The organism is Variovorax sp. GW821-FHT10D07 (genome assembly GCF_059415325.1).
In genome coordinates this window covers 227,121-281,991 of the sequence record NZ_JBWKMZ010000001.1, presented here as the reverse complement: position 1 = coordinate 281,991, position 54,871 = coordinate 227,121, and the positions used below count along the sequence as shown (strand labels likewise).

The following is a 54,871-nucleotide window of genomic DNA, read 5'->3' as shown; positions in this document are numbered from 1 at the left end:
CTTCTGCCATGACGTGCCCGACACCAGCTACCTGGTCGAGCCGGTCGAAGGCCTGTGGCTCGTGGGCATCGATGCCAACGTCTACGTGCCCACCGGCACCGGCCCCAACGACTTCAACGGCTCGGGCGATGCCGGCTACAACAAGATGCTGACGCACAAGCCGCACGTGATCGCGTGGCTCAAGGACGTGGTGGCACGCGGCAAGAAGCAGGGCAAGCAGGTCGTGGCCTTCAGCCACTTCCCGATGAGCGAGTTCTTCAACGGCGCCTCCGACGACATCATCGCGCTGCTCGGCGCGGGCAAGATGCAGATGGTGCGCCGTCCCGCCGAGGACGTGACCAAGGCGCTGGCCGACACCGGACTGCAGGTGCACGTGGGCGGCCACATGCACTTCAACGACACCGCCGTGCGCAACTACGACGACGGCCATGGCCTGGTGAACATCCAGGCGCCGTCGATGGCCGCCTACGTGCCGGCCTACAAGCTGCTGACCTTCAAGGACGCGACGCACATCGACGTGCAGACCGTGCGCCTGGACAACGTGGCGCGCTTCGACGAGCTGTTCGACCTCTACCGCGAGGAACACCGCTTCTTCACCGACTTCCCGGGCCGGCTGCCGGGCGGCAGCAACGGCGTGCTGTGGGACCGGACCGTGCTCGACGCGAAGAGCTACGGCGAGTTCAGCACGCGCTACATGTCGGAGCTGGTGCGCCTGCGGCTGCTCAACGACGACTGGCGCTGCGAGATGCGCGAACTCGTGAAGAGCCCGATCTACGGCTCCGACCTGCTGGTGCTGTCGCAGCTGCAGACCAAGGTCACGCTCAAGCAACTGGGCAACACCGGCAACCGCGGCCTGCTGAGCAACGCCTTCTTCTCGTGCCTGGGCGACGCCGGCGGCGACGGCAGCGCGCAGCAGGCGGCCTACGCCAAGGACTACGCGGATGCGGAAGCCAGGGCGCGCGCGCTCGCGGGTGCCAACGGCATGCGGCTGGAGGACTTCAACCAGTGGAAGGCGATCGACCTCGCGGGCGACTTCGTGCGCCTGGCCAATGCCGGCGACCTCGCGTTCACCGACATCCCGGCCGACCGCGCGCGCCAGTACAAGCTGATCGCCCAGGCCCTCGAAGGCACCAACACCGCGCTGGCGCTCAACGGCAGCCAGCAGGTGATGAACGACAACCCGGCCCATGCGGTGTTCCAGGCGCGCTTCAAGCCGCTGATGCAGATCCTGCTGAAGCTCGCCAAGGGCGCGCCGACGCAGCACTTCGTGATCGATCTGCAGACCAACAAGCTGACCGACATGACGTCGGCACCGGCGCCCTTCTGAATCGCAGCGAAGACCCAGACATGACATCGAAGAACAACATCCAGCGCCGCGGCCTGCTGCTCGGCGCGGGCGGCGCGCTGCTGGCCGGTTGCGGCGGCGGCGGAAGCAGCGGCGGCTTCCCCTTCGTCCCGGCACCCGCGCCGGCCCCTGCTCCCGCACCGGCGCCCGCGCCGGTGGCCGAACCCGAGGTCACGGCACCGACGCTGACCGGCCGCGCCGTGCTGCCGGCCGACAGCTACGTGGCCGGCCCGACCTCGGGCCAGTTCATCTCGGGCGGCGACTACACGCGCGCCAAGGACACCTACGGCTACACCCTGCCCTTCCAGGGCAAGCAGCCGATGCAGGGCTTCTCGGCGCTGGTGCCCAGCGGCATGCCGGGCGTCTTCTACGCGATGCAGGACAACGGCTTCGGCGGCCGCGCCGCCTCGCCCGATGCGCTGCTGCACATCTACGCGGTGAAGTTCGACTGGGCCAAGGGCCAGGTGATCCCGGCCAATTTCCAGACCGGCGAGACGCTCGCGTCCTTCAGCGCGCAGAGCTACATCCGCCTGAGCGATCCCTACCGCAACCTCGGCTACCCGGCCGTGGCCGACATGGTCAACTACCCGGGCAGCTCGGTGTCGCCGGCCGGCCAGACGCTGGCCGTGGACCCGGCGATCGTCTCGGGCCGCCTGCTGACCGGCTACGACATCGACCCCGAGTCGCTGCAGATCGATGCGCAGGGCAACTTCTGGATCGGCGATGAGTTCGGTCCCTTCCTGCTGAAGTTCGACCGCCAGGGCCGGCTGGTCGCGCGCGAGGTGCAGATGCCCAACCTCGCGAAGATCGGCGGCAATCCGCTGGTGCAGACGCCGAACAATCCGTACATCCAGTCGAACACCTCGGTGGCCAACCTCGGCGGCTCGGGCGGCCTGGAAAGCATGGCGATCAACGCCAGCCGCACCAAGCTCTATGCGATGTACGAGAAGGAGATGAACGGCGACAACGCGCAGCGCCGCATCATCAGCGTGTTCGACCTGGCCTCGCAGAACTTCGAGCCGCGCGTCTACGCCTACAAGGTGAGCACCGGCCAGCGCATCAACGGCGACGGCAACCTCGAGACCGAGGTCTACAGCGTCAACGACATGGTCGCGATCAACGACACCGAGTTCCTCGTGGTCGAGAAGGACAGCGGCGCGGGCGACGTGCGCAGCGGCAAGTTCCCGGCCTCGGGCACCTGGCGCAACGCGGCGCGCTTCAAGCGCGTCTACAGGATCGATCTCGCGCAGGTCGACAGCAGCGGCTACCTCAAGAAGGAAGAGATCGTCGACCTGATGGCGCTGAAGGACCCGAAGGGCCTAGGCGGCGATGCCACCATCGACGGCGTCTTCGCCTTCCCGATGGAGTGCGTGGAGGTGGTGACGATCGCCGACGCGCAGACGCTGATGCTGGTGAACGACAACAACTACCCCGGCGGCTCGCCCTCGCGCCTGCCGAACAAGGTGGACGGCAACGAGTTCATCCGCATCCGGCTGCCGAAGCCGCTGGCGCTGCCGCCCGCGAAGGCTTGAGCGCGCGCGGCGCGGGGATCGCGATGCGCCGCAGCGCCACGGCCGACACCACGGCCAGGGCCGCAATCCCCGCGGCCGCCACGGCGGACGACACGCCGAGCCCGGCCACGAAGGCGTGCCGGGCCTCGTCGAGCAGGCCCGCGGGCAGGCTTTGCGCGAGCGAGGTGGCGGTCCAGAGACCTTCTTGCACCGCGCGGGCCGCCTGTTCGGGCAGCTCGCGCGGCAGGTGATCGGCGATGCCTGCGCGATAGATCACGGTCGTCAGGCTGCCGAAGATCGCCACGCCGAGCGCGACGCCGAGTTCCTGCACCGTTTCCGACAGCGCCGAGGCCGAACCAGCGTGCGCGGCCGGCGCCGCGCCGATCACGAGATCGGTGCCCAGCGCGGCCAGCGTTCCCAATCCCAGGTAGATCAGCGAATAGCCGGCCACCGCCCAGCCCAGGCCCTGCGTCGCCGGCAGCACGGGCAGCAACGCGAGCAGGCCGTGGCCCAGCGCCGACAGCGCGAGCGACGCGGCCATCACGAAGCCCGGGCGCACGCGCCGCGCGACCAGCGGCGCGCCGATGCCGGCCACCAGCATCGCGAGCGCGGGCGGCGCCATCCACAGGCCGGCCGTCACCGGCGGCAGGCCGATCACGAGCTGCAGGTACTGCGTCACCAGCAGCAACGCGCCGCCGACGCCGGTCAGCCCGACCAGCAGCACGCCGAGCGCGACGCTGAAGCTGCGGTCGGCGAACAGCCCGATGTCGAGCAGCGGATTCGCGAGTCTGCGCTGGCGCCGCACGAACGCGATCGCGCAGGCGATGCCGAGCAGCAGCGCCAGCGTGGTGGCAATGCCCCAGCCGCTCTTCGCGCTCTGCTTGACCACGTAGACCAGCGGCAGGATCGCCGCCAGCGACAGCGCGACGCTCGCGAGGTCGAGGCGAGCGCGTTCCGGCGCCCGGTACTCGGGCAGCAGCAGCGGTCCGCCGATCCACAGCAGCAGCACCACGGGAATCGCCACCAGGAAGGCCGAGCCCCACCAGAAGTGCGCGAGCAGCAGGCCGCCGACCAGCGGCCCCGCGGCCATGCCGAAGGCGAACATGGTGGCCCACACGCCGATCGCCAGCGCGCGCTGGCGTGCATCGAGGAACATGTTGCGGATCAGCGCCAGCGTGGAGGGCATCAGCGCCGCGCCCGCGATGCCGAGCAGGGCCCGCGCGGCGATCAGCAGGTTGGCGCTGGGCGCGAAGGCGGCCAGCACCGAGGTCACGGCGAAGGCCGCGGCGCCGATCAACAGCAGGCGGCGGCGCCCGATCGCATCGCCCAGCGCGCCCATCGTGACCAGGAAGCCCGCGATCATGAAGCCGTAGGCGTCCATGATCCACAGCGCCTGCGTGGCGCTGGGCTGCAGGTCCTCGGCCAGCTTGGGCAGCGCGAGGTAGAGCAGCGTCACGTCGAGCCCCAGCAGCATCGTGGGCAGCGCGAGCATGGCGAGGCCGGCCCATTGGGCGAGGCCCGCGCGCGCCGGCGGCGTTGTCGCAACGCTGTTGCCGTTGTGCTGGTTGAGACCGAAAGCCATGCGAGCCACTCCTGAATGATGAAAGAGCGATCATTCTGGGAACCGATCAGCAACAGGGCAATATTTCCTCTCATGCTATTACTGGCAGCAATACGCAAGGCGGCGTGGCATGGCGTCTAGATCGCTGGACCGCACGCGCACCGAACTCTCGGCCTTCCTGCGCGCCCATCGCGAGCGGCTCGCGCCCGCGGACGTGGGCCTGCCCAGCGGCGGACGGCGGCGCACGCCGGGCCTGCGCCGCGAGGAGGTGGCGGCGCTCGCGGGCGTGGGCATCACCTGGTACACGTGGTTCGAACAGGGCCGCGAGATCGGTGTCTCGGAAGCCTTCCTGCTGCGCATCGGCAAGATCCTGCGGCTCGACGATGCCGAGTGCTGCCACCTCTTCCTGCTCGCGCAGCAGCGGCCGCCCTCGGCCGAGGCCCATCACTGGCCGAGCATCCCGCCGCTGGTGCAACGCATGATGGACGAGCTGGTCGCGCGCCCCGCCTACGTCACCAACCTGCGCTGGGACGTGGTCGCGTGGAATGCCGCGGCCGACCGGTTGTTCGGCTTCTCGGGCCGGGAGCCCGCGCAGCGCAACTTCCTGCGCCTGGCCTTCGCCGATCCCGAGCTGCGCCGGCGCTTGCCGGACTGGAAGGAGGATGCGCCGCGCCTGCTGGCCGCGTTTCGCCGCGAGCTCGCGGTCGCGCCCGACGATCCCGCGATGCTGGAGCTGGTCGATCAGCTGCGGCGGCTGTCGCCCGACTTCCGGCGTTGGTGGGACACGCCGCGCGATCCGCAGCCCTCGCGCGGCATCTCGGCCCTGCTGGACGACGGCCGGCGCGTGGCCTTCGAGCACGAGGCGCTGACGGTGGACGAGTACCGCCACCTGCGCATGGTGGTGTACTTCGAGGAGGGCGCCGGGCCGCTCAGCGCGGGCTCGTTGCCGGCCGTGCGGGAATCCACGCCACCAGCAGCGCCAGCCAGCGCGGTCGCCAGCTCAGCGTGAAGGTCACGGCGAGCGCGGCACCCGCGAGCGCCATGAACCAGACCAGCGAGGCCATCGAGATATGGTCGACGCGCAGGCACAGCCCCAGCGACACGACCAGGCAGGCCGCGCCCAGCACGCGCAGCACGCGCGCCATGCGCACCGGGTAGGCCGTGCCGGGGCGCGCCTGCTCCCAGTGCACGTCCATCGACAGCGCGAACAGGCCCGCGCCCACGAGGTTGGCGGCCAGCGCGGCCGCGAGCATCAGGGCCTCAGACACGGGCCACCGCCGATCCGTTCGACGCCGACACGGTGGTAACGGCAGTCGCGGCGGCACGGCGCCGCAGCATGCGCGCGGCCACCACGGCCAGCGAGACCGCCGCGAGCACCGACAGGTCGACGCCTGCCACCGGCCAGTAGCCGCTGCCGATGGTGCGCAGCAGGTGGTCGCCGGTGGTGATCCAGTTCAGCAGCACCGCGGCCACGCCCAGCAGCGCCACGGCCCAGCACTGTTCGGCCCAGGCCGGTGCGAGACGGCCCTGCGCCGTGGGCGCGGTGCGCCACAGGCCATGGAGCAGCGAGAGCAGCCAGGCGCCCGCGAAGACGCCGATCTCCCAGTTGCCGCGCAGCGGCAGCTCGGCCGGCAGCAGGCGGTTGGCGACCAGCATGGAGAAGGTCGCGATCAGCAGGCCCGGCACCGTCGCGACCGCGAAGGCATCGACCCAGCGCGCGCCCTGGAGGCCCTGCTTCGCATGCTGGCGCTTGCGCTTCTCGACGAAGAAGATGAAGCCGGTGGCGATGCAGGCGCAGCCGGCCAGCCCGCCCAGCACATAGAGCCAGCGCAGCAGCCAGTGCCTGAAGTGCTGCAGGTGCAGGCCGGTGAGGAAGTCCTTGATGCCCGCGACCACCGTGGGTGCCGGGTCCTCGCGGATCACTTCGCCGGTCGCGCCGTTGAAGTGGATGCCCTCGCCCGTGAGCGTGACCCGGTCGGTGCCCGCGCGGTAGACGCTGACGTAGGCATTGGCATCGTTCACGTGCTGCACGTTGAGCATGCCCACCTCGCCCGCCATGCCGCGGCTGGCCCAGCGGCGCTGAGCCTCGGCCACCATCGCGTCGACCGAAGCCAGCGTGCCCGGCGTGCCCGCGCGGTCGTGCGGCAGGCCGGTCTCCTGGGCCTCGAGCTTCTCGTGCAGTTCGTGCAGCGGCTCGAGCTGGGTGTGGCTCACGGGAAAGTAGACGCCCGCGAACACCACCAGCCCCGACAGCGCGAAGATGAAGTGGAAGGGCAGCGCGACCACGCCCGTGAGGTTGTGAAGGTCGAGCGCGCTGCGCTGCACGTGCTTGGCCGGACGGAAGGTGAAAAGCTCGCGGAAGATCTTGCGGTGCATCACCACGCCGCTCACCAGCGCGATCAGCATCACCAGCGCCGCGAAGCCGACGATCCAGGTGCCGAGGTTCAGCCAGTTGATGTGCAGGCTGTAGTGCAGCGGGTAGAAGAAGTCGCTGCCGATCTTCAGGCGGTCTTCCGACAGCGTCTTGCCGGTGCGCGGGTCGATGGTGGCGTAGCCCCAGACCGCGTCTTCGGGGTCCTTGGCGTTGGGCAGGATGAAGCCCGAATAGATGCTCAGCACCGGGTCGCGGTGCGTGGTGTAGGCCAGCCACTGCTTGGGCTCGAAGCTCTTCGCCATCGGGCCGTTCACGCGCGAGCGCGCCTGCTCGATGTTGGCGGGGGCGGGCTTCGCCTCCTTGAACAGCGGCAGCAGCACCTGGTCGAACGAGGGCATGCGCTGCGGCTCGAAGCGAGTCTCGGGGATCGCCCAGCGGTCGATCTCGCGGTCGAACACCGACAGCGAGCCGAAGAAGAACACGACCATCAGCACGAAGCCGAGCACCAGCCCGAACCAGGTGTGGAGCCAGGCCATCGAGAGGCGGAAGTTCTGGAACACGGAAGTCTCTCCTCGCGGGAATGGTTCGATTCGGGTCAGAGCAGCGCCCGCTGCACCAGGGAAGCCGCCGCCGTCATCGACAGGCCGCCGCCGGCCAGCACCAGCCACACGCGCTTGATGCTGGCGGCCGAGAACGCCCAGAGGAACGCGACCAGGAACACCAGGAAGGCCAGCATGCTGGCGAGCGACTCGGCGTCGTGGAACGGCATGCCCGCGGCGAACAGCAACCCGATGCCGAGCGCGACGAAGCCCCAGGAGAACGCATAGCCGCCGAGCACGGCGGCGCCGATGCGGGAGACGATCTGCAGGGCGGGGACAGCGTTCTGGGCCATGGTTTCTTCGACGGGGTGGACGACGGCGGCAGGCGTGACGCCTTGCCGATGCCAGCCTCGTTTCAGTGGGCCCGCATGCGCGGCCGTCCGAGGCAATTGATAGTCGTTCTCATTCTATCAACCGGGTTCTTGCCAACCTGAAGAATCGGAGGGTTTCTTCGTGCGATGGCTGGCTGCCGATTCACAGGACGCCGTCGGGCAGCACGGTCCCGAGCGAGCGCCGCCCGGGCGCCTGCGCTACTGAATGGACACGGAAGGGGCGACGAAGTTGCCGATCGACGCCAGGCCTCGGGCGTCCAGGTCCGAGCATTCCGTCCAGCGACGGCTTTCGAGGTCGGTGGGATTTCCAGCCATCACGGCGAGCCCGGCAAGAGGACCAGCGAACGCCGTCGCCAATCCAATCGCCTGGGTGTGCGTTGCCATGACGCCGGACACATAGACGAACCGGCGTTCGCCCGCCTTCAGTTCGACGTTCAGCCCTTGCGCGCCGGTGCCCGCAGTCGCGAGACCGTAGGTTCCCGGCGGCAGCGTCAGCGCGGTGTACGCGCTGGCCGGAAGCCGGGCCGCCGCGACACCATTGACGAAGGCCACGACTTCGGTGCTGTCGTGCGGCGCCCTGAACAGGTAGAGCACGGACTGCTCGGGCGCGGGGTCCATCCACACGATGTCTTGCGGCTTCTTGAACGAGGAGGTGTTGGCGCATCCACCCAACAGGGCAAGCGATATCGCCCATGCGGCGACGTGACGCGATGCTGGCATTGCAATGCTCATGATTTTCTTGTCTGGCGAAACAGGCCCCGGCGACTCGCGCGAATCAGATCCCCAGTCGCGTCAACGCCCAGGCCACCATCACCAATTGCACCACGTTGATCAGCATGCCCGCGATGTGCAGCCGGCGGAACTCGAGGATCGAGGCATCGGCCTCGGGAATCGAGCCGCGCAGCGCGTCCATGCGCGGAATGATGAACCAGCCGCGCAGGGCGAAGGCCAGCGCGCCGATGAGCGCCGCACCCAGGGCGAAGACGAACTTGCCCGACCAGACATAGCTGAGCGCCGCAGCGGCGGCCGTCAGGGTCACGGCGACGTAATAGACATTGAACAGGCCGCGGATGAAGCGCGCATCGAGCGGCGTGTCGTGCTTGAGCACGAGCAAGGGCAGCGAGCCCATCATGAAGAAGCCCATCCAGACCAGCAGGACGACGGTGGCAGCGAGCGCGACGACGATAGGGAGCATCGGGATCCTCCGCGACCTCGCGGCGCTTGCCGGGGCCGAGGCGGACTGTAGCCGTTCATGCAGACATTGCGAAGGTGCTTCGGCGGGCCACCTCGTTGGGTGCGATCGCCGTCTCAGAAGCCCTTGAGTTGGCTCCTGGCTTCCAGAATGGCCGACTGCAGCTTTCGCTTCACGGCCCCATCCTGCAGGTCGAGCCGCCCGCGCCGCGGATACCTCGGCGTCTTTCCGGGCACAGGGGCGAACCAGACGTCATCGAAGGGCAGGCGATGATGGTTGACCAGATCGAACTTGGTTGCCTTGGTCAGGCCTGTCTTTTCGCTGGCCTCGATGACGAACTCTCCCGGATACACCATCGAGGTGTTCTGGGAAGTGGCATAAGCGACCACCAGCACCGAGCCGCTCGGGTCATCGTTCGCCTCTTCGATCTGGAGCACCAGTGCCGGACGGTTCTTGGGACCGGGAACGCCCACCTGCTGCGGAAAGCAGCATTCGACGATGTCCCCGAGCCGCGGCCGGGGTTTCCAGTAGAGCCCGCTCACAGCAGCGAGTCGATGACCTTGCCTTTTTTCTTCGGCTCGGCCTGCGCGATGGCCTGATGCTGCGTCTTCGTGAGCGGAACCAGACGCTCCCTGTCCTGTTCGATGAAAACCTCGTCTCGCAGCCTGGCGAGGGCGTACAAGACCGTCTGGGTTTCGTTGAAGCCCAACTTCTTGGCCAGCGCCCGCAATGCATCTCTCGACACAGTGGTCAGCGTGTCATCCTTGAAGTTCAGCTTCAGCGATTGTTGGTTGGCGGTGGCGGGCATCGAGGCCTCCGATATAGATACAGGATATGTATTTTATATGCATCGAATAGGCATCTCAAGGCTGCTGCCATACGCTCAGGCCGTCATCCCCCCATCCACGTTGTAAACCCCACCCGTCACGAAGCTGGCCTGCGGCCCCAGCAGCCAGAACACCAGGTTCGCCACCTCCTGCGCGGTCGCCGCGCGTCGAAGCGGCTGGTTCAGGAAGTGCTGCTTCAGCGCGGCCTCGGCCTGCGCCTCGGTGCGACCGTCGACGAGGAAGGTGCTGCGCAACAGCGGCGTGTCGATCGGCCCCGGGCAGATCGCGTTGATGCGGATGCCGAGCGGCGCGAACTCGAGCGCCGCCTGCTGCGTCATGCGGATCACCGCGGCCTTCGAGGCGCCGTAGACGCCGAGCCCGGCCTCGGCGCGGCTGCTGCGCTGGCCCGACACCGAGGCGGTGTTGACCATGGCGCCGCCGCCCTGGTCGCGCATCGCGCGCGCCACGGCCTGCATGCCGAGCAGCACGCCGCGCACGTTGACCGCGAAGATGCGCTCGAAGTCCTGCATGCGGAAGTCGAGCAGCGAGGACTGCGGGCCGACGATGGCGGCATTGTTGTGGAACAGGTCGATGCGGCCGAACTTGCGCAGCGCCGTGTCGACGTAGCGCTGCACGTCGGCCTCCTGCGCGACATCGGCCGCGACGCCGATCGCATCGCGCGCATCGAGCCCCTCGAGCGCGCGATCCAGCGCCGCCTCGTCGCGGTCCACGATAGCGACGCGCGCGCCGGCGTCGAGCAATTGGCGCGCGAGCGCCAGGCCCACTCCGCTCGCACCGCCGGTGACGACCGCCACCTGGCCTTCGAACACGGCTGCGCTCATTGCAGCGTGACCTCCAGCGCGCTCGGCGCGCGAAACACGAAGGTATGCAGGTGCGTCGCGCGGTCGGGCTCGACCAGCCGCATGCGCGGGAAGCGCTTGGCGAACTCCTCGAACACGATCTTCATCTCGAGCCGCGCGAGCGGCGCGCCCAGGCAGAAGTGCACGCCGTTGCCGAAAGTGAGCTGCTTGCGCGCATTGGCGCGGCGGATGTCGAAGCGCTGCGGGTTCTCGAACACCTCCTCGTCGCGGTTGGCCGAGGCGAAGGACAGCACGATCGGCGCGCCCTTCGGGATCGTCACGCCGCGGAACTCCACGTCCTCGAGCGCGATGCGGCGCCAGCCGATCACGGCGCCGGCATAGCGCATGCCCTCCTCCACCGTGTTGGCCGCGAGCGAGGGATCGGCGCACAGCGCCTCCCACTGCTCGCGGTTCTCGAGCAGGCTGCGGAAGGTGTTGGTGAGCTGGTTGGTGGTGGTCTCGTGGCCCGCGAAGGCAACGCCGAAGGTGTGGGTGATGATCTCGGGAATGGTCATCACGGCGTCGTCGCCATTGCGGATCGCGAGCATGCGGCTGGTGAAGTCGTCCTGCGGATGCTTCTCGCGCTCGCGGACCATCTCGGTGCAGTACTGCCAGAACGCCACCATGTTGCGCGCGCCCTCGAGCTGCTCGGCATGGGTGGCGGGGCTGAAGTCGATCACGCTGCGTGCGCCGGCCCAGTGCTTGACGCTCGGGATGTCCGAATCGGGAATGCCCAGCACCTTGAACACCACCTGCGCCGGCAGCTCGTAGTTGACCTCGCGCAGCAGGTCGACGGCATCCTTGCCCTCGACGCGGTCGATGGCCTCGTTCACGAGCCGGCGGATGTGGCCGTCGAGCTTGACGAACTCGCGCAGGTTCAGCACCTGGCCGGTCACGCCGCGGATGCGCTTGTGCACCGCGCCGTCGAGGCTCGAGTGGCTGCCGGTCTGCGCATAGCCGCCCTCCTTGAGGATCGCCTGCGCATCGGGATGCATCGGCGTCACGGGCCGCGTGGTGTTCTGCGACGAGAAGCGCGCGCCGTCGTGCAGCACGCTGTAGACGTCGGCATGCCTGGTGAGCACCCAGTAGCCGATCTCCTCGCACCAGAACACGGGCTCGTCGCGCCGCTGGGTCTCGAAGGCCGCATGCAGCTCGGGGCTGAAGTAGGGCTTGAAGTCGGCGGACGGCGAAGTCCCCGCATGAAAGGGGCAACCGGCAATGGCATTCATCGGGAAGTCTCCTGGCGTGGGTTGTCTTGGAAGAGGAAGAGAGCGTCAGCGCATCAACATGCCGCCGTTGACGTCGATCGTGGCGCCCGTCACGAAGCCGGCACCGGGCGACACGAGGTAGGACACCGCGGCCGCGATCTCCTCGGGCGTGCCGATGCGGCCCAGCGGCACGGCCGCGGTGCCGAGGTACTTCTGGCCGCGCTGCGCCTCGGGCACGGTCTGCTGCAGCATCGGCGTGTCGATCGGTCCCGGCGCCACGGTGTTGACGGTGATGGCCAGCGCAGCGGCCTCGCGCGCCACCACCTTCGACAGCGCGAGCACCGCGCCCTTCGAGGCGCTGTAGGCCGCGCCGCTCTGCATGCCGCCCATCTGCCCCGCGAGCGAGGCGACGGTGACGATGCGGCCGTGCTCGATCGCCTGGCCGTCGCAACGGCGCAGCATCTCGCGCACGCAGAGGAAGGTGCCGAGCGCGTTCACGCGCAGCACGGTGTCCCATTCCTGCAGCGTGATGTCGACGGTGGGCAAGCGCCCCGGCGCGGGCTGCGCGCTGAGGATGCCCGCGAAGCAGGCCAGCACGGCCACGCTGCCGAGCCGCTCCTGCACCGTGTCGAAGGCGGCGCGCACGCTGTCCTCGTCGGCCACGTTGCAGCCCAGGCCGATGTGGCCCTTGCCTGGCAAGGCAGCGGCGGCACGCTCGGCGGCCTCCGCATGCAGGTCGGCCACGGCGACGGTCAGGCCGTCCTCGGCCAGCCGCCGGGCGCTGGCCAGCCCCAGCCCGCCAGCGGCGCCGGTGATGAGTGCGATGCGCATGAAAAGACTCCTGGAATTCAGCGGTCCGGATGGGCCTCGCCCCAGCACTGCACCAGCGGCTCGCTGATGTAGGCGCTCGTGGTCTGGCCCCCGTCGACGGCCAGCACCTGGCCCGTGACGTAGCCCGCGTCGTCGCTGCACAGGAAGGCGGCCGCACCGGCCACCTCCTCGGGCAGGCCGGGCCGGCCCATCGGCGTGGTGCCGACGACGGTGGCCTGGAAGCGCGCGGTATTCAGCCGCCCCGCGGTCTGCGGCGTGGCGATGATGCCGGGCGCGATCGCGTTGACGCGGATGCCCTGGTCGGCATAGTCGGCCGCGAGGTTGCGCGTGAGGCCGATCACGCCGGCCTTGGCCATCGAGTACACGGCCTGCCGGCGATAGCCCACCAGCCCCAGCGTGGACGCGATGTTGAGCACCACGCCGCGCGCCGCGATCAGCGCCGGAAAGGCCGCGCGCGTGACCATGAAGGTGGCCTTCTGGTTGATGTCGGCGAACCTGCGGTAGTCGTCGTCGGTGGTCTCGTGGAACGGCGGGCAGTTGCCCAGGCCCGCGTTGTTCACCAGCACGCGCAGGTCGCCGAAGCGCTCCAGGCATTCGTCGACGATGGCCTGCGGCGCGCCGTCGGCCGTGACGTCGGCGGCGAAGACATGCAGCTGCTCGTCGCGCGGCAATTGCGCGAGCCCTTCGGCGTTGATGTCGACCGCGAGCACGCGCGCGCCTTCGGCATGCAGGCGCAGCGCAATGGCGCGGCCGATGCCCGAGGCCGCGGCGGTCACGATGGCGGCCCTGCCCTCGAAGCGTTTCATGCGACTTCCCACACGTCGTACACGGGGCCGTCGCTCTCGCGCGTGCCGGTGCCGACCGCGATGCGGTCGTTGAGCCATTCGAGCCCCGGTGCCGCGGTCTCGAACTGCACCGCGACGCGGAAGTAGTCCTCGCCGCGCGCGATCGGCTCGCGATTCACGATCTTGCGCATGATCTCGGGCGTGGGCCCGTTGCGGCGTCCGCTGTAGGTCATGTAGATCAGTCCGCCGCCCTCGGCTTCGAGCACCAGCCGCACGTCGAGGTGCAGGCCGCCGTCGGGCCGCTCGAGCACCACGTCGGCGCCGCCGGGCAGCACCCGGCCGCGCAGCCGTTCTCCCTCAAAACGGCCGCCGCTCACGCACATCACGCGCCGCGTGTAGCCGTGCGGCACGGCGCCCACGAGCTGGGCCGGTGCCGTGACCTCGGCCTTGATCGTGAACAGCGATCGCAGTTCGATCGGTGTCATGCCGGCGCGCCGCTCACTCGCCGGCCTTCTCGCCGTGGCCCGTGCCGTAGCGCTTGCGCACGTCCTGGATCAGTTCCAGCAGCGCCTTGGGCACGTCGCGGCCCTCGGCCTTGGCCTGGCGCTTGCAGTCCTCCCACAGCTTGAGGTCGGCATAGCCCTTGTCGGTGTGGCGGTTCCATTCCTTGTCCAGCGGCGTGGTGATCTCCAGGCGCACGCCGGCCGGGTCGTGAAAGTAAATCGACAGGATCAGGCCCTTGTGGTCGGTCGGCCCGATCACCTCCACGCCCTGCGAGGTCAGCCACTCGTACCACTTCGTCACCTCGGCGCGATCCTTCGCCTGCAGCGCGATGTGGTTGAAGATGTCGTAGGCCGGATGGCTGGACTTCGAGGGCGCGGGCACGCCCGGTGCCTCGAAGAAGGCCAGCGTGGAACCGTCGCCCATGCGGAAGAAGATGTGGAAGTAGGGAATCGCGTCGCCGGTCGAGGGCACGCTGTCGTCGAGCACCGTGCTCGCGAGCTCCATGCCCATGATGCGGGTGTAGAAGTCGGTGGTGGCCGCCGCGTCGGGCGTGACCCAGGCCGCATGGTTCAGCATCATCGGCGTGAGGCCGGGATTGGGGGTCAGCGCCGCCTTGGGCTTGGTGCTGTTGTCGGTTGCGGTGGCTTGCATGAAGCGTTTCTCCGTGTTGATGTCGGCTCTTACAGTTGAGGGTCGGCGATGCGCACGGCGATGCCGTCGAGCGCGTCGCTCATGACGATCTGGCACGACAGCCGGCTGCCCGCTTCGCGCGGCGCGGCCGTGTAGTCGAGCATCTGGTTCTCGGTGTCGACCGCGGGCGGCAGCCTGTCGATGAAGGCCTCGTCGACGATCACGTGGCAGGTGGCGCAGCTCATGACGCCGCCGCAGTCGCCGACGATGCCTTGCAGGTCGTGGCTGGTGGCGGCAAGCATCAGGCTCTGGCCTTCAGCGACCTCGAGCTCGGTGCGCTCGCCGTTGGAATGGATGTAGATGGCGCGGGGCATGGAAGGACTTTCTCTCAGGCGCTCGTTCGCGTCAGTCCCCTCGACGGGGACGTTGGTCCGCGCCGTTGCTGCGCAGGCGCCGCAGCACGCTGCGCACCAGCCCCACGAAGCCCTGCGGCATCAGGAACATGCACAGGATCAGGAAGCCCGCGAAGATCGCCGAGGGCGCCGACTTCGAGATCTGGTCGGCGATGTTCGGTATGAACTGGATGAAGGCCGCGCCCACCAGCGCACCCGAGATGGTGCCGAGCCCGCCCACCACCACGCCCACGAGGAAGAACACCGACACGAACATGCCGAAGCTGTCGGGCGCCACGAAGGCGGTGGCGATGGCACCGAGCGAGCCGGCCACGCCGGTGTAGAGCGCGCTGATGCCGAAGGTCATGGCCTTCACGTGCGGTACGTTGACGCCCATCGCGGCCGCGGCGGTCGGCTGCTCGCGGATGGCGATGGTGGCGCGGCCCAGCCGGCCGCGCAGCATGTTCCAGGCGCAGACGAACATCAGCGCCGCGATCGCCAGCACCACGAGGTAAAGCCATTGGTCGGCCGACAGCTGCAGGCCGAAAGGCGCCTCGGGCTTCATCAGCACGATGCCCTGCACGCCACCGGTCCATTGCTCGAGCGCCTTGTGCTTGAGCAACTGCGGCGTTGCCAGCGCGAGCGCGAAGGTGGCGAGCGCGAGGTAATGGCCCTTGAGCCGCAACGCCGGCCAGCCGAACAGGAAGCCGAAGCCGAAGCACACCGCGGCCGACACCGGCAGGGTGGCCCACCAGGCGAAGCCGCCGTGCTCCATCAGCACCGCGGTGACGTAGGCACCGAGCGCGTACAGCGCGCCATGGCCCAGCGAGAGCTGGCCGTTGTAGCCCACCAGCATGTTGAGGCCGAGCACGCCGATGGCAGTGATCAGCGTCATGGTGACGAGAAAGAGGCGGTAGTCCGACAGCGCGAAGGGCAGCGCGAGCGCCGCGACGGCCAGCAACGCGAAGGCGGCGATGCGCCAGGGCGAACGCGCGGGCGCGGCGTCGGCGGCCAGGGCCGGTGCCTGGTCGGGAGAGAAGGGCAAGGCCGACATCGTCAGACCCTCGCCACCAGCTTGCGGCCGAACAGGCCCGAGGGCCGCACCAGCAGCACGGCCACGATCAGCACCAGGGCCAGCGTGAGCTTGAGCTCGGTGCCCACGAGGTAGGTGCCCGCGAGGTTCTCGACCACGCCGACGATCAGCCCGCCGGCCACCGCGCCCCAGGGGTTGTCGATGCCGCCGAGCAGCGCCGCCGCGAAGGCGTAGATCAGCACGCCGCCCATCATGTTGGGCTCGAGGAAGACCACGGGCGCCACCATCAGCCCGGCCACCCCGCCGATCAGCGCCGACAGGCCCCAGCCCAGCGAGAGCATCAGCGACACCGGGATGCCCGCGAGCCGCGAGGACACCGGGTTCTCGGCCGAGGCGCGCATCGCGAGCCCGACCTTGGTGAAGCGCAGGAAGACATAGAGCAGCGCCATCACCAGCAGCACCACCGCGACCGTGCCGAGCTCGTGGCCCGAGATCAGCGTGCTGCCGCCGGGCAGCTTGTCGGGGAACGGGCTCGGGAACGGCTCGAGCTGGTGGCCGAAGATCCAGCCGGCCAGCGAGTTGATGCCGACGAACAGGCCGATGAAGACCACGATCACCGAGAGCTCGGGCACGTCGCCCAGCGGCCGCAGCACCAGCCGCTCGATGGCGAAGCCGGCCACGAAGCCGAAGGCCAGCGTGGCGAGCGCGGCGGCCCAGTACGGCAGGCCCCACTTCAGCAGCAGGAAGGCGATGAAGGTGGAGAACATCGCCATCTCGCCCTGCGCGAAATTGATGTGGTGGGTGGACTGGTAGATCATCACCAGCGCCAGGCCGAGGCAGGCGTAGATGCCGCCCATGGCGATGCCGGAGGCGATCTGTTGCAGCAGGCTGTACATGGGGAGGGTCCTTGTCAGAAGCCGAGGTAGGAGCGGCGGATCTGCGCGTCGTCGCGCAGCTGCTTCGCGGTGCCCGAGATGACGGTGCGGCCAGTCTCGAGCAGCCAGGCGTGATCGGCGATCTCGAGCGCGCGCGCCACGTTCTGCTCGACCAGCAGGATGCCCACGCCCTCCTCGCGATTGACCACGCGCATGATCTCGAAGATCTCGCGGATCACCAGCGGCGCGAGGCCGAACGAGGGCTCGTCCATCAGCAGCAGGCGCGGGCGCTGCATCAGCGCGCGGCTGATCGCCAGCATCTGCTGCTCGCCGCCCGAGAGCGTGCCGGCCTGCTGCCCGCGTCGCTCGCGCAGCCGCGGGAAGTAGCCGAACATGCGCGCCATGTCCTGCTCGACCTCGGCCTTGCCGCGGCGCAGGTAGGCGCCCACGCGCAGGTTCTCCTCCACCGTCATGTTGACCAGCGTGCCGCGCCCGTCGGGCACGTGCGCGATGCCCAGCGCCGCGGTCTTCTCGGTGCTGTGGCCATCGATGCGCTGGCCCGCGAGGCGGATCTCGCCGGTGCGCCGCACCAGCCCGCTCAGCGCGCGCAGCGTCGTCGTCTTGCCCGCGCCGTTGGCGCCGAGGATGGTGGTGATGCCGCCCTCGGCGACCTCGAAGTCGATGCCCTCGAGCACGCGCGTGGGGCCGTAGAAGGCCTCGAGCTTCTTCACCTCCAGCAGCGCGGCCATCAGGCGGTCTCCGTGCCGAGGTAGGCGCGCACCACTTCCGGGTCGGCTTGCACCTGAGCCGGCGGTCCGTCGGCGATCTTGCGGCCGAAGTTCATCGCCACCACCTGGTCGGACACCCGCATCACCAGGTTCAGGTGATGCTCGACCAGCAGCACGGTCACGTGGAAGCGCTCGCGCACGTCGAGGATCAGCTGGCGCAGCCCGTCGACCTCCTCGTGGTTGAGGCCGGCCGCGGGTTCGTCGAGCAGCAGCAGCTTGGGATCGGCCACCAGCGCGCGCGCCATCTCCACGCGCTTGCGGGTGCCGAACGAGAGGTTCTTCACCGGCGTCTCGGCCAGCGCCGAGAGGTCGAGCAGGGCCAGCAGCCGCTCGGTGCGTTCGCGCACCTCGGCCTCCTCGCGCCGCACCGAAGGCAGGCGGAAGGCATTGGCGAGGTAGCCGGTGCCGGTGCGGCAATGGCGGCCCACCATCACGTTCTCGCGCACCGTCATCGCGGGGAACAGCGCCACGTTCTGGAAGGTGCGGCCGATGCCCGCCGCCGCGATCGCATGCTGCGGCTGCGCGAGCAGGTCGACACCGTCGAACACGATAGCTCCCGCGGCCGGCGTGTAGATGCGGCTCAGGCAGTTGAACAGCGTGGTCTTGCCGGCCCCGTTGGGACCGATCAGCCCGCAGATCTGGCCGCGGCGCACCTCGAAAGAGATGCCGTCGAGCGCCACGATGCCGCCGAAGCGCACGCCGATGCCGCTGACGCGCAGCAGCACGTCGGCGGCGGCGGCGTTGGTGGAGGCGGAGGGGGTTGTCATGGCGGGCAGTATTCGCCGCGCATCGCGGGCCCGTCAGTCCCCTGCCCGTGGTACAGGCCGCGCTGTCCCTTGCCACGGGGACAGACGCCGCGCGACGCGGCTGCCACATTCGCCGCACTCCCCTCTTCCCACTCCTCATTCACTCATTCCCTCGTGGAGGCACAGCCATGGACTACGGACTGCAGGACCGCGTGATCCTCGTCACCGGCGGCGGCAGCGGCATCGGTCGCGCGATCGGCATCGAGGCCGCGCGCGGCGGCGCGCGCATCGCCGTCGTCGATGCGGTGGCCGAGCGCGCCACAAGCGTGGCGGCCGAGCTGCGCGAACTCGGCGCGCAGGCCGTCGCGCAGACGCTCGACGTGCGCGATGCCGCCGCCTGCGAAGCCGCGGTGGCGCGCATCGAGGAACAGCTCGGCGCCATCGACGGCATGGTGGCCTGCGCGGGCATCTCGCCGCCGGCGCCCGCCCACACCATGCCCGACGAGCTCTGGACCCGCTGCCTCGACGTCAACCTCACGGGCATGTTCCGCTCGCTGCAGCCCGTGGGCCGGCGCATGCTCGAGCGCCGGCGCGGCGCGATCGTCACCGTGGCCTCGATCGACGGCCTCGGCGGCCATGCGGGCCGCGCGCACTACAGCGCCTCGAAGCACGGCGTGATCGGCCTCACGCGCGCGCTCGCCATCGAGTGGGGCCGCTTCGGCGTGCGCGTGAATGCGCTCGCGCCGGGCGTGGTCGACACGCCGCTGGTGCAGGCCAACATCCCGCCCGACCACCTGCAGTACGCGATGGTCGACCGCAACCCGCTGGGCCGCCTGTGCCGGGCCGAGGAGCAGGCCGGCCCCGCGCTGTTCCTGCTGTCCGATGCCGCGAGCTACGTCACCGGCTCGGTGATGACCGTCGACGGCGGCAGCGCCGCGGGCTTCTTCACGCGCTGGAACGGCGCCGACCTCGGCTCGCGCGCGCTGCTCGAGGCGGGCGCCTACGGCGCGCCCGAATGAACCGGACTCTTTGCACCACTCCCTGAAGGACAACCACCATGAAGAACCTCTTCGACCTGCGCGGCGAGCGCATCCTGATCACCGGCGCCGGCGGCGCCATCGGCGGCGCGACCGCGCGCGTATGCGCCGCGCTCGGCGCCGAGCTGTTCATCGCCGACCTGAAGGCGCCGACCGAACTGGCCGACGAGCTGAAGGCCCGCGCCGCCGCGCTCGACAACACGAAGCGCGACGACGTCAATGCACTGCTGCAGGACATCGGCGAGATCGACGCGCTGATCGACACCAGCGGCTACTACGTCAAGGGCGACTGGCTCGATGGTGGTGACGAATGGGAGCAGCTGTTCGAGCGCACCATGGCCGTGAACGTGAAGGGCCCGGTCAACCTGCTGCGCGCCGCGCTGCCCTCGATGATGAAGCGCGGCAGCGGCCGCATCGTGCTGACCAGCTCGATGGCCGCGCGCAACGCGGGCTCGACGCTGGCGGTGGAGCCGGCCTACGCGGCCTCGAAGGGCGGGCTGTCGGCGCTGGTGCGCTACTTCGCGCGCCAGGCCGCGGCCTCGGGCGTGGTGGTCAACGGCGTGGCGCCGGGGCCGATCTTCACGCCGCTGCTGGTGTCGGCGAACCAGCCCTTCACCGTCGACCAGTACCCGATGAAGCGCCTGGGCCAACCCGAGGAGATCGGCTGGCCCGCCGCCTTCCTGGCCTCGCGCGGCGCCAGCTTCACCACCGGCGCGGTGCTCGACGTCAACGGTGGCATGTGCTTCTCCTGAGCCGCGCATGACGACGCAGCCTGCGGCGCCGACCGCGCTCGACGGCCTGTGGGAGCCGGTGCGCATCGGCCCCGTGCAGGCGCTCAACCGCATCTACCTGCCCGCGCACCAGGTGAGCCTGCCGCCGCTGGCCTATGGCGCCTACCTGGCCGAACGCGCGCGCGGCGGCGTCGGCCTGATCGTCACGCACGGCTTCCATGTGCATCCGGCCAGCGCGCGCGCCGGCGTGTCGCCGTGGGAGCCCGGCTGGGCCGATGCGGTGCGGGCCTTCGTCACGCCGAGCAAGCGGCTCGGCGTGCCGGTGATCGTGCAGGTCACGCACATGGGTGCCAGCGGCACGCGCCGCACCGACGACATCGCGCACTGGGGTGCCGTGCTCGCGCCCTCGCAGCTGGCCTCGCCGGTGCACCGTGCGATGCCGCAACCGATGGAGGAGAACGACATCCGCGAAGTGATCGAGGGTTTCGCCGCCACCTGCGCCAACGTGCAGGCCGGCGGCGGCGACGGCGTGGAGATCCACGGCTCGCACGGCTACCTGCTGAGCAACTTCCTTTCGCCGTACTGGAACCGGCGCGATGACGAATGGGGCGGCGACACCGAGCGCCGCGCCCGGCTCGCGCTCGAGATCGGCCGCGCGGTGCGCGCGCGCTGCGGCAGCGATTTCGCGATCGGCATCAAGCTGAGCCTCGACGAGTACCTCGGCGAGGCCGGCACCACGCCCGAGGAAACGCTGCGCGTGGTCGCGCTGCTCGAGGCCGAGCGCCTGTTCGACTACGTGTGCCTCTCGCACACCGACTACCACCAGAACCACCGGCTGGTGCCGCCGCAGTCGAGCGGCGAGACCGCGCCGCTGGCCACCGACGCCGCGCGCGTGCGCGAGGCGCTGCAAGGGCGCATCCCGCTGCTGATCCAGGGTTCGGTGCGCGACATCGCCACGGCCGCACGGATCGTCGCGCGCGGGCAGTCCGACATGGTCGGCCTGGTGCGCGCCCAGATCGCCGACCCCGAGATCGTGCGCAAGGCCAGGGAAGGCCGCGCCGACCAGACCCGGCGCTGCGTGGGCGCCAACCAGGGCTGCTGGCGAAGGCTGGGGCAGAACGTGAGCTGCACCGTGAACCCCGAGGCGGGCCGCGAGCTGCAGTTCGGTGCGGCGCTGGCGCGTCCCGCCGCCGCGCCGCGCACGCTGCTCGTGATCGGTGGCGGCCCGGGCGGCCTCAAGTTCGCGGACAGCGCGGCCGCGCGCGGCCATCGCGTCACCCTGTGGGAACGCACGGACCGGCTCGGCGGCCAGATCCGCCGCGCCGGCCTGCTGCCCGACTACGGCTCGTGGAACTTCCTGGTCGACGACCTCGAAGCCTCGCTGCGCCGGCGCGGCGTGGCGATCGTGCTGCGCCGCGAGGCCACGGCCGACGCGGTGGCCGCCTTCGGCGCCGACGAGGTCGTGGTGGCCACCGGCGCGCGCTGGCAGCGCGGCGGCCGCTCGATGTTCCGCACCGACCGCGACGCGATCCCGGGCGCGGACCTGCCACACGTGACGGTCGCGCTCTCCGCGCTCGACGACCTGCCCGCCTGCGGACGCCGCGTGCTGATCGTCGACGACAACGGCGATTACCTGCCGCTGGGACTGGCCCGACTGCTGAGCGCCGCGGGCCGCGAGGTCACGGTGGTCGGCGCCGACGCGCTGCTCGGCCGCAAGCTCGAGCCCACGCTCGACTGGCCCTGGCTGATGCCGCGCGTGGCCGCGGCCGGCGTGGCGCTGCGCGCCTCGACCACGGTCGAGCGCATCGAACCGGGCCGCGTCGTGCTGCGCAGCACGCTGGGCGGCGCGAGCGAGACGCTGGCGGCCGACACGGTCGTGCTGTCGATGCTGCGCGAGAGCGAGGACGGGCTGTACCACCAGCTGAAGGCACGCGGCCTCGCGGTGCGCCGCATCGGCGACTGCGTGGCGCCGCGCGAGGTGGACGACGCGGTGCTCGAGGGGTTCAGGGAGGCGCAGGCGATCGGCTGAGGCCGGGCCATGGCCCGCGCTCAGGCAATGCGCACGAGATAGGCCGGCAACGGCGGCTCGGGCAGCACGGCCAGCACCTTGAGCTGCTGCTGCGTGCGCTTGCGCGCGGCCTGCAGGTGCGCCGCGAGCGCATCGGCCGCCTGCGCGTAGCGGCCCTCGCACAGGTGCTCGACGATCTGCCGGTACTCGTCGATCAGCGCGGGATGCACCGGCTGGTGGAACATGCGGCAGAAGGTCTGATGGACGATCAGCGGCATCTGGCATTGCCGCAGGATGCCGAGCATCTTGGTGTTGGGGTGGTGCGCCAGGCATGCGTCGTGGATCTGGCTTTCGATACGCAGCAGCTCTTCCGTGTCGACGGCCGCGGGATCGCGCAGCACCTCGCGCAGGCCCGACAGGAACTGCGCATCGAGCTTCGGCGCGCTCTCGAGCAGCGCGGCCGGCGCCAGCAGCAGCCGGACCTCGAAGTCCTGCGCCATGGCGCGCGCCGTCAGCGGGCCGGCGCGCCAGGCCGCATAGGCGCTCTTCTCGACCAGGCCGCGGTCGACCAGCCGGCTCAGCACCTCGCGCAGCGCGCCGCGGTTCACGCTGAAATGCTGCATGGCCTGCGCTTCGTCGATGCGGAAGTGGCCGAACACGATGGCGGCCGAGATCGACTGCTCGAACTCGCTGTAGATGCGCTCGCTCTCGGAGGGGATGTAGATGGTCGCGTCCTGCGCGTCCTGCCCGAGCGAGGCCTCGTCGATCGGCAGCCGCAGCGGCTCCACCTGCTGGCCGCGCGGCGCGACCATGTAGCCGCGGCCCATGAACTTCTGCAGCAGGCCTTCTTCATGGAGCAGGTGGAAGGCCTTGCGCACCGGCACGCGGCTGGTGCCGAACACGTCGGCGACCGGTCCTTCGAGCAGCACCAGCCCGGGCACGATGCGCCGGTCGACGATGGCCTGGCGCAGCCGGTGGCGGATCAGTTCGTAGCGCAGCTTCCGTTCGCCAGCTTCGGTGCTTTCCTCGGCCGACGCGGGGTCGGAGGCTGGCGGACTCATGGTCTTCTCATCGCTGTCGTGCAGTCGCGTCTCGGTGTCTCAACAGGGGTTCAGCCGCTGCGCAGGAACTCGGTCCATTTGCGCACCAGGTAGTTGTGCTCGTCCATGACGGTGTTCCACACGGCCACGTCGCTCATGCGCTGCGCATAGGAGCCGCCGTCGCGCACGCTGCCTTGGCGGATCAGGATGGTACCGTCAGTTCCCGGCAGATCCTCGGCCGCGGGCAAGCCCGCGTACCAATAGCCCCACTCGGCCGCACTCAAGTGCGCGCGCGTGCGCAGCGGGTTCGAGATGTAGAAGCCCTGGCGCGCCATCACCGCGCCGGCCCAGCCCGAATGCCACCAGTTCAGGTAGCGGTAGGCCGCGTCGAGCTTGGGTCCCTGCGCGCGGCGCGCGATGCCCAGGCCGCCGTACCAGGCCCGATAGCCTTCGCGCGGACGCGCCAGCCGATAGGCCAGGCCGGCCTGCTCGTACTGCGCGATGGCGGGCGACCAGTTGCTCTGGATCGCGACACGCGCATCGATCATCATGCGCGCGGCATCGGCGTAGTTGCCCCAGAAGCCGCGGAACAGGCCGGCCTTCTTCTTGGCCATCAGCAGGGCGATCATCCGGTCGACCTCCTCGATCTCGAGGTTGCTGATGTCGCCGAACGCCATCTCGCCGCTCGCGCGCAGCGCCAGCACGGCGTCGAGCGCGCCGATCGCGGCATCGGCCTGCAGCGCCACGCGGCCATTGCAGGCCGGCGACACCAGCCACGACCAGCTCTCCTCGGTGCCGAACAGCGACGGGATCTCGGCCGGCAGGTAGACGAAGCTGTCGGCGTTGTGCGTGAGCGGCAGCATGCTGATCTGCGCGCTCGGCGCATCGCCCACGCTGCCGTCGGGCTGCACGTAGAGGCGCGTCACGGGATTGCAGCCCTGCCCGTAGCGCGCGTCCGGCGCGATCCGCCCGGTCTTGGGCAGGGCATTGACCTCGGACCAGTGCTCGATCCGGTCCAGCTCGATCGGCTGCAGCGCGCCGGCCGGCCAGAGGTAGTCGATGCTGTGGAACCACTGGTCGTAGACGTCGAAGCTGCCCTGCTCGATCACGGCCTGGCGCTGCGCGTCGAAGCCGTCGAGCACCTCGAAGTGGATGCGCAGGCCGAGGTCCGACATGGCGCGCTTGCGCACGGCTTCCGTGAGCGTGACCGACGTGCCCAGCACGCGCAGCTCGGTTCTCTTCGATGCCAGGGCGGCCATGGCTACGCTTTCGAGGTGAGAGGATTCGGCCCGGCTTCCCGCGGCGCGTAGAAGCGTTCGAAGGCTTCCCACGAAGCGCGCACGTCCGCCTCGGACAGGCCCTGCACGATGAAGACCAGGCGCGAGCGCCGGTCGTCGTCGGGCCAGTCGGCCAGGTGTTCGGGCGGGTGCATCAGGTGCCCGATCCCGTGCAGCACCGTGGGTTGCCCGTGCGCGAAACCGTCGGCCGCGATGCCCAGCAAGCCCTTGATGCGCAGCAATCGATCGCCATGACGATGCACCAGCAGCGTGAGCCAGAGAGTGAGGGTGAACCATTCTAGGGGCCGCTCGAACACCAGGCAGAACGAGCGCGCGCCCGTGCCGGCCAGCTGCTGCGCATGGGTGCCGCCGATGCGCGCGGGCACCGGCGACGCACCGGCACGCGGCCGCAGCGTGCCCGCGGCGACGCGCGCGATCCAGCCCGCGGTGTCGTCGCGAGAGGCGCCGTCCGCGAGATCGTCGAGCCAGGGCACGGACGCCGCCGAAGGCGCGTCCAGTTGGCGGGCCACGGGGTTGAGCTCCGCCAGCAGCGCCCGCAGCCGCGTCGCTCCCTCGGGCGCCACCAGGTCGGTCTTGCTCAGCCACAGTGTGTCGGCCGCTGCGACCTGCGCGATCCATTCGGGGTGCTGCGCCTGCTGGCGCTCGGCATGCAGGGCATCGACCACGGTGGCGACGAAGGCCGGCCGGAAGTGATGGCGCAGCTGCGCATCGCCCAGCAGCGTGCCCAGCACCGGCCCCGGCGTGGCCAGGCCCGTGGTCTCGATCAGCACGCGGCGGAACGCCGGCAGTTCCCCGCGCTGGCGGCGCGACAGCAGGCGCATCAGCGCCTCCTTGAGCTCGCCGCGGATCGAGCAGCAGATGCAGCCGTTGTCGAGCAGCACGGTGTCGGCGTCGATCGCGCCGACCAGCAGGTGGTCGAGGCCGACATCGCCGAACTCGTTGATGAGCACGGCCGTGTCGCCCGCGGCGCTGCCCTGCAGCCAGCGCCGCAGCAAGGTGGTCTTGCCGCTGCCGAGGAAGCCGGTCAGGATGCCGACGGGCAGGACCTCGAAGGCGATGTCCGTCATGGCGCGTCGTCCTTCGCGGGCCATGGCATGGCCAGCGGATCGATGGTGCGGCCCAGCAGCTGCTCGGCCGCGCTCCACAGCGCGCTGAAGTCGGGCACCAGCACGCTCGCGCCGGTCGGGCCCTGCAGCAGGTAGGACTGCCCATGGAAGTCCTGCAGCTCGAGCCGGAACAGCCGCAGCAGGCGGTTGGCCCGCGCCACCTGGAGCAGCCGCTGGCGCCGTCCCTGCACCGAACCGGCCGCCGCATGGCTCCAGTGCGCCGTCCCTTGCAGCAAGCCGCACATCCCGCACATGGTCCACCGCCTTTCAGGGCATCACGTCGCCGGAATTGGGCCCGAGCGTCTGGCCCACGTAGAGATTGCCGCCGGGATCGGAGGCCAGCAGCACGGCGGTGGGCGCCACCTCTTCCACGCGGCCGAAGCGGCCCAGCGGCAGGCTGGCTTCCTTGGCCCGCTTCCAGTCGGCGCTGATGCCGTCGACCAGCGGCGTGGCGATCGGGCCGGGCGCGATGGCGTTGACCAGCACGTTGGCCGGCGCCATCTCGAGTGCCAGCGACTTGGTGAAGCCGATCACGCCGGCCTTGGCGGCCGCGTAGTGGCACAGTTCGACACCGCCCTTGATGCCGAGCTGCGAAGCCACGTTGATCACGCGCCCCCAGCGCTGCGCCGCCATGTGCGGAATGGCGCGGCGCGCGCAGAGGAACACGCTGCGCAGGTCGACGCGCAGCATGTCGTCCCACATGGCGGTCGGCATGTCGGCGCAGCGCGACTGGGTCAGCATGCCGGCGTTGTTGACCAGGATGTCGATGCCGCCGAAGGCCGCCACGCAGGCATCGATGGCCTCGTTGGCCACCGCCTCGTCGCCGATGTCGCCGACGGCGGTCTCGACGCGGCCACCGGCTTCGCGGCAGCGGTGCGCGGTGTCGTCCACCCGCGCGCGATCGATGTCGGCCAGCAGCAGGTCGGCGCCGGCGCGCGCATAGGCCAGCGCGATGGCGGCACCGATGCCGCTGCCGGCGCCGGTCACGACGGCGCGCCGCCCGTTGAGGAGTCTGTCGTTCATGGGTTCTCCTGCCAGTTCAACCGGGCCAGCGCACGGTGAGGCCGCCATCGGCGATCACCGACTGGCCCGTGATGTACGACGCGTCGTCGCCGCTCAGGAAGCGGATCAGCGTCGCGATCTCGCGCGCCCTGCCGACCCGCCCGAGCGGAATGCCGGCGGCCGCCTGCCGCAGGCCCTCGGGCCCGAGCGAGTTGACCGGGTCGAGCGACTGCGGCGTCTCGATCAGTCCGGGAATCACGCAGTTGCAGCGGATGCCGCGCGGCGCGAGCTCCATCGCCACGGCACGGCACAGGCCGGGCACGCCGGCCTTCGCGGCCGAGTAGTGGGCATGGTTCTCCCAGCCGTACACGCCGCCGGCGATCGACGACACCGCGACCATCGCACCGCCCTCGCCCATGTGGCGCGCCGCGGCGCGGAAGGTGCGCATCACGCCGCTGAGGTCGACGTTGATCACGTCCATCCATTGCGCGTCGCTCATGGCGGTGAGCGCCGCCTGGCGCAGCAGGCCGGCGTTCGCGACCGCATGGTCGAGGCGGCCGAAACGCTCGATGGCGGTCTGTGCGAAGCGCTCGACCTGGTCGGCATCGCCGACGTCGACGGGCACCATGACGCAGCGGCCGCCGGCGTCGCTCACGAGCCGCTCGGTCCGCGCCGGGTCGTGCGGATCGCCGGGGAAATAGCCGCCCACGACCGCGACATCGATTTGCGCATAGGCCAGCGCCAGCGCCTGGCCGATGCCGCTCGCGGCGCCGGTGATCAATGCCACGCAGCCTGTTCGTGCCCCTGATGTAGTCATCGGGTTGCTCCTTCAGCGCACCGACTTCGGGTCGACGTGCGGCACCAGCAGCATCACGATGCCGGAGATCGTGCAGGGAATCGCGCCCCAGACGACCGCGGCCTGCACCCAATCGGCCCCGTGCGACAGCGTGTAGGTCACACCGAAGCCCGCCGCAATGGCACCCACCTGTCCCATCGCGTTGACGAAGGAGCTGGCGGTGGCACGGATGTGGCTCGGGAAGCTCTCGCCGACCAGGAACAGCACCGCGGCATAGGGGCCGATCAGGAAGAACAGGCCGAGCGAGTACAGCGGCACGATGCGCCAGAAGTCGCCCTGCGGCGCCTGCAGCATCAGGTAGAACGCGAGCCCGCCCAGCACCCAGCCGATGGCGACGGCGTTGCGCCGGCCGATGCGGTCGCCGAGCCAGCCGTGGAACATGTAGCCGAGGAAGCCGGCCAGGTTCGAGACGATCAGCACCTGCAGCGCATTGGAGAAGTCCACGCCCTTGCCGGGCGTGCCGCCCGAGCCGCCGAGCACCGAGGTGCCCAGCACGGCGAAGATCACGATCGCGAACCAGTTGAGGAAGAAGCTCAGGGCCAGCGACAGCGTGGGCCGCAGCGACGCGCCCTTGAACATGGCGGAGATGCCGGTGTGATGCCGCGCCGACAGGTCGATGCCCTGCGCCTGCGCGAGCCGCTGCGCATCGGCGGCCCGGCCTTCGCGCTGCAGCCGCGCGATGCGCTGTCCGGTGATGAACTGCGGCGTCTCGACCAGCCGGCGGCCGAGGATCGCGATCACGATGGCGGGGAACATCGCGAACACGAAGGACAGTGCCCAGCCGCCGCCTTCGCCGAACCAGCGTTCGCCCAGCGGATAGAGCGCCGCCACCAGCGCCGCGGTGAGCACCGCGCCCACCGGCCAGCCGCCCTGCACCAGCGAGTAGATGAAGCCGCGCCGCCGGGTGGCGGCCGGGTCGGTGTGCACCAGCGAGAACAGTTCGCTGAGGTAGGTGGCGTTGATGCTCTGCTCGGCATAGCCGAGCCCGGCCAGCGAGCGCACCAGGATCAGCAGCACGAAGCCCACCCCGGCCGACAGGCCGATCACCCAGCCCGCGAAGGCCGTCAGCCCCGAGCACAGGGCCGCGCCGGCGACCGCGATGATGATGCCCTTGCGCCGGCCCAGCCGGTCGGCGATCGGCCCGATGCCGAAGGCCACGATGACCGTGCCGAGCGTGACCCAGGTGTTGAGGTTGGTCTGCTGGTCGGCGGTCCACTTGAAGTGGTCGCCGAGCCGGGGCAGCAGGGTGCCGAACAGGATGAAGTCGTAGACGGCGAACACCCAGGCGAAGAAGCACACCCAGGTGGCGTAGTTCACCTGCTTCTTCGTCACGGTCGGCGGCGTCCAGGCGGCGTCGGCCGCGGCTTGGGGAGGGATCGAGGCGGTCATGGTCGTTCTCTGTGGAAGGGGCGGTGCAATGCCGGGGCCTAGCCGCGCGGATGGCGGCGCAGGAAGTCGTCCGCGATCTGGTCGCAGGTCATGAAGCGCACGCCGGCGTGGGACTGGAAGTGCTCGATCAGCCGCTCGAGCATCAGCAGCACCTGGGGCCGGCCCGAGACGTCCGGATGGATCGTGATCGGGAACACCGCGTAGTCGTGCTCGCGGTAGACCCAGTCGAACTGGTCGCGCCACATCTGCTCGATGTCGCGCGGGTTCACGAAGCCGTGGCTGTTGGGCGCCTTCTTGATGAACATCATCGGCGGCAGGTCGTCCAGGTACCAGTTGGCCGGGATCTCGACCAGCGAGGTCTCGGTGCCGCGCTCGAGCGGCTTCATCCAGCTGTCCGGGTGCTTGCTGTAGTCGATCCGGGTCCACCGGTCGCCGACGCGGACGTAGTACGGGTGGAAGTCGTTGTGCATCAGGCTGTGGTCGTACTTGATGCCCTTCTTGATCAGCAGCTCGTTGGTGACGGGACTGAACTCCCACCACGGCGCGACATAGCCGGTCGGTGCCCGGCCCGCGAGGCGCGTGATGACGTCGATGCTGCGGTCGAGCACGGCCTCTTCCTGCTCGGGCGTCATCGCGATCGGGTTCTCGTGGCTGTAGCCGTGGATGCCCAGCTCGTGGCCCGCATCGACCACGGCCTTCATCTGGTCCGGAAAGGTCTCGGCCGAGTGCCCGGGCACGAACCAGGTGGTGGTCAGGCCGTACCTCTTGAACAGCTTCAGCAGCCGCGGCGATCCCACCTCGCCCGCGAACATGCCGCGCGAGATGTCGTCCGGCGAGTCCTCGCCGCCGTACGAACCGAGCCAGCCGCCGACAGCGTCCACGTCGACGCCGAAGGTGATGAAGATTTCCTTGGTCATGTCATTGCTCCTTGAAGTGGGGTGAAGAAAACAGGTGCTCGAGGGAAAGGGCGATCTGCAGCAGCCGTGCGTCCTCGCCGCGGGGGCGCATCAGCTGCAGGCCGGTGGGCAGGAGATCGGTGCTGCCGTCGGGCGCGGCCACGCGCTCGACGCCGCTGGGCATCGCGACGGTGGGCGTGTCGAGGAAGCTGCCGGGCATCGTGAGCCGCAGCGTCGCGAGGTTGGTGCGCGCGAAGAGCTCGTCGTCGGCCTCCAGCGGCTGCAACAGCGGCGCGGTGTGCGCGGTAGCGGGCAGCACCAGGGTTGCGCCCTCGAGATCGCGCTCGAAGGCCGCGATCAGCCGCTGCCGCTCCCATCGCAGGTGCAGGTAGCGCGCGGCGCTGACATCGCGCGCCGCTTCGAGCCGGCGGCGCACGCGCGGGTCCATGGCCTCGGCCTGCGGCGCATCGAGCCGCGCCTGGTGCATCGCGAAGGCCTCGCTGGCGCCGAGCCAGCCGCGGCTGTCGATCAGCGCCTGCACGAGGTGCAGGCTCGTCGCTTCGCGCTCCACGACCGTCGCGCCCGCGGCGCGCAGCCAGCGCATCCGCGCCCGCAGGTTCTCGCGCACCGCCGTCGTGACGCGCTCGCTGTCGAGGATGGCGGGGTCGACGACGAAGGTCTGCTGCGCCAGGGTGCGGCGGGCTGCGTCGAAGTCGCCGGCGAGCAGCTCACTTGCTTCGTCGCCGCGGCCGCCCTGGAGCACCGCATCCATGGCGATGCAATCGGCCACCGAGTGCGCGAGCGGCCCGACGGTGTCGAGCGACGGGGCGAGCGCGAACACGCCCGTCATCGCGTAGCGCCGCCTGCTGGCCCGGTAGCCGACCAGCCCGTTGAACGATGCCGGAACGCGCACCGAGCCGGCGGTGTCGGTGCCGATGCCGATCGGCGCGATGTCGAGCGCGACAGCCAGCGCGGCGCCCGAGGACGATCCGCCCGGTGCCCTGGCACGCGTGCCGAGGGCCGGGTTCGTCGGCGTGCCGAAGAACGGATTCAGCCCCAGCCCCGAATAGGCGAACTCGCTCAGGTTGGTCTTGCCGACGCAGACCATGCCGGCCGCCTCGGCATGCGCCACCAGCGCGGCATCGGCCTTCGCCGGTTCGGCCCGTGCAAGCAAGGCCGAGCCGGCCGTGGTCGGTGTGCCGCGGATGTCGAACAGGTCCTTCCAGGTCAGCGGCACGCCGTCCATCGGGCCAAGCGGCGTGCCGGCCCGCCAGCGCGCGGTGGCCCGTTCGGCCTGCGCGAGGGCCCGCGACACGGTGAGCTGCGTGAACGCGCCGCGCGCGGTCTGCGCACGCGCCAGACAGCGCTCGGCGACCTGCGTGGGCGTGAGCTCGCGCCGGGCGTAGGCGGCAGCCAAGGCACCGGCCGTCGTTGCTTGATGTGCTTCGTCGAAGTTCATGATCCGTTTGTTTTGTACTTTGATGACAAAGTACATTTCAGGCGGATCGTAGGTGCTTTTGACGTGCCTGCCTTAGGCGTTAATGCTTATTGACGCGTGGACTCGATCTTTGGATTACGCGTGCGCGAGCGTTTGTTTTGACGAAAGTTAGCAACGTAGCTAACATCTTCATCGAAGGCGACAACGGCGCGATGCACATTGCATGGCGGGTTCCGCCTCATCGAAAGGACGCACCATGGGACACGCACAGATCAAGACGGTTTCCAGCCGCGAGTTCGTGCACAACGTCAGCGCTGCGAGGCGCGTGGTGAGCGAGGGCGGCACGGTCATCATCACCGACCGCGGCGAGCCGACCCAGGCGCTCATTCCGATCGCCGAATACCGCCGCCTCACGAAGACCGACAAGAACCTGGTCGAGCTGCTGCGCATGCCCGAAGCCGACGCCTTCGACCTGGACGTCGAGCCGATCCGCATCGGCGCCAAGGACATCGACGCATGAAGCGCGATTGCTCGCACACGAACGAGCCCGAGGGAGGACGGCGCGCATGATGTGGCTGCTGGACACCAACGTCGTTTCCGAAGTCCGCAAGAGCAGTTGCCACCCAAACGTGCTGGCCTGGATGGCTGCCCATGCCACTGGCGACATGTACCTGTCCGCCGTCACGGTGCTGGAGATCCAGCGCGGCATCAGCCAGGCCGCGCAGCGCGGCGACGAACTGCAGGCCGAGGTCTTCCATCGCTGGCTCGAGACCATGGTGCTCCCGGCCTTCGCCGGCCGGATCCTGCCCGTCGATCACGTGGTGGCCCGGCGTGCGGCCAGCCTCGCATGGGCCGATGGCCGCGACTACCGCGATCCCCTGATCGCCGCGACGGCGCTGGTGCACGGCGCCACGGTGGTGACGCGCAACCTCAAGCACTTCGAAGCGTCCGGCGTGCCGCTGATGAATCCCTGGGACTACACGCCCGCCTAGCGGACCGGCTGCTACATTCCCGCGTCCCCCGCCGATCCCGCCCATGTCGACCTCCTCCGGCCCGGCCCAGAAGCAGCGCTTCGAGGCCCTCTCCAATTTCCGCCACACGCTGCGCAGCTTCCTGCGCTTCAGCGAGGACGCCGCGCGCGAGCAAGGCATCACGGCGCTGCAGTACCAGCTGCTGCTTCACACACAGGGCTTTCCGGGCCGCGACTGGGCCTCGATCGGCGAGCTGGCCGAACGGCTGCAGGCGCAGCCGCATGGCGTGGTGGCGCTGGTGTCGCGCTGCGAGGAAGCGGGCCTGGTCGTGCGCAAGCCCAGCACCGTCGATCGCCGGCAGGTGGAAGTGCACCTGCTGCCCGCGGGCCGCAAGAAGCTCGCGCGCCTCGCGACCGCGCATGCCGACCAGCTCGCGACCTTGGCCGAGGTGGTGCGGCTCGCGAGCAGCCTGCGCGACTGATAAGGTGTGAATGAACCTGCTGCGCCCGCGGGTCGGGCATCCGCAACGGCCGGCATCGTGCGCGGGCCGGTCGTTAAAATCCGCGACTTTCCTTCAATCCCCTCTTTTGTCTCCCCATGCGCCTTCGCCTCCCCGCACGCTCCGCCCTCCTCCTGTGTTCGCTGCTTGCCACCGCCACCGTTCGAGCGGAACCCGCCGATGCGATGGAGATGGCCGAGCGCTATGCGGATGCCGAGCACTGCATGGAGCAGATCGTCGGCAAGCGCTGGGAGATGCGCTATGGCGTCGAGCTCGCGCGCAACCAGTGGGGCGCGCTCGAGCCCACGGGCCGCTCGATGGACAGCGCGCCGCAGGCGATCCGCATGGCCGACATGAGCTGCCGGCGCGAACTCAGCATCGAGCGCCAGCCGCGGCCCTGACACCGCGCATGCTCAGCGCTCGATGGTGATCAGTTCGGTCATGGGTTTCCATGACTTGCCATCGAACTGCGCGAGCCGCGCCTGCCGGATCGGGTAGTAGTCGTCGGCGCGGAAGTTGATCTTCATGCCGGGCAGCAGCATGCCGAGCTCGATGTCCTTCAGCCCCTGCACCTGCTTGAGGAAGTTCTCGCGCGTGAGGTTGTCGCCGCAGCGCTCGAGCACCAGCGCCGTGAGTTGCGCGCCCATGTAGGTGTAGACCGAGGTGGTGTCGCCCGGATCGTCGTTGGGCAGGTACTTCTTGAAGAAGGCCAGGTACTCCTGCATCGCCTTGTCGTTGTTCCAGGTCGGGTCCGACGGCGTCTTGAACCAGTAGCTCGACACCAGCCCCACCGAGTTGTCGAGGCCGGCCGGGGTCAGCACGCCGCTGATCGAGCTCGACACGTAGGGCACGATGTAGAACGGCTTCCAGCCGATCGCCGCGGCCTTGCGGATCGCCTGCGCCTGTGCCTTGTTCGAGGTGAAGGCCACCAGCACCTCGGCGCCCGAGGCCTGCAGCTGCAGGATCTGCGAGTCGACGGTCGGGTCGCTCATCTCCTGGCTCACCTCCTTCACGATGTTCGACTGCTTCGCGCCCAGCGCCTTGCGGAAACCGCGCATGTACGACTTGCCCACGTCGTCGTTCTGGTAGAGCACGCCGATCTTCGCGTTGGGCTTGGCCTCGACCAGGTACTTGCCGTAGATCGAGCCCTCGATGTCGTAGGCGAAGGAGAAGGGCACGGTCCACGGCGTGGTGGCGGAGTCGTGCAGGTTCGGGCTCGAGGCATAGAAGAACACCTGCGGCACCTTCTTGCCGTTGAGGTACTTCTGCACCGAGGTCTGCGAGGCCGTGCCCATGGAATTGACCAGCGCCAGCACCTGGTCGGACTCGACCAGCTTGCGCGTACCCTCCACGGTCTTGGGCGGGCTGTAGGCATCGTCGACCGACAGCAGGTTGATCTTGCGTCCGTTGACCCCGCCCTTGGTCTCGTTGAGCATCTTGAAGTAGGCCACCGACATGCGGCCCACCATCGAATAGGCCGAACCGGGACCGCTGTAGGCCACGGTCTGGCCGAGCTTGATCTCGGTGTCGCTGGCACCGGGGCCGTAGGTCTTCTGGGCCTGTGCCGTCGCCGCGGTCGCGAAGGCGGTGCAGGCCACGAGGGCTAGCAGGGAAGCGCGCATGTGTGTGTCTCCTGGTTCCGGGGATGGTCGTTCTTCGAGCCGGCGCGAGTACATCAAGCGGCGCGCGCGGCGTCTGTCCCCTTGCCGGGGACGCAGCCTCTCGACCGGCCCGCGCCGTCCCCGTCAAGGGGACTGACGCGCGGCGGACGGCCATCGAGACTCGATGCATTCCCCCACGCCAGGAGCCCCTGCATGACCACCACCGCCGAACCCGTCGCGCTGCGCGACGCGCCCGTGCTGGACATCGACCCGTACGCGATCGAGGTGCTGCTCGATCCCTATCCGTTCCACGAGGCGCTGCGCGAAGCCGGTCCCGTGGCCTACATCGCGCCGCACGGCATCTATGCCGTGGGCCGCCACGCCGAGGCCAAGACCGTGCTGGCCGACCATGCGCGCTTCACCAACGCGGGCGGCATCGGCATCCAGGACATCCGCAAGCCCGGCGAGTTCCGCATCCCGAGCCGGCTGCTCGAGGCCGACCCGCCCGACCACACGAAGATCCGCTCGGTGGTCACGCGGCTGCTGTCGCCGCTCGTGATTCGACGCTGGAAGGAAGGCTTCGAGCGCAAGGCCGAGTCGCTGGTCGAACAACTGCTCGCGCAGCGCGAGTTCGACGGCGTGGAGGACTGCGCCGAGCGTTTCGTGCTCGAGGCCTTCCCCGCCGCGGTGGGCGTGCGCCTGCCGCGCACCGAGACCCTGGCCATCGGCGAGATGCGCTTCAACCAGAGCGGTCCGCGCAACGCGCTCTACGAGCGCGCGATGCAGGCCGCGCAGCCCTACCTCGCATGGTTCGAGGAGAGCGTGTCGCGCCAGGGCGTGATTCCCGACTCGATCGCCGAGCTGCTGTTCCGCGCCGAGGACGCGGGCGAACTCGACGAGGGCATCGCCTCGAACGTGGTGCGCAGCTTCGTGGGCGGCGGCACCGACTCGACCATCGCCGGCATCGGCTTCACGCTGCACCAGCTCGCGAGGAATCCCGCGCAGTGGGAGCGCGTGCGCACCGAGCCGGCCAAGGTCAAGGCCGCGTTCGAGGAAGGCATCCGCCACGAGACGCCGTTCCAGGTCACCTACCGCACCACGCGCGGCGAGACCGAGCTCTCGGGCGTGCGCCTGGCCCCCGACACCAAGATCGGCGTGTTCATGGGCGCGGCCAACCGCGACCCGCGCCAGTTCTCCGAGCCCGAGCGCTTCGACGTCGACCGCCCCGCGCTCGCGGGCAGCCACGTCGCGCTGGGCAACGGCATCCATGCCTGCATCGGCCAGATGCTCGCGCGCCAGGAATCGGAAGCGCTGATCGGCGCACTGAGCCGCCGCGTGGCGCGCATGGAACTGACGGCGCCGGCCAGCTACCGGCCGATCAACCAGATGCGCACGCTCGACCGGCTGCCGATGCGCATCGTGCCGGCATGACGGCGGGCAGCGAAGCGCGCGGTCCGCTCGCGGGCCTCAAGGTGCTCGAGATGGGCCAGCTGATCGCGGGCCCCTTCGCCGCCAAGACGCTCGGCGACTTCGGTGCCGAGGTCATCAAGATCGAGCCCCCCGGCGCCGGAGATCCGCTGCGCAAGTGGCGACTGCTGAAGGACGGCACCTCGGTCTGGTGGCAGGTGCAGTCGCGCAACAAGCGCTCGATCGCGCTCGACCTCAAGGACAGCGAGGCGCAGGCCATCGTGCGCCGGCTCGCCGCCGAGTCGGACGTGCTGATCGAGAACTTCCGCCCCGGCGCGCTCGAGGGCTGGGGGCTCGGTCCCGAAACATTGCTCGAGGCCAACCCGCGGCTGATCGTGCTGCGCGTGAGCGGCTACGGCCAGACCGGCCCCTACCGCGACCGCCCCGGCTTCGGCGTGGTGGCCGAGGCCATGGGCGGGCTGCGACATCTCACGGCCGAACCCGGCCGGGTGCCGGTGCGCGTGGGCATCTCGCTGGGCGACACGCTGGCCGCGCTGCATGGCGTGATCGGCATCCTGATGGCGCTGCAGGAGCGCCAGCGCTCGGGCCGCGGCCAGGTGATCGACGTGGCGCTCTACGAGGCGGTGTTCAACTGCATGGAAAGCCTGCTGCCCGAGTACAGCGCCTTCGGCGCGGTGCGCGGCGCGGCCGGCAGCGCCCTGCCCGGCATCGCGCCGAGCAATGCCTACCGCTGCGGCGACGGCGGTTACGCGCTGATCGCGGGCAATGGCGACAGCATCTTCCGCCGGCTCATGGCCACCATCGAGCGCCCCGATCTCGCGGCCGATCCGGCGCTGGCCGACAACGCCGGCCGCGTGGCGCGCGTGGCGGAACTCGATGCCGCCATCGGCGCCTGGACCGCGCGGCGCGACGTGGCCGAGGTGCTCGCGCGGCTCGACGAGGCCTCGGTGCCGGCCGGGCGCATCTACTCGGTGGCCGACATCGCAGCCGATCCGCACTACCTCGCGCGCGGCATGCTGCAGACCATCGCCATGGGCGACGGCGATGCGCTACAGGTGCCGGGCATCGTGCCCAAGCTCTCGCGCACGCCCGGCGCGCAGCGACGCAACGCACCGCGCCTCGGGCAGGACACCGACGCGGTGCTCGCCGAGATCGGCCTCACGCCCGCGCAGATCGCCGAGCTCAAGCGGCGCGGCGTCGTCGCGGGCAGCGAGGCATGAGCACGATGCGCGCCGCCTTCTACACGCGGCAGGGCGAAGCGGCCGAGGTGATCCGCATCGGCGAGCAGCCGCGGCCCGAGCCCGGCCCCGGCGAAGTGCGGGTGCGGCTTCGCAGCTCGGGCGTGAACCCCTCCGACTGGAAGATGCGCCGCGTCGGCGGTGGCCGCGCGCTGGTGGCGCCGCTGATCGTTCCGCACAGCGACGGCGCCGGCGTGATCGACGCGGTGGGCGATGGCGTGCCCGCCGCGCGCATCGGCGAGCGCGTGTGGACCTGGAACGCCCAATGGCGGCGCGCCTTCGGCACCGCGGCCGACTACGTCGCGCTGCCGTCGGCGCAGGCCGTGCCGTTGCCGGCCGCGCTGGGCTTCGCCGAGGGCGCCTGCCTGGGCATTCCGGCCTTCACCGCGCTGCATGCCGTGCGCCTTGCCGACTGCGGCCCCGGCCAGCGCGTGCTGGTGGCCGGCGGCGCGGGATCGGTGGGCCATTACGCGATCCAGTTCGCGAAGCTGCGCGGCGCCGAGGTCATCGCCAGCGTGAGTTCGGCGCGCAAAGCCGCGCACGCCATCGCGGCCGGCGCCGACCATGTCGTCGACTACCGCGAGCAGGACCTCGGCGACGGCGTGCAGGCCCTCACGGGCGGTGCAGGCGTGGACCGCGTGATCGAGGTCGACCTCGCGAACAACGCGGCGCACTACCCGAAGTTGCTGAAGCCCGGCGCGCGCGTCGTGGTCTACGGCACGACCGGCCTCGAAGCCGTGCTGCCGGCCATGGTGCTGATGCAAAAGAGCGCCGAACTGCGCTTCTTCACCATCTACGAGATCGCACCCAGCGAGCGCGAGGCCTGCCTGCGCGAACTGCTGCCGCTGCTCGAGGACGAGCTGCTGCTGCACACCATCGGCCAGCTGCTGCCGCTCGAGGAGATCGTGCGCGCGCACGAACTGGTGGAGCGCGGCGAGGTCCTCGGCAACGTCGTGCTCGCCATCGACTGACCCCCTTCCATCCCATCATTTCCCAGAGGTTCCCCATGATCGAAACCGACGTGGTCGTCATCGGCAGCGGCGCGGCCGGGCTCACCGCCGCCGTCACCGCGCGCCAGCTGGGCCTGGAGGTGCTGGTGGTCGAGAAGACCGCGCTGTTCGGCGGCACCACCGCCTACTCGGGCGGCGCGCCCTGGATCCCGTGCAACCACGTGATGAAGCAGATCGGCCTCGACGATTCGCGCGCGGCCGCCGAGACCTACTTGCGCGCCGTGCTCGGCGAGGCCTATCGCGACGACCTCGTCGCCAGCTACCTCGACCATGCGCCCGAGATGCTGGCCTTCATGGAGCGGCACTCCGAGGTGCGCTTCAAGCCCTTTCCGCTGCCCGACTACGAATCCGACCTGCCGGGCGCGGCGCGCAGCCGCTCGCTGCTGACCCAGGCCTTCGACGGCCGGCTGCTCGGCCACCGCCTGGCCGACCTGCGCATGCCGCTGCCGCAGCTGATGCTGTTCGGCAGCATGCAGATCGAGGGCGCCGACATCCATCCGATGCGCCATGCGCTCAAGACCTGGGCCGGCTTTCGCCACACCGCGCGCGTGATGCGGCGCTTCGTCGCCGACCGGCTGCGCTACGGGCGCGGCACGCGCATCGTCAACGGCAACGCGCTGGCGGCGCGGCTGTTCCATTCGGCAATCCAGGCCGGCGTGACGCTGTGGAAGAACACGCCCGCGCTCGAGCTCACGATGCAGGACGGCCGCGTGACCGGCGTGGAGATCGAGCGCGAGGGCCGCCGCATGCAGGTGGTCGCGCGGCGCGGCGTGCTGCTGGCCACCGGCGGCTATGGCGCGAGCGAGGCGATGCGCCGCAAGCACATCCCGTTCGCCGAGCACCACCATTCGTTGCAGCCCGAGGGCAACGTCGGCGACGGCGTGCGCCTCGGCGTGGCGGTCGGCGGCCTGCACGACCCGGCCCATGCGGGAGACTGCATCTGGACGCCGGTGTCGGTGCTGCGCAAGCCCGACGGCGGCATCGTCAAGTACCCGCACATCTTCATCGACCGTGCCATGCCCGGCTGCATCGCCGTGGGGCCCGACGGGCGGCGCTTCGTCAACGAGGGCGGCTCGTACCAGACCTTCGTGGGCACGATGCACCGGCGGGGCATCACCACGGCGCACCTGATCGCCAATCGCGACTTCCTGCGCCGTTACGGCCTGGGCCTCGCGCGGCCCGCGCCCTTCAGCGCGCGCTCGCTGATCGAGGCCGGCTATCTGGTCGAGGCGCCGACCCTGGCGCAGCTGGCCGGGCGCCTCCACATCGATCCGCACGAGCTCGAGGCCACGGTGCGGCGTTTCAACGAAGGCGCGGCGCGCGGCGAGGACCCCGAGTTCGGCAAGGGCGCCGATGCGCACTCGCGCTTTCGCGGCGACCCGGCGCATGCGCCCAATCCGGGCGTGGCGCCGATCGGCGACGGGCCCTACTACGCGCTCGCGCTGCACCCGGGCGATCTCAGCACGGTGGGCGGCCTCGAGACCGATGCCGAAGCACGGGTGCTGACGCCGCAGGGCACGCCGATCGAGGGGCTCTATGCGGCCGGGCTCGACATGAACTCGATCATGCGCGGGCGCTATCCGGGCGGCGGCAGCAGCATCGGGCCGGCGATGACCTTCGGCTACATCGCGGCGCGGCAGATGGCGCAGGCGCGCCCGGCGACACCGCCGGCCGAGGCCCGCGCTCAGACGATCGGCGCGTAGCCGGGCGCGGCCCAGCGCAGGGTCACGCGCGTGCCCTGGCCGGGCCGGCTGTCGATGGCCAGCCGCACGCCCATGGCCTCGGCCTGCTCGCGCAATCCCACCAGCCCATAGTGCCCTGGCGCGATGGCCTGGCTGTCGAAGCCCACGCCGTCGTCCACGATCTCGAGCTGCAAGACGCCAGGGTCCGCTGGCTGCAGGCGCAGGCCCAGATGCCGCGCGCCCGCATGCCGCTCGACGTTGCGCAGCAGTTCCTCGCACATGCGGTACACGGTCTCGGCGGGCTCGGCGACCAGCGCCGGCAGGTCGGGCGCGAGCTCGCAGTCGAGCACGATGCCCGTGCGCTCGTTCATGCCGCGGGCCAGCTCGACCAGCGCCGCGCCCAGCCCGATGTCGCGCACCGGGTTGCTGCGCAGCTGGTCGATGGCGCGGCGCGCCTCGTCCAGGCCCTCGCGCGCGGCCTGCTCGGCGCGCATCAGCTCGTCGGGCAGTTCCTGCGGCTGCGTGGTCGCGATGTGCTTGAGCACGCGGATCTCGGTCAGCATGGCCATCATCGAATGCGCCAGCGTGTCGTGCAGGTCGCGCGCCATGCGCAGGCGCTCGCGCATCACGGCGGACTCGCGCGACTCCTGCGCCAGCCGGCTGATCTCGACCGTGCGCTGGCGCACGCGCTCGTCGAGTTCGGCATTGAGCAGGCGCAGCTCGTCGCGCTCGCGCTGCAGCGTGTCGAGCAGGCGGTCGAGCGCCGTGCCCAGGCGCGCGGCCTCGTCGGCGCCCTCGGGCACCTCGATGCGCGAGGCGCTGCCGGCGAGCACCGCGTCGGCCGAGCTCGCGATCACGCTCACGCGGTGGGTCAGGCGATGCGTCATGGCCACGCCGACCACCGCGGCGCACAGGCCCAGCATGCTGAGCACCAGCGTGATGCGCCATTCGATGGCGGTCGCGAACGAGGCCAGCGAGGCCACCGGCTCCACCACCACCACGCGCCAGCCCAGGCGCCGCAGGGTGCCGTCGCGCTCGGTGCGCGGCGCCGCCACCAGGAAGGGCTTGTTGTCGACCAGCCGCCGCACCCGGATGCGCGCCGGCAGGTCGGCGCCATCGGTGCCCAGCCCGGCGACCGTCGGGTCGAAGGGCGCGGCCAGGTCGCCCCTCTCGCGCCAGCGCGTGCCGAGCAGGGCCGCCGGGCCGTGGCGCACCATGCCGTCGCGGTCGATCAGCAGCCACTCGCCCGGCGAGGCCTTGATGCCGGACACCGTGTGGTCCACCCATTGCCAGCTGAGCTGCGCCGCGACCACGCCGACGATGGCGCCGTCGGCGTTGCTCACGGGCGCGCTGAGCTTGAGGAAATGCTCGCCCGGCGAGCGGCCCTCCTCGATCCACGCATCGGCCAGCCCCTGCGAGATCCACGCATGCTGGTTGACGTTCTCGCCCACCACCTTCGGGTCGGTGGCCGCGACGATGAAACCGTCCGCGTCGGTCAGCGCCAGCCAGATCAGGTCCGGCACGCCGCGGTGCACCGCCTCGAGCGAACGCTGCCGCCACGCGGCGTCGTCGCCCTGCACGTCCTGCGACAGGATCGAGGCCACCACGCTCACCGACTGCAGGCGCAGCAGCATCGCGGTGTCGAGCTCGGCGCTGACGTGCTCGCCGGCCGTCTCCAGCCGCTGCGAGTGCACCTCGAGCAGGGTCGAGCGCACGAAGCTGCGCAGCCAGAGGTTGGCCGCCAGCGCCAGGCAGATGGCCAGCGCGATCATCAGCCAGCCGATCGCGGCGGCGAGGCTGCGTCGGGGATCGATGCGCTGCAGCAGGCTCATCGAGAGGTCGAAGCCGGCGGGGCGGGAGGGGGGCGCGCGGTCATGGGCGGCGCATTGTCGCAAAGGACCCGGGGCGCGTCAGCCCATGACTTTCGGTATGGGCACTTACCCTGAGATCTCGGGGTTTTCCTCGGGTCGCGGCGTGACTTCCGGCAGGCGCGAGCAGTTATTTTCGAGACGACAGTTGCGTCCATCGCGCAGCGTGTCGAGAGATGCGCCACATCCACCCCGTTCGACAACGCCGCGACGCGATCGGCGTGACCTGCCAAGGAGACATTCGACAATGAGCACCCCCACATCCCTCTCGCCGGCCGTCGGCGCCTCCGCCGGCGTCCCGGTACGCTGGTACGCCAGCCGCTGGACGCAGCTGGTCGTCGGCATCGTCTGCATGATCGCGACCGCGAACATCCAGTACGCGTGGACGCTGTTCGTGCCGGAGATCCAGAAGTCCTTCGGCTGGGAGCGCGCCTCGATCCAGATCGCCTTCACCATCTTCGTGCTGGTCCAGACCTGGCTCGCGCCGATCGAGGGCTACTTCATCGACAAGTTCGGGCCACGGCTGATCGTGGCCTTCGGCGCGCTGTTCATCGGCGCGGCCTGGGTCATCAACTCGCAGGCGACCACGCTGCTGGGCTTCTACATCGGCGCGGCCGTCGGCGGCATCGGCGTGGGATCGATCTACGCCACCTGCATCAACAACGCGCTCAAGTGGTTCCCCGACCGCCGCGGCCTGGCCGTGGGCCTGACCGCCGGCGGCTACGGCGCCGGCTCGGCCGCGACCATCCTGCCGATCGCCGCGATGATCGAGTCGTCCGGCTTCCAGGAAGCCTTCTTCTTCTTCGGCGTGATGCAGGGTTCGCTGGCCTTCCTGGCCGCGTGGTTCCTGCGCGCCCCGAAGGCGCACGAGATCCGCGCCTCGGCCAAGCTCACGCAGAGCCGCCGCGACTACACGCTGAAGGAAGCGCTGAACACCCGCCTGTTCTGGCTGATGCTGCTGATGTTCTCGTGCGTGGTCACCGGCGGCATGATGGCCGTGGCGCAGCTGGGCGTGATCGCGCAGGACCTGGGCGTGAAGGAGTTCAAGGTCGACCTGTACTTCTTCGTCATGGCCGCGCTGCCGCTGGCGCTGATGCTCGACCGCGTGATGAACGGCATCTCGCGCCCCCTGTTCGGCTGGATCTCCGACCACATCGGCCGCGAGAAGACCATGGTGATCGCCTTCACGCTCGAGGGCATCGGCATCATCGCGCTGGGCTACTTCGGCCACAACCCGTGGGCCTTCCTGATCCTGTCGGGCGTCGTGTTCCTGGCCTGGGGCGAGGTCTATTCGCTGTTCTCCGCGCTGGCCGGCGATGCCTTCGGCACCAAGCACATCGGCAAGATCTACGGCGTGCTGTACTGCGCCAAGGGCGTCGGCGCGCTGTTCGTGCCCATCGGCAACCTGATGATGGAAGCCACCGGCACCTGGTCGACCGTGCTCTACACCGTGGCGGCGCTGGACCTGTTCGCCGCCTTCCTGGCCATCGTGGCGCTGCGGCCGATGCTCAAGGCGCACGTCGAGGCCTCGTCCGCGAATCCCGCGGGCAAGCATGGACGCTTCGGATTGAGCGAATGACCCGTTCGAGCAAATGAGCGAATGAACGACGCCGGGCACGACCCGGCGTCTTTTTTTCTTCAGGACTGTTTTCTTCGCGCGAGCACGAGCACCGCCAGTTCGGTGCGCGTGTTCGCGTGAAGCTTTTGCATGATGCGGCTCGCGTGGTTCTTCACCGTGCCCTCGGCCAGGTTCAGCGCCGCTGCGATCTGGCGGTTGCTCTGCCCCTTGGCGATCAGGTCGAGCACCACGGCCTCGCGCTCGGTCAGCGGATCGGGCGCCTCCTGCGGCTCGGCCGACGCGGGCTCGGCGGAGGCCGGCGGGTCTTCCACCGCCACGTCCTGCGCCACGTGGTTGGCCAGCAGCCGGAACTGGTCCATCACCTTGCGCGCGATCTGCGGCGTCATGCGCGACTCGCCGCGGTGCACCGCGCGCACCGTGTCCAGCACCTCCTCCTCCGACGCATCCTTGAGCAGGTAGGCCTGCGCGCCGGCGCGCACCGCGTCGAACACCAGGTCGTCGCGGTCGAAGGTGGTCAGCACCATCACGCGGGTGCGCGGCAGCGCGGCCGTGATCTCGCGCGTGGCCAGCACGCCGCTCTGGCGCGGCATGCGCAGGTCCATCAGCACCACGTCGGGCAGCAGGCGCCGCGCGAGTTCCACCACCTCCATGCCGTCGGCGGCCTGGCCGACGACCTGGATGTCGGATGCGGCGTCCAGCAGCATGGCCATGCCGCGGCGGATCAGCGGCTGGTCGTCGGCGACGAGGACCCGGATCCGAGGGTCGGCGGGCGCAAGGGGTGGAACGGGCGAAACGGTGGTGGCGCTCATGGGGGCATCGGGGGGGATGCGCCATTGTGCGATGCAGGATGGCCCGTGGCGGACAGGGATGGCCCTGAGGCAGCCGGGTATTTTCGGGCCCCGGGTCCCGGGCCGGCCGCCTTCGCCGGCCTGGCGCGAAAATACCCCGAAAAAGACCGTATCCGGCCGGTCGGTGCCCCCTGGAGACATACCCCCACGCCAGGGTTTCGGAGCCCGCGCGGCGGAACCGGGTCCCGTCCGCGCGACAATCCGGGTCTACGGCCAGAAAAAGGGCCCCCCGACGGCCGGAAATCCCAGTGACCCGACAGCCCAGCATCTACGGAAGAAGCGCATGAGCACGAAGCAACCTACCATCATCTACACCCTGACCGACGAGGCGCCCCTGCTGGCGACCTACGCATTCCTGCCCATCATTCGCGCCTTCGCGAACCCGGCCGGCATCAACGTCGAAACCAGCGACATCTCCGTGGCGGCCCGCATCCTGGGCGAGTTCCCCGAACTGCTGAGCGACGACCAGAAAGTGCCGGACAACCTCGCCGAGCTGGGCAAGCTCACGCTCAAGCCCGAAGCCAACATCATCAAGCTGCCCAACATCAGCGCCTCGGTGTCCCAGCTCAAGTCGGCCATCAAGGAACTGCAGGGCAAGGGCTACAAGATCCCCGACTACCCCGAAAACCCGACCACGGACGAGGACAAGGACATCCGCGCGCGCTACAACAAGTGCACCGGCAGCGCCGTGAACCCCGTGCTGCGCGAAGGCAATTCCGACCGCCGCGCGCCCAAGGCCGTCAAGGAATACGCCCGCAAGAACCCGCACAGCATGGCCGACTGGAGCCAGGCCTCGCGCTCGCACGTCTCGCACATGCACGGCGGCGACTTCTACCACGGCGAGAAGTCCATGACCCTGGACCGCGCGCGCAACGTCAAGATGGAGCTCATCACCAAGAGCGGCAAGACCATCGTGCTCAAGCCCAAGGTCGCGCTGCTGGACCGCGAGGTCATCGACTCCATGTTCATGAGCAAGAAGGCGCTGCTGGCCTTCTACGAGAAGGAGATCGAGGACGCGCACAAGACCGGCGTGATGTTCTCGCTGCACGTCAAGGCCACCATGATGAAGGTCTCGCACCCCATCGTGTTCGGCCACTGCGTGAAGATCTTCTACAAGGAAGCCTTCGAGAAGCACGGCAAGCTGTTCGACGAGCTCGGCATCAACGTCAACAACGGCATGGTCGACCTCTACACCAAGATCGCCACGCTGCCCCAGAGCACCCAGGACGAGATCAAGCGCGACCTGCACGCCTGCCACGAGCACCGCCCCGAACTCGCGATGGTCGACTCGGCCAAGGGCATCACCAACTTCCACTCGCCCAACGACGTGATCGTGGACGCCTCCATGCCCGCGATGATCCGCAACGGCGGCAAGATGTGGGGCGCCGACGGCCGCCTGAAGGACGTCAAGGCCGTGATGCCCGAATCGACCTTCGCCCGCATCTACCAGGAGATCATCAACTTCTGCAAGTGGCACGGCGCCTTCGACCCCAAGACCATGGGCACCGTGCCCAACGTCGGCCTGATGGCCCAGAAGGCCGAGGAATACGGTTCGCACGACAAGACCTTCGAGATCCCGGAAGACGGCGTCGCCAACATCACCGACCTGGACACCGGCGAAGTGCTGATGAGCGAGGACGTCGAGCAAGGCGACATCTGGCGCATGTGCCAGGTCAAGGACGCCGCGATCCGCGACTGGGTCAAGCTGGCCGTCAACCGCGCGCGCAACTCCGGCATGCCGGTGGTGTTCTGGCTCGACGCCTATCGCCCGCACGAGGCCCAGCTGATCACCAAGGTCAAGATGTACCTGCACGAGCACAACACCTCGGGCCTGGACATCCAGATCATGAGCCAGGTGCGCGCCATGCGCTACACGCTGGAACGCGTCGTGCGCGGCCTCGACACCATCAGCGCCACCGGCAACATCCTGCGCGACTACCTGACCGACCTGTTCCCCATCATGGAGCTGGGCACCTCGGCCAAGATGCTGTCGATCGTGCCGCTGATGGCCGGCGGCGGCCTGTACGAGACCGGCGCGGGCGGCTCGGCCCCCAAGCACGTGCAGCAGCTGGTGGAAGAGAACCACCTGCGCTGGGACTCGCTGGGCGAGTTCCTCGCGCTGGCCGTGAGCCTGGAAGACCTGGGCCTGAAGACCGGCAACAAGCAGGCCGCCATCCTGGCCAAGACGCTCGACACCGCCACCGGCAAGCTGCTCGACAACAACAAGAACCCCTCGCCCAAGACCGGCCAGCTCGACAACCGCGGCAGCCAGTTCTACCTGGCGATGTACTGGGCACAGGAACTCGCCGCGCAGACCGACGACACGGAACTGCAAGGCCGCTTCAAGAAGCTGGCGGAGGCCCTCTCGTCCAACGAGCAGAAGATCGTCGACGAACTCGCGGCCGTGCAGGGCAAGGCCGTGGACATCGGCGGCTACTACCTGGCCGACAAGGCCAAGTTCGAAGCCGTGATGCGCCCGAGCGCCACGCTCAACGCAGCGCTGGCCTCGGCCCAGGGCTGATCGACAGCGCGCAGGTGGCAGCCGTGAAGCCCTCCTGGCGCGCGATGCTCCCCGCCGTGCTGGCCCTGGCCGGCGCGGCGGGCAGCGCGCACGCGGCCGAGGACTGCGAGGCCCTGCGCACCCGCATCGAATCGAAGATCGCCGCCGCCGGCGTGGCGCGCTTCACCGTGGCCGTCGTCGATGCCAATGCGTCGACGAACGGGCAGGTGGTGGGCAGCTGCGAGCTTGGCAGCAGGAAGATCGTCTATGAAAGGGACGTCGGCACTGGCGCGGGTTCGGCGCCGGTGGCGGCGGGACCGGGCTCGGCTTCGGTGGGGGAGCCGATGTTGACCGAGTGCAGGGACGGGACTGTGTCGATGGGTGGGGACTGCAAGTAGTTTCCTGAGGCATCACGTTCTGCGTGGCGCTGCAACCCAGGTGGTCAGGGCTTCTTCAAGACCCTCCCACGATGGCCCCCGAACCCATGCCACGTAGCCGTCGGGCCTGACCCACACGGCCGTCGGCGCACCGACCTCGCCGATCACCGGAAGCTCCCAGGTGCCATCGAAACTGGCATCGATCACCTGGACCTTGTCGGCCAGGCGTTCCGCATCGGAACCACCCGGCATCCCGAAATTGAGCAGCAGCGGCCGCGCCGAGTGCATCAGCGTGAAGACGCGCCTCGTACCTTCTGCGGTCACGACATCGAGATCCGGCATCCGCCTCCCCAGCAAAGGATGCCCCTCCCCCAGGTCGTACCGGATATCCAGCCCCGACATCATCCCCGCGAAGCGCTTGCGCGGCTCCTCCATCCGAAGCAGCGCCGACATGCTCTCCGCCAGCGCCTTGCTGCGATCGTCCTGCCGCCGCAGCGCGACCTGCGCCAGCGAATTGCGCAGCACCAGCGCTCCCACCGGATGCCGCTCCGCCTGATAGGTATCGAGCAGGCTGTCCGGCGAGATCCCCTTCACCACCTGCGCCAGCTTCCACCCGAGGTTGAAGGCATCCTGCACGCCGAGATTGAGCCCCTGCCCACCCGCCGGGTAGTGCACATGCGCCGCATCTCCGGCCAGCAGGACCCGTCCCTGCCGATAGCTGGCCGCTTGCCGGGCCATGTCCGTGAAGCGTGAGATGTGAAGGGGACTGTGGACGCCGAAGTCGGTGCCATAGTGGGCGATCAAGCCTTCGCTGAGATCGCGCAAGGTGGGTTGATCGGAGCGGCCTACGTCCCGTTCCGTCACCATGATCCGAACCGTCTTCCCGTCGTCCATCCGGCTGAGGCCATGGATGCCGATCGCGTCGTGACGCATGCCCCAGGTGGGTTCGTCGGCGATCTCGGCCTCGGCGAGGATGTGGCTCACGGTCGGGTCCCACCCCGGAAACTCGATCCCCGCCGCCTTCCGGATCACGCTGCGCCCACCATCGCAACCGACCAGGTATTGCGCACGCAGCGTCCGGCCTTCGCGCAGATGGACGTCGACACCGGCCTCGTCTTGGTCGAAACCGACCACCTCGCGCTCCCGATACGTGGTCACGCCCAGTTCGGCTATCCAGCCCGCGAGAATGCGCTCGATGTGCTTCTGCCACAGCGCCAGTCCGTAGTTGTGCCGCGTCGGAAAGTCGCTGATGTCGAGCCGGTTGAGGCCGAACGCGGCCACCTGGGCGGTCTGCCCCTCGGCCAGGAACCGGTCGACGATGCCGCGCTGGTCGAAGATCTCGAGGGTGCGCGCATGCAGGCCGCCGGCGCGCGATCCCTCGATCTCCTGGTTCGAGCGCCGCTCGAGGATCGCGACATCGACGCCGGCCAGCGCCAGTTCGCCCGCGAGCATCATGCCGGTGGGGCCCGCGCCCGCGATCAGCACCCCATGACCACCACCAGGCGCAGTGACGCTTGCGGAAATCTCGTCCTGGGTTCGGCCCGTCTCGTTCGATCGACTCATTGCCTGCGGTCCTCCATGCGATGGTGTACGGCTTGTTCGGATACCACGAGGGCCCTGTAACATCGCCCTGCTTGGCCTCGACCAGACAACAGGTACGTCCCCATGCGGTTGCTCCCCATTTTCGTGGTTCTGCTTGCGAGCGCGGCATCCGCCGCCGACGGCCCGACCGCCACGACGACCACGCTCTACAAGTCCATCGGCCCCGACGGCCGAACGATCTACAGCGACGTCCCGCCATCACAGGCACGCGAATCGAAGACGCTGACGTTCAAGAACCTGCCGGCCAGCCCCCTGTCCACTGAAACCATCGCGTACATCGAGCAACTGCGCAAGTCCGCGGACAGCCGGGCATCGGCACCGCTCCCTCGCGACACGGTGCTGTTCTCGGCCAAGTGGTGCGGCTTCTGTCGACAGGCGAAGGCCTACCTGGCGGCCAAGGGCATCGGTTATCGCGAAGTGGACATCGACACCAACGAAGGCAAGCTGGCCTATGCGCAACTGGGTGGCAACAATGGCGTGCCCCAACTGTTCGTGAATGGCCGAGGTCTCACCGGCTTCACGGCCTCTGCTTACGACGCCTTCCTGCAGCCTCGCAAATAGCTTTCCCGCCGGAAGCGGGGTCCCGCCTACCTCCCCTCCCTCCACCCCCCCGGCGTCACCCCATGCAGCCGCACGAACGCCCGCTGCAGCGCATCCACCGACCCGAACCCGCTGCGGCTCGCGATCCGTTCCTGCGTCCACCCAGTCTGCCGCAACAACTGCGCCGCCGCCGCCACGCGCGTGCGCTCCACGAAGCGCGCGGGCGTGCACCCCGTCTCCGCCGCGAAGGCGCGCGCGAAGTTGCGCGGGCTCATGCCCACGCGTTCGGCCAGCACCTCGACGCCGAGCTCTTCCTGCGGATGGGTGCCGATCCACGCGACCAGTTCGCGCAGCCGGTGGCTCGCGCTGGCCTGCGCCTGCAGCGCGGGGGTGAGCTGCGGCTGCTCGCCGCCGCGCAGCATCGGCAGCGCCAGGGTGCGCGCGATGTCCATCGAGACCTCGTGGCCCAGGTCGTCCTCGACCAGCGCGAGCGCGAGTTCGATGCCGGTGACCACGCCCGCTGAAGTCCAGACCTTGCCGTCGCGCACGTAGATGCGCTGCTGCCGCACGCGCACCTGCGGCCTCAGTTCCTGCAGCATCTCGCACACGCGCCAGTGGGTGGTGGCCTCGCGCCCGTCGAGCAGGCCGGCCGCGGCGAGCGCGAAGGCGCCGCTGCACACGCTCGCGACGCGGCGCACGCGCGGCGCGGCCTGGGCGATCCAGTCGCCGATGCGCTGCTCGAGGATGGCGTGGCGCACGGCGGGCTCGTCGCCGCCGGCCACGATCAGGGTGTCGATGGCGGCGGGCAGCGCGTCGAGGCTGCGGGTGTCGCCCAGCTGCAGGCCGCTGTTGGTCGACACGGTGCCGCCGTTCGGCGAGGCGATCAGCACTTCGTAGCTGCCGGGGCGCAATTGCTCGGCCTTGCTGAACACGCTGGCGGGGCCCGCGACGTCGATGGCCTCGACGCCGTCGAACGCGATCAGCACGACGGTGCTGGCAGGAACCGCGGCTTCTTCGTCCTTGTGGGTGGGGGTCGGCATTCCTAAGCTCGGTGCATCGAGGTCATGAAGGGGATTCTCCATGTGGAACGGGCTGCGTGCGCTGCTGTGCGCGAGTATGGCGGCGATCGGGTTGGCGGGATGCGGCACGGGCACACGCGATGCGGCGGTGCCGCCCGCGGCGCACGACGAGGCGGCGCTCGCGCGCGACCGGCAGGCCTTCGTCGAGGCCATGAAGCCGCGCCGGCCCGGCCGGCCGGTGGTCGCGATGCTGGCGCTCAACGAGGGCACCGAGCTCACCGACCTGCTGCTGCCGCACGCGGTGCTGCAGCGCGCCGACGTGGCCGAAGTGCGGATCGTGGCACCGCGCGCGGGCCGGGTCACGCTGTTCCCGGCTCTGCAGGTCGAGGGAGCGCAGGACTTCGCCACCTTCGACCGCGCCCATCCCGCGGGCGCCGACTACGTGATCGTGCCCGCGATGGAGCCAGCCGACGCACCCGCGGTGAGGGCTTGGCTGCAGCAGCAGGCGAGCCAGGGCGCGCGCGTGATTGGCGTGTGCTCGGGCGCGCTCGTGCTCGCGCAGGCCGGCCTGCTCGACGGCCGGCGCTTTGCCGGCCACTGGTACGACCGCGGCACGCTGCGCCAGCGGCCCGGTGCCACGCATGTGCCCGACCGACGCTACCTGGTCGACCGCGACGTGGCGACGACCACCGGCATCACGGCCTCGGTGCCCGCGACGCTGGCGCTGGTCGAGGCGATCGGCGGGCCCGCGAAGGCCGCGGCGATGGCGGCCGAACTCGGCGTGGACGGCTGGGGCCCGGCGCATGCGAGCGCGCCCTTCGGCCTCACGACCGGCCGCGGCGCCGAGTACCTGTTCAACAAGACGGCGTTCTGGCGCGGCGAGCGCCGCCGGCTCGAGGTGCGTGACGGTGCCGACGACATCGCGCTCGCGCTGGCCACCGATGCGTGGACGCGCACGGGGCATGTCGATGTCGAGGCGGTCTCGGCCTCGGGCCCGGTGAAGCTGCGCAGCGGTCTCGTGCTGGTGGCCGGCCCCGCCACGCGCGAAGCACGGCCGCTGCCGCTGGTGGCCGCGCTCAAGCCCGTGCAGCAGCTCGACCGCACGCTGTGCGAGATCGCGGGCCGTTACGGCAACGCGCGGCGCGACTGGGTGATGCAGGAGATGGAGTACCCGCGCACGGCGGCGAACACCGCCTGCGCGTCCTGATCAGCCGGCGTCCGCGGCGATGAAGTTGCGCCCACGCGCACCGGCCAGCGCCTGCAGGATGCGTTCGCTCCACTCCGCCTCGGGAATGCCATAGCTCAGCGGGTCGACACTCACGCCCAGCCCCTCCAAAAAGCCGCTCAGCGACGCGACGGCCTGGCCGATGTCATGCGCATCGAACACCGAGAGCAGCAACGCATCGAGCGCCGGATCGCGCCCGGCCGCGAGCTGCATGATGCGCGGCAGGCTGAACGAGCACGCGATGCCGTGCGGCACGCCATGCCGCAGCGTGATGTCGTAGGACAGCGAATGCGCGAGCGCGGTACGCGTGTTGGAGAACGCCAGGCCGGCCTGCAGCGCCGCGGTGGCCAGGCGCTCGCGCAGCTCGGGCCGGTCGGGCCGCGCCAGCAGCTCGGGCAGCGTGGAGACGATGCTGCGCGCCGCGCTCACGGCCAGGCTTGCCGACACCGGGTTGCGGTGCACGTTCCACAGCGACTCGAGCGCATGCGACAGCGCATCGAGGCCGCTGGCCAGGGTGGCCGCATGCGGCAGGCTCAGCATCAGGTCGGCATCGACGATGGCGGCCTCGGGCCAGGTCCACGGCAGCTGCAGCGACAGCTTGCGCGCATGGGCCTGGTCCCACACGGTGGCCCAGGGCGTGACTTCGCTGCCGGTGCCCGCGGTGGTGGGAATGGCCAGCAGCTGGCGGTGCCGCCGGGCCGCGGCCGGCGTGCTGTCGGCGCCTTCGAGCAGCGCGAGCAGTTCGTCGAAGCCGCCGGCCGCGGGGCGCGTGAGCATCACCTTCGCGCAGTCGATCACGCTGCCGCCGCCAAGCGCGACGACGCAGTCGACCTCCGCATGCTCGCGCCACAGCCGTTCGTACATCGGCGCCAGCCAGGCCACGTCGGGGTTCGGCAGCACCTCGGTCTCGACGGCCACCAGTCGCTCGCCCAGCAAGCCGCGTATGCGATCGACGAGGCCGAGGCCGACCGCCTCGGGGAAGGCGATCAGGATCGCGCGGCGTGCGCCGAGCAGCCCGGGCAGCGCATCGAGCGAGCCGCAGCCGGCGTGCACGTCCACGGGGTTGTAGTAGGTCCACATGATGGGTTCGGGAAAGCTGGCGCCACGGCCGCGTCATGCAGCCGGGCGCTCAAGAGAAAGATCCGCGCGGCCTTCAGTGCCGGCCGCTGTGCTGGATGCGGTGGCGCAATTGGCTCGAGAGCAGGTCGGCCACGATCACCATCACGGTGATCACGATGATGCAGGTGGCGGTCTCCTGGTAGCGGAACAGCTTGAGGCTGCTCACCAGCTCGAAGCCCAGCCCGCCCGCGCCCACCATGCCCAGCACGGTGGCCGAGCGCAGGTTCACCTCGAAGCGGTACAGCACGACAGCGATCCAGGCCGTCACGACCTGCGGCAGCACGCCGAACACGATGACCTGCAGCGGCCGCGCGCCCGTGGCGCGCAGGGCCTCGAGCGGTCCCTGGTCGATCTCCTCGATGGCATCGGCGAAGAACTTGCCGAGCATGCCCGCGCCATGCAGCGCGAGCGCCAGCACGCCGGGGAACGGACCGAGCCCCACGGCCGACACGAACACCAGTGCGAGGATCAGCTCGTTGATGCTGCGCACCACGTTGAGGGCCTGGCGCGTGCACTGGTAGACCCAGCGCCGGCTCTGCAGGTTGCGCGCCGCCAGGAAGGACAGCGGAATCGCGGGCAGCACCGCCAGCAGCGTGCCCCAGACGGCGATCTGGATGGTCTCGAGCGCGGGCGCGACCAGGCGGCCCAGGATGTTCGTATCGGGCGGCATGGTGCGGCCCAGGAAATCGAGGATCTGCGGCAGGCCCGCCGCCAGTTCGGACCAACTGAGCTGCGCGCCGCCGGCGCTCCATTGCAGCGCCCAGCCGACCACGCACAGGCCGATCAGCAGGTTGAACCAGCCGCGGCGGCTCTCGGGCAGCGGGCCGGTCCAGGCGTATCGGGTCGAGGGGGTGTTCATGCGTGTCCTTCGGTGCGCGCCAGCAGCGGCAGCGGCACGGCCGCCGGGGCGGCGGGCTCCTTGCGGTCGGCCGCGGGCTGCGGCACGTAGATGCGGTCGATGTCGTCGGGGCCCATGGCCTGCGGCGCGCCGTCGAACACGACGCGGCCCTGCGAGAGGCCGACGATGCGGTCGGCGAACTCGCGCGCGTAGTCGACCTGGTGCAGGTTGCACAGCACGGTGATGCCGAGGTCGCGCGAGGCATCGCGCAGGTACTGCAGCACCTTGCGCGAGGTCTGCGGGTCGAGGCTCGCGACCGGCTCGTCGGCCAGGATCAGCCGCGGCTGCTGCGCGAGCGCGCGCGCGATGCCCACGCGCTGCATCTGGCCGCCCGAGAGCGAATCGGTGCGCGCATGGGCCTTGTGCGCGAGTCCCACGCGGCCCAGGCATTCGTGCGCCAACGCGATGTCGGCGCGGCTGAAGAAGTGCAGCACCGAGGCCAGGGTCGACACCGCGCCGAGCCGGCCCGTGAGCACGTTCTTCAGCGCGCTGAGCCGCGGCACCACGTTGTGGTGCTGGAAGATCATGGCCACGCGCTGGCGCAGCGCGCGCGTGTCGGCGCAGTTCACGGCGTCCATGCCGTCGACCCTGAGCTCGCCGCCGTCGGCCAGCGCCAGCCGGTTCACGCAGCGCAGCAGGGTCGACTTGCCGGCGCCCGATTCGCCGAGCACCACCACGAACTCGCCCGCCGCGGCATCGAGGTCCACACCGCGCAGCACGGCGTTGTCGCCATAGCGCTTGGTGAGCTGCCGGATGCGGATCACTTCATGCTCCGCAGGTCGAGCTTGAGCACCTTGGCGGTGTCGCGCACGACGTTGTAGGCCGCGTCGGTGGTGGGCTGGAAGCCGTTGAGCACGCCCTGGTCGCCCCACGGCAGGTCCTTCACGTTGGCCAGCGCCTTCGCGATCTTCGCCTTCAGCGCCGGATCGAGGTCCTTGCGCCAGACCATCGGCGACTCGGGGATCGGGTTCGACGACCAGACGATCTCGAGCTCGTCCTGCTTCACCTGGCCCTTGGCGATGGCGCTCGCGAGGATGCGGTCGGCCACGGCGGCGGCATCGACCTTCTTGTTGGCCACGGCCAGGATGCTGGCGTCGTGCGAGCCCGAGAAGATCACGCGGCCGAAGAAGGTCTCGGGGTCGTAGCCGGCCTGCAGCAGGCCCGACTTGGGAAACAGGTGGCCCGAGGCCGAGGTCGGGTCGACGAAGGCGAAGCTGCGGCCCTTGAGGTCGGCGGTCTTGGCGATGCCGCTTTCCTTGCGCGCGATGATCACGCTCTTGTAGGAGCTCTGGCCGGTCTTCTTCGTCACGGCCACCGCGAAGGCTTCCACGTCCGCGACCTGGTTCGCGAGCACGTACGAGAACGGGCCGAGGTAGGCCACGTCGAGCTTCTTGGAGCGCAGCGCCTCGATCACGCCGTTGTAGTCGGTCGCCACGAAGGGCTTGACCGGCATGCCGAGCTGCTGCTGCAGGCTGTCGAGCACCTGGCGGCTGCTCTCGATCATGGCCTGCGAGTCCTCGGCCGGGATCAGCCCGATGGTGAGGGGTTGCGCGGCCAGGGCCGGCAGGGCGGCGACCGCGGAAACCGCGGAAAGGGCCAGGACGATCAGGCTGCGGCGCAGGCGAAGAAGGGTGTTCATGGTGGTGTTGGGGATGGGAAAAGGGACTGGAAGG

56 protein-coding genes (1 of these 56 running past the window's edge) are annotated in these 54,871 nt (G+C 69.9%); 19 read left to right on the top strand and 37 right to left on the bottom strand.

The window, feature by feature from the left end:
* Window positions 1-1,327: the 3' portion of a metallophosphoesterase gene (locus tag AC07PU_RS01260; protein WP_495314560.1), read on the top strand. The gene continues 911 nt to the left of window position 1, outside the view; 1,327 of the gene's 2,238 nt are visible here — the last part of the coding sequence; its start codon lies beyond the left edge, outside the window; the stop codon is at window positions 1,325-1,327.
* A gap of 20 nt (window positions 1,328-1,347) precedes the next feature.
* Entirely contained in the window at window positions 1,348-2,877 is a 1,530-nt protein-coding gene (locus AC07PU_RS01255) for an esterase-like activity of phytase family protein (RefSeq protein ID WP_495314558.1), read from the top strand.
* On the opposite strand, the gene AC07PU_RS01250 is transcribed toward AC07PU_RS01255, so the two are convergent.
* Window positions 2,825-4,438: an MFS transporter gene (locus AC07PU_RS01250; RefSeq protein WP_495314556.1), complete on the bottom strand. Its 1,614-nt coding sequence runs from the start codon at window positions 4,436-4,438 to the stop codon at window positions 2,825-2,827. The two genes, AC07PU_RS01255 and AC07PU_RS01250, sit on opposite strands and share 53 nt — an antisense overlap.
* A gap of 109 nt (window positions 4,439-4,547) precedes the next feature.
* Between AC07PU_RS01250 and AC07PU_RS01245 the strand changes: the two genes are divergently transcribed.
* The gene (locus tag AC07PU_RS01245) at window positions 4,548-5,426 is read left to right on the top strand and encodes a helix-turn-helix transcriptional regulator (RefSeq protein WP_495314554.1); all 879 of its coding nucleotides are present in this window, start codon (window positions 4,548-4,550) and stop codon (window positions 5,424-5,426) included.
* Here AC07PU_RS01245 and AC07PU_RS01240 read toward each other — a convergent pair.
* The 18 genes from AC07PU_RS01240 to AC07PU_RS01155 all read right to left on the bottom strand — a co-directional run bounded on the left by AC07PU_RS01240 (window position 5,347) and on the right by AC07PU_RS01155 (window position 18,414).
* On the bottom strand, window positions 5,347-5,685 hold the full coding sequence (locus AC07PU_RS01240; protein ID WP_495314552.1) for a DUF3325 domain-containing protein: 339 nt from the start codon (window positions 5,683-5,685) through the stop codon (window positions 5,347-5,349). The genes AC07PU_RS01245 and AC07PU_RS01240 overlap by 80 nt on opposite strands.
* Window positions 5,678-7,351 (bottom strand): PepSY-associated TM helix domain-containing protein, encoded by a 1,674-nt coding sequence (locus AC07PU_RS01235; protein WP_495314549.1) that lies wholly within the window; start codon window positions 7,349-7,351, stop codon window positions 5,678-5,680. Before AC07PU_RS01235 ends, AC07PU_RS01240 begins: the two co-directional genes overlap by 8 nt.
* Window positions 7,352-7,386: 35 nt before the next feature.
* Window positions 7,387-7,683, bottom strand: coding sequence for an iron uptake protein (locus tag AC07PU_RS01230; RefSeq protein WP_261206014.1), 297 nt, complete (start codon window positions 7,681-7,683; stop codon window positions 7,387-7,389).
* A 237-nt stretch (window positions 7,684-7,920) separates the two neighbouring features.
* On the bottom strand, window positions 7,921-8,454 hold the full coding sequence (locus AC07PU_RS01225) for a hypothetical protein (RefSeq protein ID WP_495314546.1): 534 nt from the start codon (window positions 8,452-8,454) through the stop codon (window positions 7,921-7,923).
* Between the two features lie 43 nt (window positions 8,455-8,497).
* Entirely contained in the window at window positions 8,498-8,917 is a 420-nt protein-coding gene (locus AC07PU_RS01220; protein WP_495314544.1) for a hypothetical protein, read from the bottom strand.
* Between the two features lie 113 nt (window positions 8,918-9,030).
* Window positions 9,031-9,456, bottom strand: coding sequence for a type II toxin-antitoxin system PemK/MazF family toxin (locus AC07PU_RS01215; protein ID WP_296786217.1), 426 nt, complete (start codon window positions 9,454-9,456; stop codon window positions 9,031-9,033).
* A complete protein-coding gene (locus AC07PU_RS01210; RefSeq protein ID WP_495314542.1) occupies window positions 9,453-9,722 on the bottom strand; it encodes a hypothetical protein in 270 nt (89 codons plus the stop codon). Before AC07PU_RS01210 ends, AC07PU_RS01215 begins: the two co-directional genes overlap by 4 nt.
* A gap of 75 nt (window positions 9,723-9,797) precedes the next feature.
* Window positions 9,798-10,583, bottom strand: coding sequence for an SDR family NAD(P)-dependent oxidoreductase (locus AC07PU_RS01205; RefSeq protein ID WP_495314540.1), 786 nt, complete (start codon window positions 10,581-10,583; stop codon window positions 9,798-9,800).
* The gene (locus AC07PU_RS01200; protein WP_093346910.1) at window positions 10,580-11,830 is read right to left on the bottom strand and encodes a cytochrome P450; all 1,251 of its coding nucleotides are present in this window, start codon (window positions 11,828-11,830) and stop codon (window positions 10,580-10,582) included. Before AC07PU_RS01200 ends, AC07PU_RS01205 begins: the two co-directional genes overlap by 4 nt.
* Before the next feature lie 45 nt (window positions 11,831-11,875).
* A complete protein-coding gene (locus AC07PU_RS01195; protein WP_495314538.1) occupies window positions 11,876-12,640 on the bottom strand; it encodes an SDR family NAD(P)-dependent oxidoreductase in 765 nt (254 codons plus the stop codon).
* A gap of 17 nt (window positions 12,641-12,657) precedes the next feature.
* Window positions 12,658-13,446 carry an SDR family NAD(P)-dependent oxidoreductase gene (locus AC07PU_RS01190; protein ID WP_495314537.1) on the bottom strand — a complete coding sequence of 263 codons (789 nt, stop codon included), beginning with the start codon at window positions 13,444-13,446 and terminating at the stop codon, window positions 12,658-12,660.
* Window positions 13,443-13,910, bottom strand: a complete 468-nt coding sequence (locus AC07PU_RS01185) for a DUF3237 domain-containing protein (protein ID WP_495314535.1) — start codon at window positions 13,908-13,910, stop codon at window positions 13,443-13,445. The genes AC07PU_RS01190 and AC07PU_RS01185 overlap by 4 nt, the downstream gene beginning before the upstream one ends.
* Window positions 13,911-13,923: 13 nt before the next feature.
* A complete protein-coding gene (locus AC07PU_RS01180; RefSeq protein ID WP_296786239.1) occupies window positions 13,924-14,580 on the bottom strand; it encodes a VOC family protein in 657 nt (218 codons plus the stop codon).
* A 29-nt stretch (window positions 14,581-14,609) separates the two neighbouring features.
* A complete protein-coding gene (locus AC07PU_RS01175) occupies window positions 14,610-14,933 on the bottom strand; it encodes a 2Fe-2S iron-sulfur cluster-binding protein (protein WP_296786242.1) in 324 nt (107 codons plus the stop codon).
* Window positions 14,934-14,964: 31 nt separating this feature from the next.
* Window positions 14,965-16,005: a branched-chain amino acid ABC transporter permease gene (locus AC07PU_RS01170; protein WP_495314532.1), complete on the bottom strand. Its 1,041-nt coding sequence runs from the start codon at window positions 16,003-16,005 to the stop codon at window positions 14,965-14,967.
* A 2-nt stretch (window positions 16,006-16,007) separates the two neighbouring features.
* Window positions 16,008-16,880, bottom strand: a complete 873-nt coding sequence (locus AC07PU_RS01165; protein WP_495314530.1) for a branched-chain amino acid ABC transporter permease — start codon at window positions 16,878-16,880, stop codon at window positions 16,008-16,010.
* Window positions 16,881-16,894: 14 nt separating this feature from the next.
* Entirely contained in the window at window positions 16,895-17,608 is a 714-nt protein-coding gene (locus AC07PU_RS01160; RefSeq protein ID WP_495314528.1) for an ABC transporter ATP-binding protein, read from the bottom strand.
* Complete coding sequence (locus AC07PU_RS01155; RefSeq protein ID WP_495314526.1) at window positions 17,608-18,414, bottom strand: ABC transporter ATP-binding protein; 807 nt, start codon at window positions 18,412-18,414, stop codon at window positions 17,608-17,610. Before AC07PU_RS01155 ends, AC07PU_RS01160 begins: the two co-directional genes overlap by 1 nt.
* Before the next feature lie 167 nt (window positions 18,415-18,581).
* On the opposite strand from AC07PU_RS01155, the gene AC07PU_RS01150 reads away from it, so the two are divergent.
* From AC07PU_RS01150 to AC07PU_RS01140, 3 genes are read left to right on the top strand one after another with little or no spacing between them, the layout of a single operon-like run.
* Window positions 18,582-19,412, top strand: coding sequence for an SDR family NAD(P)-dependent oxidoreductase (locus tag AC07PU_RS01150; protein ID WP_296786255.1), 831 nt, complete (start codon window positions 18,582-18,584; stop codon window positions 19,410-19,412).
* A 38-nt stretch (window positions 19,413-19,450) separates the two neighbouring features.
* Entirely contained in the window at window positions 19,451-20,182 is a 732-nt protein-coding gene (locus AC07PU_RS01145; RefSeq protein ID WP_209539930.1) for an SDR family NAD(P)-dependent oxidoreductase, read from the top strand.
* A gap of 7 nt (window positions 20,183-20,189) precedes the next feature.
* Window positions 20,190-22,190 carry an oxidoreductase gene (locus AC07PU_RS01140; RefSeq protein ID WP_495314522.1) on the top strand — a complete coding sequence of 667 codons (2,001 nt, stop codon included), beginning with the start codon at window positions 20,190-20,192 and terminating at the stop codon, window positions 22,188-22,190.
* A 20-nt stretch (window positions 22,191-22,210) separates the two neighbouring features.
* On the opposite strand, the gene AC07PU_RS01135 is transcribed toward AC07PU_RS01140, so the two are convergent.
* The 9 genes from AC07PU_RS01135 to AC07PU_RS01095 are packed head-to-tail and all read right to left on the bottom strand — an operon-like array spanning window position 22,211 to window position 31,215.
* Window positions 22,211-23,230, bottom strand: a complete 1,020-nt coding sequence (locus AC07PU_RS01135) for a GntR family transcriptional regulator (RefSeq protein ID WP_495314520.1) — start codon at window positions 23,228-23,230, stop codon at window positions 22,211-22,213.
* Window positions 23,231-23,280: 50 nt separating this feature from the next.
* Window positions 23,281-24,468 (bottom strand): ABC transporter substrate-binding protein, encoded by a 1,188-nt coding sequence (locus tag AC07PU_RS01130; protein WP_093346868.1) that lies wholly within the window; start codon window positions 24,466-24,468, stop codon window positions 23,281-23,283.
* Window positions 24,469-24,470: 2 nt separating this feature from the next.
* On the bottom strand, window positions 24,471-25,574 hold the full coding sequence (locus AC07PU_RS01125) for a CobW family GTP-binding protein (RefSeq protein ID WP_495314517.1): 1,104 nt from the start codon (window positions 25,572-25,574) through the stop codon (window positions 24,471-24,473).
* Window positions 25,571-25,858 carry a hypothetical protein gene (locus AC07PU_RS01120; protein WP_256222711.1) on the bottom strand — a complete coding sequence of 96 codons (288 nt, stop codon included), beginning with the start codon at window positions 25,856-25,858 and terminating at the stop codon, window positions 25,571-25,573. The genes AC07PU_RS01125 and AC07PU_RS01120 overlap by 4 nt, the downstream gene beginning before the upstream one ends.
* Before the next feature lie 22 nt (window positions 25,859-25,880).
* Window positions 25,881-26,636: an SDR family NAD(P)-dependent oxidoreductase gene (locus AC07PU_RS01115; RefSeq protein WP_495314515.1), complete on the bottom strand. Its 756-nt coding sequence runs from the start codon at window positions 26,634-26,636 to the stop codon at window positions 25,881-25,883.
* A 16-nt stretch (window positions 26,637-26,652) separates the two neighbouring features.
* Entirely contained in the window at window positions 26,653-27,432 is a 780-nt protein-coding gene (locus tag AC07PU_RS01110) for an SDR family NAD(P)-dependent oxidoreductase (protein WP_495314513.1), read from the bottom strand.
* Between the two features lie 12 nt (window positions 27,433-27,444).
* On the bottom strand, window positions 27,445-28,860 hold the full coding sequence (locus AC07PU_RS01105) for an MFS transporter (RefSeq protein ID WP_208510698.1): 1,416 nt from the start codon (window positions 28,858-28,860) through the stop codon (window positions 27,445-27,447).
* A gap of 38 nt (window positions 28,861-28,898) precedes the next feature.
* Window positions 28,899-29,777, bottom strand: coding sequence for a polysaccharide deacetylase family protein (locus AC07PU_RS01100; protein ID WP_296786278.1), 879 nt, complete (start codon window positions 29,775-29,777; stop codon window positions 28,899-28,901).
* Window position 29,778: 1 nt separating this feature from the next.
* Complete coding sequence (locus AC07PU_RS01095) at window positions 29,779-31,215, bottom strand: amidase (RefSeq protein ID WP_495314509.1); 1,437 nt, start codon at window positions 31,213-31,215, stop codon at window positions 29,779-29,781.
* A 235-nt stretch (window positions 31,216-31,450) separates the two neighbouring features.
* Between AC07PU_RS01095 and AC07PU_RS01090 the strand changes: the two genes are divergently transcribed.
* The 4 genes from AC07PU_RS01090 to AC07PU_RS01075 all read left to right on the top strand — a co-directional run bounded on the left by AC07PU_RS01090 (window position 31,451) and on the right by AC07PU_RS01075 (window position 33,065).
* Window positions 31,451-31,714 carry a type II toxin-antitoxin system Phd/YefM family antitoxin gene (locus tag AC07PU_RS01090; protein WP_177239426.1) on the top strand — a complete coding sequence of 88 codons (264 nt, stop codon included), beginning with the start codon at window positions 31,451-31,453 and terminating at the stop codon, window positions 31,712-31,714.
* 46 nt (window positions 31,715-31,760) lie between these two features.
* Window positions 31,761-32,186, top strand: coding sequence for a type II toxin-antitoxin system VapC family toxin (locus tag AC07PU_RS01085; RefSeq protein WP_208510701.1), 426 nt, complete (start codon window positions 31,761-31,763; stop codon window positions 32,184-32,186).
* Between the two features lie 43 nt (window positions 32,187-32,229).
* Complete coding sequence (locus AC07PU_RS01080) at window positions 32,230-32,646, top strand: MarR family winged helix-turn-helix transcriptional regulator (RefSeq protein WP_398501000.1); 417 nt, start codon at window positions 32,230-32,232, stop codon at window positions 32,644-32,646.
* Between the two features lie 116 nt (window positions 32,647-32,762).
* Complete coding sequence (locus AC07PU_RS01075) at window positions 32,763-33,065, top strand: hypothetical protein (RefSeq protein WP_495314507.1); 303 nt, start codon at window positions 32,763-32,765, stop codon at window positions 33,063-33,065.
* Window positions 33,066-33,077: 12 nt separating this feature from the next.
* On the opposite strand, the gene AC07PU_RS01070 is transcribed toward AC07PU_RS01075, so the two are convergent.
* Window positions 33,078-34,286 (bottom strand): ABC transporter substrate-binding protein, encoded by a 1,209-nt coding sequence (locus AC07PU_RS01070; protein ID WP_495314505.1) that lies wholly within the window; start codon window positions 34,284-34,286, stop codon window positions 33,078-33,080.
* Between the two features lie 192 nt (window positions 34,287-34,478).
* Here AC07PU_RS01070 and AC07PU_RS01065 point away from each other — a divergent pair, with 192 nt between their 5' ends.
* Genes AC07PU_RS01065 through AC07PU_RS01050 form a run of 4 tightly spaced genes read left to right on the top strand, consistent with a single transcriptional unit; the run spans window position 34,479 to window position 39,644 of the window.
* Entirely contained in the window at window positions 34,479-35,696 is a 1,218-nt protein-coding gene (locus AC07PU_RS01065; protein ID WP_495314503.1) for a cytochrome P450, read from the top strand.
* Window positions 35,693-36,913: a CaiB/BaiF CoA transferase family protein gene (locus AC07PU_RS01060; protein ID WP_495314501.1), complete on the top strand. Its 1,221-nt coding sequence runs from the start codon at window positions 35,693-35,695 to the stop codon at window positions 36,911-36,913. Before AC07PU_RS01065 ends, AC07PU_RS01060 begins: the two co-directional genes overlap by 4 nt.
* Entirely contained in the window at window positions 36,910-37,902 is a 993-nt protein-coding gene (locus AC07PU_RS01055) for an NADPH:quinone reductase (RefSeq protein ID WP_495314499.1), read from the top strand. The genes AC07PU_RS01060 and AC07PU_RS01055 overlap by 4 nt, the downstream gene beginning before the upstream one ends.
* A 35-nt stretch (window positions 37,903-37,937) precedes the next feature.
* A complete protein-coding gene (locus AC07PU_RS01050) occupies window positions 37,938-39,644 on the top strand; it encodes an FAD-dependent oxidoreductase (protein WP_495314497.1) in 1,707 nt (568 codons plus the stop codon).
* Here AC07PU_RS01050 and AC07PU_RS01045 read toward each other — a convergent pair.
* Window positions 39,626-41,455 carry a histidine kinase gene (locus tag AC07PU_RS01045; protein WP_208508292.1) on the bottom strand — a complete coding sequence of 610 codons (1,830 nt, stop codon included), beginning with the start codon at window positions 41,453-41,455 and terminating at the stop codon, window positions 39,626-39,628. The two genes, AC07PU_RS01050 and AC07PU_RS01045, sit on opposite strands and share 19 nt — an antisense overlap.
* A 283-nt stretch (window positions 41,456-41,738) precedes the next feature.
* Here AC07PU_RS01045 and oxlT point away from each other — a divergent pair, with 283 nt between their 5' ends.
* The gene (oxlT, locus tag AC07PU_RS01040) at window positions 41,739-43,070 is read left to right on the top strand and encodes an oxalate/formate MFS antiporter (RefSeq protein WP_093346820.1); all 1,332 of its coding nucleotides are present in this window, start codon (window positions 41,739-41,741) and stop codon (window positions 43,068-43,070) included.
* Window positions 43,071-43,129: 59 nt separating this feature from the next.
* Here oxlT and AC07PU_RS01035 read toward each other — a convergent pair whose 3' ends face one another.
* Window positions 43,130-43,879: a response regulator transcription factor gene (locus AC07PU_RS01035; protein WP_296799243.1), complete on the bottom strand. Its 750-nt coding sequence runs from the start codon at window positions 43,877-43,879 to the stop codon at window positions 43,130-43,132.
* Window positions 43,880-44,201: 322 nt separating this feature from the next.
* Here AC07PU_RS01035 and AC07PU_RS01030 point away from each other — a divergent pair, with 322 nt between their 5' ends.
* Entirely contained in the window at window positions 44,202-46,439 is a 2,238-nt protein-coding gene (locus AC07PU_RS01030) for an NADP-dependent isocitrate dehydrogenase (RefSeq protein ID WP_093346814.1), read from the top strand.
* A gap of 23 nt (window positions 46,440-46,462) precedes the next feature.
* The gene (locus AC07PU_RS01025) at window positions 46,463-46,816 is read left to right on the top strand and encodes a DUF1161 domain-containing protein (RefSeq protein ID WP_495314493.1); all 354 of its coding nucleotides are present in this window, start codon (window positions 46,463-46,465) and stop codon (window positions 46,814-46,816) included.
* Between the two features lie 12 nt (window positions 46,817-46,828).
* Here AC07PU_RS01025 and AC07PU_RS01020 read toward each other — a convergent pair whose 3' ends face one another.
* Window positions 46,829-48,358: an FAD-dependent monooxygenase gene (locus AC07PU_RS01020; RefSeq protein WP_495314491.1), complete on the bottom strand. Its 1,530-nt coding sequence runs from the start codon at window positions 48,356-48,358 to the stop codon at window positions 46,829-46,831.
* Window positions 48,359-48,460: 102 nt separating this feature from the next.
* On the opposite strand from AC07PU_RS01020, the gene AC07PU_RS01015 reads away from it, so the two are divergent.
* On the top strand, window positions 48,461-48,958 hold the full coding sequence (locus AC07PU_RS01015) for a glutaredoxin domain-containing protein (RefSeq protein WP_495314489.1): 498 nt from the start codon (window positions 48,461-48,463) through the stop codon (window positions 48,956-48,958).
* Between the two features lie 26 nt (window positions 48,959-48,984).
* Here AC07PU_RS01015 and AC07PU_RS01010 read toward each other — a convergent pair whose 3' ends face one another.
* Window positions 48,985-49,977: a GlxA family transcriptional regulator gene (locus AC07PU_RS01010; protein WP_495314488.1), complete on the bottom strand. Its 993-nt coding sequence runs from the start codon at window positions 49,975-49,977 to the stop codon at window positions 48,985-48,987.
* A 40-nt stretch (window positions 49,978-50,017) separates the two neighbouring features.
* Between AC07PU_RS01010 and AC07PU_RS01005 the strand changes: the two genes are divergently transcribed.
* On the top strand, window positions 50,018-51,163 hold the full coding sequence (locus AC07PU_RS01005) for a DJ-1/PfpI family protein (RefSeq protein ID WP_495314486.1): 1,146 nt from the start codon (window positions 50,018-50,020) through the stop codon (window positions 51,161-51,163).
* Here AC07PU_RS01005 and psrA read toward each other — a convergent pair whose 3' ends face one another.
* The 4 genes from psrA to phnD all read right to left on the bottom strand — a co-directional run bounded on the left by psrA (window position 51,164) and on the right by phnD (window position 54,837).
* Complete coding sequence (gene psrA, locus AC07PU_RS01000; protein WP_495314484.1) at window positions 51,164-52,261, bottom strand: iron-containing alcohol dehydrogenase PsrA; 1,098 nt, start codon at window positions 52,259-52,261, stop codon at window positions 51,164-51,166.
* 73 nt (window positions 52,262-52,334) lie between these two features.
* Entirely contained in the window at window positions 52,335-53,159 is an 825-nt protein-coding gene (gene phnE / locus AC07PU_RS00995; RefSeq protein WP_093346796.1) for a phosphonate ABC transporter, permease protein PhnE, read from the bottom strand.
* Window positions 53,156-53,962 carry a phosphonate ABC transporter ATP-binding protein gene (gene phnC / locus AC07PU_RS00990; protein WP_093346793.1) on the bottom strand — a complete coding sequence of 269 codons (807 nt, stop codon included), beginning with the start codon at window positions 53,960-53,962 and terminating at the stop codon, window positions 53,156-53,158. The genes phnE and phnC overlap by 4 nt, the downstream gene beginning before the upstream one ends.
* Complete coding sequence (gene phnD, locus AC07PU_RS00985) at window positions 53,959-54,837, bottom strand: phosphonate ABC transporter substrate-binding protein (RefSeq protein WP_495314481.1); 879 nt, start codon at window positions 54,835-54,837, stop codon at window positions 53,959-53,961. Before phnD ends, phnC begins: the two co-directional genes overlap by 4 nt.
* Between the last annotated feature and the right edge of the window lie 34 nt (window positions 54,838-54,871).

Coding starts and splice junctions, on each gene's coding strand:
- AC07PU_RS01175 (WP_296786242.1), bottom strand. CDS start 14,933: ATGCCCCGCGCCATCTACATCCATTCCAACGGCGAGCGCACCGAGCTC.
- AC07PU_RS01185 (WP_495314535.1), bottom strand. CDS start 13,910: ATGACACCGATCGAACTGCGATCGCTGTTCACGATCAAGGCCGAGGTC.
- AC07PU_RS01065 (WP_495314503.1), top strand. CDS start 34,479: ATGACCACCACCGCCGAACCCGTCGCGCTGCGCGACGCGCCCGTGCTG.
- AC07PU_RS01085 (WP_208510701.1), top strand. CDS start 31,761: ATGATGTGGCTGCTGGACACCAACGTCGTTTCCGAAGTCCGCAAGAGC.
- AC07PU_RS01110 (WP_495314513.1), bottom strand. CDS start 27,432: ATGACTACATCAGGGGCACGAACAGGCTGCGTGGCATTGATCACCGGC.
- AC07PU_RS01205 (WP_495314540.1), bottom strand. CDS start 10,583: ATGAGCGCAGCCGTGTTCGAAGGCCAGGTGGCGGTCGTCACCGGCGGT.
- AC07PU_RS01035 (WP_296799243.1), bottom strand. CDS start 43,879: ATGAGCGCCACCACCGTTTCGCCCGTTCCACCCCTTGCGCCCGCCGAC.
- psrA (WP_495314484.1), bottom strand. CDS start 52,261: ATGTGGACCTACTACAACCCCGTGGACGTGCACGCCGGCTGCGGCTCG.
- AC07PU_RS01060 (WP_495314501.1), top strand. CDS start 35,693: ATGACGGCGGGCAGCGAAGCGCGCGGTCCGCTCGCGGGCCTCAAGGTG.
- oxlT (WP_093346820.1), top strand. CDS start 41,739: ATGAGCACCCCCACATCCCTCTCGCCGGCCGTCGGCGCCTCCGCCGGC.
- AC07PU_RS01015 (WP_495314489.1), top strand. CDS start 48,461: ATGCGGTTGCTCCCCATTTTCGTGGTTCTGCTTGCGAGCGCGGCATCC.
- AC07PU_RS01200 (WP_093346910.1), bottom strand. CDS start 11,830: ATGAATGCCATTGCCGGTTGCCCCTTTCATGCGGGGACTTCGCCGTCC.
- AC07PU_RS01150 (WP_296786255.1), top strand. CDS start 18,582: ATGGACTACGGACTGCAGGACCGCGTGATCCTCGTCACCGGCGGCGGC.
- AC07PU_RS01250 (WP_495314556.1), bottom strand. CDS start 4,438: ATGGCTTTCGGTCTCAACCAGCACAACGGCAACAGCGTTGCGACAACG.
- AC07PU_RS01225 (WP_495314546.1), bottom strand. CDS start 8,454: ATGAGCATTGCAATGCCAGCATCGCGTCACGTCGCCGCATGGGCGATA.
- AC07PU_RS01055 (WP_495314499.1), top strand. CDS start 36,910: ATGAGCACGATGCGCGCCGCCTTCTACACGCGGCAGGGCGAAGCGGCC.
- AC07PU_RS01075 (WP_495314507.1), top strand. CDS start 32,763: ATGCGCCTTCGCCTCCCCGCACGCTCCGCCCTCCTCCTGTGTTCGCTG.
- AC07PU_RS01160 (WP_495314528.1), bottom strand. CDS start 17,608: ATGGCCGCGCTGCTGGAGGTGAAGAAGCTCGAGGCCTTCTACGGCCCC.
- AC07PU_RS01220 (WP_495314544.1), bottom strand. CDS start 8,917: ATGCTCCCTATCGTCGTCGCGCTCGCTGCCACCGTCGTCCTGCTGGTC.
- AC07PU_RS01010 (WP_495314488.1), bottom strand. CDS start 49,977: ATGCCGACCCCCACCCACAAGGACGAAGAAGCCGCGGTTCCTGCCAGC.
- AC07PU_RS01140 (WP_495314522.1), top strand. CDS start 20,190: ATGACGACGCAGCCTGCGGCGCCGACCGCGCTCGACGGCCTGTGGGAG.
- AC07PU_RS01045 (WP_208508292.1), bottom strand. CDS start 41,455: ATGAGCCTGCTGCAGCGCATCGATCCCCGACGCAGCCTCGCCGCCGCG.
- phnE (WP_093346796.1), bottom strand. CDS start 53,159: ATGAACACCCCCTCGACCCGATACGCCTGGACCGGCCCGCTGCCCGAG.
- AC07PU_RS01245 (WP_495314554.1), top strand. CDS start 4,548: ATGGCGTCTAGATCGCTGGACCGCACGCGCACCGAACTCTCGGCCTTC.
- AC07PU_RS01135 (WP_495314520.1), bottom strand. CDS start 23,230: ATGAGTCCGCCAGCCTCCGACCCCGCGTCGGCCGAGGAAAGCACCGAA.
- AC07PU_RS01155 (WP_495314526.1), bottom strand. CDS start 18,414: ATGACAACCCCCTCCGCCTCCACCAACGCCGCCGCCGCCGACGTGCTG.
- phnD (WP_495314481.1), bottom strand. CDS start 54,837: ATGAACACCCTTCTTCGCCTGCGCCGCAGCCTGATCGTCCTGGCCCTT.
- AC07PU_RS01080 (WP_398501000.1), top strand. CDS start 32,230: ATGTCGACCTCCTCCGGCCCGGCCCAGAAGCAGCGCTTCGAGGCCCTC.
- AC07PU_RS01005 (WP_495314486.1), top strand. CDS start 50,018: ATGTGGAACGGGCTGCGTGCGCTGCTGTGCGCGAGTATGGCGGCGATC.
- AC07PU_RS01195 (WP_495314538.1), bottom strand. CDS start 12,640: ATGCGCATCGCACTCATCACCGGCGCCGCTGGCGGGCTGGGGCTGGCC.
- AC07PU_RS01165 (WP_495314530.1), bottom strand. CDS start 16,880: ATGTACAGCCTGCTGCAACAGATCGCCTCCGGCATCGCCATGGGCGGC.
- AC07PU_RS01145 (WP_209539930.1), top strand. CDS start 19,451: ATGAAGAACCTCTTCGACCTGCGCGGCGAGCGCATCCTGATCACCGGC.
- AC07PU_RS01125 (WP_495314517.1), bottom strand. CDS start 25,574: ATGACGGACATCGCCTTCGAGGTCCTGCCCGTCGGCATCCTGACCGGC.
- AC07PU_RS01210 (WP_495314542.1), bottom strand. CDS start 9,722: ATGCCCGCCACCGCCAACCAACAATCGCTGAAGCTGAACTTCAAGGAT.
- AC07PU_RS01100 (WP_296786278.1), bottom strand. CDS start 29,777: ATGACCAAGGAAATCTTCATCACCTTCGGCGTCGACGTGGACGCTGTC.
- AC07PU_RS01130 (WP_093346868.1), bottom strand. CDS start 24,468: ATGGCCGCCCTGGCATCGAAGAGAACCGAGCTGCGCGTGCTGGGCACG.
- AC07PU_RS01120 (WP_256222711.1), bottom strand. CDS start 25,858: ATGTGCGGCTTGCTGCAAGGGACGGCGCACTGGAGCCATGCGGCGGCC.
- AC07PU_RS01095 (WP_495314509.1), bottom strand. CDS start 31,215: ATGAACTTCGACGAAGCACATCAAGCAACGACGGCCGGTGCCTTGGCT.
- AC07PU_RS01190 (WP_495314537.1), bottom strand. CDS start 13,446: ATGAAACGCTTCGAGGGCAGGGCCGCCATCGTGACCGCCGCGGCCTCG.
- AC07PU_RS01050 (WP_495314497.1), top strand. CDS start 37,938: ATGATCGAAACCGACGTGGTCGTCATCGGCAGCGGCGCGGCCGGGCTC.
- AC07PU_RS01030 (WP_093346814.1), top strand. CDS start 44,202: ATGAGCACGAAGCAACCTACCATCATCTACACCCTGACCGACGAGGCG.
- AC07PU_RS01115 (WP_495314515.1), bottom strand. CDS start 26,636: ATGAACGACAGACTCCTCAACGGGCGGCGCGCCGTCGTGACCGGCGCC.
- AC07PU_RS01090 (WP_177239426.1), top strand. CDS start 31,451: ATGGGACACGCACAGATCAAGACGGTTTCCAGCCGCGAGTTCGTGCAC.
- AC07PU_RS01170 (WP_495314532.1), bottom strand. CDS start 16,005: ATGTCGGCCTTGCCCTTCTCTCCCGACCAGGCACCGGCCCTGGCCGCC.
- AC07PU_RS01070 (WP_495314505.1), bottom strand. CDS start 34,286: ATGCGCGCTTCCCTGCTAGCCCTCGTGGCCTGCACCGCCTTCGCGACC.
- AC07PU_RS01105 (WP_208510698.1), bottom strand. CDS start 28,860: ATGACCGCCTCGATCCCTCCCCAAGCCGCGGCCGACGCCGCCTGGACG.
- AC07PU_RS01180 (WP_296786239.1), bottom strand. CDS start 14,580: ATGCAAGCCACCGCAACCGACAACAGCACCAAGCCCAAGGCGGCGCTG.
- AC07PU_RS01255 (WP_495314558.1), top strand. CDS start 1,348: ATGACATCGAAGAACAACATCCAGCGCCGCGGCCTGCTGCTCGGCGCG.
- AC07PU_RS01020 (WP_495314491.1), bottom strand. CDS start 48,358: ATGAGTCGATCGAACGAGACGGGCCGAACCCAGGACGAGATTTCCGCA.
- AC07PU_RS01230 (WP_261206014.1), bottom strand. CDS start 7,683: ATGGCCCAGAACGCTGTCCCCGCCCTGCAGATCGTCTCCCGCATCGGC.